This is a genomic window from Propioniciclava coleopterorum, assembly GCF_011393335.1.
In the GTDB taxonomy this organism is placed as follows: domain Bacteria; phylum Actinomycetota; class Actinomycetes; order Propionibacteriales; family Propionibacteriaceae; genus Propioniciclava; species Propioniciclava coleopterorum.
On sequence record NZ_CP049865.1, the window covers coordinates 57,672 to 113,218 of the forward strand.

The 55,547-nt window shown below is 72.6% G+C and carries 52 protein-coding genes and 4 pseudogenes (2 of these 56 cut by a window edge); 20 read left to right on the plus strand and 36 right to left on the minus strand.

The features are described 5' to 3' along the window. Positions 1-7 carry the beginning of a DNA primase gene (gene dnaG, locus G7070_RS00265; protein ID WP_166230818.1) on the minus strand. Its footprint begins 1,859 nt before the window's first position, so the window shows 7 of its 1,866 coding nt (coding positions 1-7); the start codon lies at positions 5-7; the stop codon falls past the left edge of the window. A gap of 70 nt (positions 8-77) precedes the next feature. On the opposite strand from dnaG, the gene G7070_RS00270 reads away from it, so the two are divergent. The 3 genes from G7070_RS00270 (at position 78) to G7070_RS00280 (ending at position 2,533) form a co-directional block, all read left to right on the plus strand. Beyond that, on the plus strand, positions 78-800 hold the full coding sequence (locus G7070_RS00270) for an ABC transporter permease (RefSeq protein WP_206080044.1): 723 nt from the start codon (positions 78-80) through the stop codon (positions 798-800). Between the two features lie 40 nt (positions 801-840). Then, a complete protein-coding gene (locus G7070_RS00275; protein WP_166230824.1) occupies positions 841-1,614 on the plus strand; it encodes a hypothetical protein in 774 nt (257 codons plus the stop codon). A gap of 127 nt (positions 1,615-1,741) precedes the next feature. After that, positions 1,742-2,533, plus strand: a complete 792-nt coding sequence (locus G7070_RS00280) for a hypothetical protein (protein WP_166230827.1) — start codon at positions 1,742-1,744, stop codon at positions 2,531-2,533. Positions 2,534-2,561: 28 nt separating this feature from the next. Here G7070_RS00280 and G7070_RS00285 read toward each other — a convergent pair whose 3' ends face one another. Further along, positions 2,562-3,638 carry an HD domain-containing protein gene (locus G7070_RS00285; RefSeq protein WP_166234830.1) on the minus strand — a complete coding sequence of 359 codons (1,077 nt, stop codon included), beginning with the start codon at positions 3,636-3,638 and terminating at the stop codon, positions 2,562-2,564. 67 nt (positions 3,639-3,705) lie between these two features. On the opposite strand from G7070_RS00285, the gene G7070_RS18165 reads away from it, so the two are divergent. Then, the gene (locus G7070_RS18165; protein ID WP_246227193.1) at positions 3,706-4,560 is read left to right on the plus strand and encodes a hypothetical protein; all 855 of its coding nucleotides are present in this window, start codon (positions 3,706-3,708) and stop codon (positions 4,558-4,560) included. 8 nt (positions 4,561-4,568) lie between these two features. Here G7070_RS18165 and dusB read toward each other — a convergent pair. Next, a pseudogene (gene dusB / locus G7070_RS00295) lies at positions 4,569-5,633 on the minus strand (tRNA dihydrouridine synthase DusB); the annotation flags it as partial. Between the two features lie 246 nt (positions 5,634-5,879). Between dusB and G7070_RS00300 the strand changes: the two are divergent. Then, entirely contained in the window at positions 5,880-7,076 is a 1,197-nt protein-coding gene (locus tag G7070_RS00300; protein ID WP_166230830.1) for an alpha-amylase family protein, read from the plus strand. Positions 7,077-7,153: 77 nt separating this feature from the next. Here the strand turns inward: G7070_RS00300 and G7070_RS00305 are convergent, their stop codons facing one another. Further along, a complete protein-coding gene (locus tag G7070_RS00305) occupies positions 7,154-8,533 on the minus strand; it encodes a glycine--tRNA ligase (protein WP_166230833.1) in 1,380 nt (459 codons plus the stop codon). A 209-nt stretch (positions 8,534-8,742) separates the two neighbouring features. Here G7070_RS00305 and G7070_RS00310 point away from each other — a divergent pair, with 209 nt between their 5' ends. Next, positions 8,743-9,234 carry a nucleoside deaminase gene (locus tag G7070_RS00310; RefSeq protein ID WP_166230836.1) on the plus strand — a complete coding sequence of 164 codons (492 nt, stop codon included), beginning with the start codon at positions 8,743-8,745 and terminating at the stop codon, positions 9,232-9,234. 61 nt (positions 9,235-9,295) lie between these two features. Here the strand turns inward: G7070_RS00310 and G7070_RS00315 are convergent, their stop codons facing one another. Further along, a complete protein-coding gene (locus tag G7070_RS00315; protein ID WP_166230839.1) occupies positions 9,296-9,604 on the minus strand; it encodes an antibiotic biosynthesis monooxygenase family protein in 309 nt (102 codons plus the stop codon). Positions 9,605-9,654: 50 nt separating this feature from the next. Here G7070_RS00315 and G7070_RS00320 point away from each other — a divergent pair, with 50 nt between their 5' ends. Both G7070_RS00320 and recO read left to right on the plus strand, forming a co-directional pair. After that, entirely contained in the window at positions 9,655-10,059 is a 405-nt protein-coding gene (locus G7070_RS00320) for a Fur family transcriptional regulator (RefSeq protein ID WP_166230842.1), read from the plus strand. Beyond that, positions 10,060-10,842: a DNA repair protein RecO gene (gene recO / locus G7070_RS00325; protein WP_166230845.1), complete on the plus strand. Its 783-nt coding sequence runs from the start codon at positions 10,060-10,062 to the stop codon at positions 10,840-10,842. A gap of 54 nt (positions 10,843-10,896) precedes the next feature. Here the strand turns inward: recO and G7070_RS19700 are convergent. The 4 genes and pseudogenes from G7070_RS19700 to G7070_RS00355 form a co-directional block, all read right to left on the minus strand. Next, positions 10,897-12,075 (minus strand): annotated as a pseudogene (locus G7070_RS19700) (low temperature requirement protein A). Positions 12,076-12,238: 163 nt separating this feature from the next. Continuing rightward, the gene (gene larB / locus G7070_RS00345) at positions 12,239-12,898 is read right to left on the minus strand and encodes a nickel pincer cofactor biosynthesis protein LarB (RefSeq protein ID WP_166230857.1); all 660 of its coding nucleotides are present in this window, start codon (positions 12,896-12,898) and stop codon (positions 12,239-12,241) included. Beyond that, positions 12,891-13,793 carry an ATP-dependent sacrificial sulfur transferase LarE gene (larE, locus tag G7070_RS00350; protein ID WP_246227194.1) on the minus strand — a complete coding sequence of 301 codons (903 nt, stop codon included), beginning with the start codon at positions 13,791-13,793 and terminating at the stop codon, positions 12,891-12,893. The genes larB and larE overlap by 8 nt, the downstream gene beginning before the upstream one ends. Further along, positions 13,790-15,196 carry a nickel pincer cofactor biosynthesis protein LarC gene (locus G7070_RS00355; RefSeq protein WP_166230860.1) on the minus strand — a complete coding sequence of 469 codons (1,407 nt, stop codon included), beginning with the start codon at positions 15,194-15,196 and terminating at the stop codon, positions 13,790-13,792. The genes larE and G7070_RS00355 overlap by 4 nt, the downstream gene beginning before the upstream one ends. 129 nt (positions 15,197-15,325) lie before the next feature. On the opposite strand from G7070_RS00355, the gene G7070_RS00360 reads away from it, so the two are divergent. The 3 genes from G7070_RS00360 to G7070_RS00370 are packed head-to-tail and all read left to right on the plus strand — an operon-like array spanning position 15,326 to position 17,683. After that, positions 15,326-15,775 (plus strand): hypothetical protein, encoded by a 450-nt coding sequence (locus G7070_RS00360; RefSeq protein WP_166230863.1) that lies wholly within the window; start codon positions 15,326-15,328, stop codon positions 15,773-15,775. Positions 15,776-15,829: 54 nt separating this feature from the next. Further along, entirely contained in the window at positions 15,830-16,615 is a 786-nt protein-coding gene (locus G7070_RS00365; protein ID WP_166234836.1) for an isoprenyl transferase, read from the plus strand. Between the two features lie 51 nt (positions 16,616-16,666). Then, entirely contained in the window at positions 16,667-17,683 is a 1,017-nt protein-coding gene (locus tag G7070_RS00370; protein ID WP_166230866.1) for an alpha/beta hydrolase, read from the plus strand. 30 nt (positions 17,684-17,713) lie between these two features. Here G7070_RS00370 and G7070_RS00375 read toward each other — a convergent pair whose 3' ends face one another. Both G7070_RS00375 and G7070_RS00380 read right to left on the minus strand, forming a co-directional pair. Continuing rightward, a complete protein-coding gene (locus G7070_RS00375) occupies positions 17,714-18,628 on the minus strand; it encodes a universal stress protein (RefSeq protein ID WP_166230869.1) in 915 nt (304 codons plus the stop codon). A gap of 113 nt (positions 18,629-18,741) precedes the next feature. Then, entirely contained in the window at positions 18,742-20,055 is a 1,314-nt protein-coding gene (locus G7070_RS00380) for an MATE family efflux transporter (RefSeq protein WP_246227195.1), read from the minus strand. 92 nt (positions 20,056-20,147) lie between these two features. On the opposite strand from G7070_RS00380, the gene G7070_RS00385 reads away from it, so the two are divergent. Beyond that, positions 20,148-20,852, plus strand: coding sequence for a Gfo/Idh/MocA family oxidoreductase (locus G7070_RS00385; RefSeq protein ID WP_166230875.1), 705 nt, complete (start codon positions 20,148-20,150; stop codon positions 20,850-20,852). Here G7070_RS00385 and G7070_RS00390 read toward each other — a convergent pair. Next, positions 20,849-21,844, minus strand: a complete 996-nt coding sequence (locus tag G7070_RS00390; protein ID WP_166230878.1) for a LacI family DNA-binding transcriptional regulator — start codon at positions 21,842-21,844, stop codon at positions 20,849-20,851. The genes G7070_RS00385 and G7070_RS00390 overlap by 4 nt on opposite strands. 116 nt (positions 21,845-21,960) lie before the next feature. On the opposite strand from G7070_RS00390, the gene G7070_RS00395 reads away from it, so the two are divergent. The 3 genes from G7070_RS00395 to G7070_RS00405 are packed head-to-tail and all read left to right on the plus strand — an operon-like array spanning position 21,961 to position 25,231. Continuing rightward, positions 21,961-23,175, plus strand: coding sequence for an Nramp family divalent metal transporter (locus tag G7070_RS00395; protein WP_166230881.1), 1,215 nt, complete (start codon positions 21,961-21,963; stop codon positions 23,173-23,175). After that, positions 23,172-24,203 (plus strand): NAD-dependent epimerase/dehydratase family protein, encoded by a 1,032-nt coding sequence (locus G7070_RS00400; RefSeq protein WP_166230884.1) that lies wholly within the window; start codon positions 23,172-23,174, stop codon positions 24,201-24,203. Before G7070_RS00395 ends, G7070_RS00400 begins: the two co-directional genes overlap by 4 nt. Further along, positions 24,203-25,231: a dihydrodipicolinate synthase family protein gene (locus tag G7070_RS00405; RefSeq protein WP_166230887.1), complete on the plus strand. Its 1,029-nt coding sequence runs from the start codon at positions 24,203-24,205 to the stop codon at positions 25,229-25,231. Before G7070_RS00400 ends, G7070_RS00405 begins: the two co-directional genes overlap by 1 nt. A 62-nt stretch (positions 25,232-25,293) precedes the next feature. Here the strand turns inward: G7070_RS00405 and manA are convergent, their stop codons facing one another. The 5 genes and pseudogenes from manA to G7070_RS00430 form a co-directional block, all read right to left on the minus strand. Continuing rightward, a complete protein-coding gene (gene manA, locus G7070_RS00410; protein WP_166230890.1) occupies positions 25,294-26,328 on the minus strand; it encodes a mannose-6-phosphate isomerase, class I in 1,035 nt (344 codons plus the stop codon). A gap of 183 nt (positions 26,329-26,511) precedes the next feature. Continuing rightward, the gene (locus G7070_RS00415; RefSeq protein WP_166230893.1) at positions 26,512-26,973 is read right to left on the minus strand and encodes a PTS sugar transporter subunit IIA; all 462 of its coding nucleotides are present in this window, start codon (positions 26,971-26,973) and stop codon (positions 26,512-26,514) included. A 17-nt stretch (positions 26,974-26,990) separates the two neighbouring features. Next, positions 26,991-28,468, minus strand: a pseudogene (locus G7070_RS00420) (PTS fructose transporter subunit IIC). Between the two features lie 46 nt (positions 28,469-28,514). After that, the gene (locus G7070_RS00425; RefSeq protein WP_166230896.1) at positions 28,515-28,949 is read right to left on the minus strand and encodes a PTS sugar transporter subunit IIA; all 435 of its coding nucleotides are present in this window, start codon (positions 28,947-28,949) and stop codon (positions 28,515-28,517) included. Further along, on the minus strand, positions 28,918-30,369 hold the full coding sequence (locus tag G7070_RS00430) for a BglG family transcription antiterminator (RefSeq protein ID WP_166230899.1): 1,452 nt from the start codon (positions 30,367-30,369) through the stop codon (positions 28,918-28,920). The genes G7070_RS00425 and G7070_RS00430 overlap by 32 nt, the downstream gene beginning before the upstream one ends. Before the next feature lie 271 nt (positions 30,370-30,640). Here G7070_RS00430 and G7070_RS00435 point away from each other — a divergent pair, with 271 nt between their 5' ends. Beyond that, positions 30,641-31,057: a hypothetical protein gene (locus G7070_RS00435; RefSeq protein ID WP_166230902.1), complete on the plus strand. Its 417-nt coding sequence runs from the start codon at positions 30,641-30,643 to the stop codon at positions 31,055-31,057. A 174-nt stretch (positions 31,058-31,231) separates the two neighbouring features. Here G7070_RS00435 and argG read toward each other — a convergent pair whose 3' ends face one another. The 4 genes from argG to G7070_RS00455 all read right to left on the minus strand — a co-directional run bounded on the left by argG (position 31,232) and on the right by G7070_RS00455 (position 36,904). Continuing rightward, on the minus strand, positions 31,232-32,662 hold the full coding sequence (gene argG / locus G7070_RS00440; RefSeq protein ID WP_431977909.1) for an argininosuccinate synthase: 1,431 nt from the start codon (positions 32,660-32,662) through the stop codon (positions 31,232-31,234). Between the two features lie 201 nt (positions 32,663-32,863). Further along, positions 32,864-34,207: an NADP-specific glutamate dehydrogenase gene (gene gdhA, locus G7070_RS00445; protein ID WP_166230908.1), complete on the minus strand. Its 1,344-nt coding sequence runs from the start codon at positions 34,205-34,207 to the stop codon at positions 32,864-32,866. Between the two features lie 165 nt (positions 34,208-34,372). After that, on the minus strand, positions 34,373-36,133 hold the full coding sequence (gene leuA / locus G7070_RS00450; protein WP_166230912.1) for a 2-isopropylmalate synthase: 1,761 nt from the start codon (positions 36,131-36,133) through the stop codon (positions 34,373-34,375). A gap of 213 nt (positions 36,134-36,346) precedes the next feature. Beyond that, complete coding sequence (locus G7070_RS00455) at positions 36,347-36,904, minus strand: CGNR zinc finger domain-containing protein (protein ID WP_166230915.1); 558 nt, start codon at positions 36,902-36,904, stop codon at positions 36,347-36,349. Between the two features lie 55 nt (positions 36,905-36,959). Between G7070_RS00455 and G7070_RS00460 the strand changes: the two genes are divergently transcribed. After that, a complete protein-coding gene (locus G7070_RS00460; protein ID WP_166230918.1) occupies positions 36,960-38,234 on the plus strand; it encodes an MFS transporter in 1,275 nt (424 codons plus the stop codon). Continuing rightward, positions 38,231-38,506: a hypothetical protein gene (locus tag G7070_RS00465; protein ID WP_166230921.1), complete on the plus strand. Its 276-nt coding sequence runs from the start codon at positions 38,231-38,233 to the stop codon at positions 38,504-38,506. The genes G7070_RS00460 and G7070_RS00465 overlap by 4 nt, the downstream gene beginning before the upstream one ends. Before the next feature lie 10 nt (positions 38,507-38,516). On the opposite strand, the gene G7070_RS00470 is transcribed toward G7070_RS00465, so the two are convergent. From G7070_RS00470 to G7070_RS00495, 6 genes are all read right to left on the minus strand, one after another. Then, positions 38,517-39,707, minus strand: a complete 1,191-nt coding sequence (locus tag G7070_RS00470; RefSeq protein WP_166230924.1) for an FUSC family protein — start codon at positions 39,705-39,707, stop codon at positions 38,517-38,519. Positions 39,708-39,709: 2 nt separating this feature from the next. Beyond that, on the minus strand, positions 39,710-40,816 hold the full coding sequence (era, locus tag G7070_RS00475; RefSeq protein ID WP_166230927.1) for a GTPase Era: 1,107 nt from the start codon (positions 40,814-40,816) through the stop codon (positions 39,710-39,712). Continuing rightward, on the minus strand, positions 40,813-42,183 hold the full coding sequence (locus tag G7070_RS00480; protein ID WP_166234838.1) for a hemolysin family protein: 1,371 nt from the start codon (positions 42,181-42,183) through the stop codon (positions 40,813-40,815). The genes era and G7070_RS00480 overlap by 4 nt, the downstream gene beginning before the upstream one ends. A 1,300-nt stretch (positions 42,184-43,483) precedes the next feature. Further along, on the minus strand, positions 43,484-43,936 hold the full coding sequence (gene ybeY / locus G7070_RS00485; protein ID WP_166230930.1) for an rRNA maturation RNase YbeY: 453 nt from the start codon (positions 43,934-43,936) through the stop codon (positions 43,484-43,486). Then, positions 43,933-44,916 carry a PhoH family protein gene (locus G7070_RS00490; RefSeq protein ID WP_206080045.1) on the minus strand — a complete coding sequence of 328 codons (984 nt, stop codon included), beginning with the start codon at positions 44,914-44,916 and terminating at the stop codon, positions 43,933-43,935. Before G7070_RS00490 ends, ybeY begins: the two co-directional genes overlap by 4 nt. Positions 44,917-45,061: 145 nt before the next feature. After that, positions 45,062-45,499, minus strand: coding sequence for a DUF5709 domain-containing protein (locus G7070_RS00495; protein ID WP_166230936.1), 438 nt, complete (start codon positions 45,497-45,499; stop codon positions 45,062-45,064). A gap of 53 nt (positions 45,500-45,552) precedes the next feature. Between G7070_RS00495 and G7070_RS00500 the strand changes: the two genes are divergently transcribed. Beyond that, positions 45,553-46,278 (plus strand): queuosine precursor transporter, encoded by a 726-nt coding sequence (locus G7070_RS00500; protein WP_166230939.1) that lies wholly within the window; start codon positions 45,553-45,555, stop codon positions 46,276-46,278. Here the strand turns inward: G7070_RS00500 and G7070_RS00505 are convergent. The 5 genes and pseudogenes from G7070_RS00505 to hrcA form a co-directional block, all read right to left on the minus strand. After that, the gene (locus tag G7070_RS00505; RefSeq protein ID WP_166230942.1) at positions 46,267-46,989 is read right to left on the minus strand and encodes a PP2C family protein-serine/threonine phosphatase; all 723 of its coding nucleotides are present in this window, start codon (positions 46,987-46,989) and stop codon (positions 46,267-46,269) included. The genes G7070_RS00500 and G7070_RS00505 overlap by 12 nt on opposite strands. Then, positions 46,986-48,226, minus strand: a pseudogene (gene tgt / locus G7070_RS00510) (tRNA guanosine(34) transglycosylase Tgt). Before tgt ends, G7070_RS00505 begins: the two are co-directional and overlap by 4 nt. Then, the gene (locus tag G7070_RS00515) at positions 48,223-48,969 is read right to left on the minus strand and encodes a 16S rRNA (uracil(1498)-N(3))-methyltransferase (RefSeq protein ID WP_166230945.1); all 747 of its coding nucleotides are present in this window, start codon (positions 48,967-48,969) and stop codon (positions 48,223-48,225) included. Before G7070_RS00515 ends, tgt begins: the two are co-directional and overlap by 4 nt. Before the next feature lie 34 nt (positions 48,970-49,003). Beyond that, entirely contained in the window at positions 49,004-50,170 is a 1,167-nt protein-coding gene (gene dnaJ / locus G7070_RS00520) for a molecular chaperone DnaJ (RefSeq protein WP_166230948.1), read from the minus strand. A 39-nt stretch (positions 50,171-50,209) separates the two neighbouring features. Then, positions 50,210-51,223: a heat-inducible transcriptional repressor HrcA gene (gene hrcA, locus G7070_RS00525; protein WP_166230951.1), complete on the minus strand. Its 1,014-nt coding sequence runs from the start codon at positions 51,221-51,223 to the stop codon at positions 50,210-50,212. Positions 51,224-51,420: 197 nt separating this feature from the next. Between hrcA and G7070_RS00530 the strand changes: the two genes are divergently transcribed. Beyond that, a complete protein-coding gene (locus G7070_RS00530; protein ID WP_166230954.1) occupies positions 51,421-52,269 on the plus strand; it encodes an MBL fold metallo-hydrolase in 849 nt (282 codons plus the stop codon). A gap of 48 nt (positions 52,270-52,317) precedes the next feature. Here G7070_RS00530 and G7070_RS00535 read toward each other — a convergent pair whose 3' ends face one another. The 4 genes from G7070_RS00535 to G7070_RS00550 form a co-directional block, all read right to left on the minus strand. Next, positions 52,318-53,079 carry an inositol monophosphatase family protein gene (locus G7070_RS00535; protein ID WP_166230957.1) on the minus strand — a complete coding sequence of 254 codons (762 nt, stop codon included), beginning with the start codon at positions 53,077-53,079 and terminating at the stop codon, positions 52,318-52,320. Between the two features lie 28 nt (positions 53,080-53,107). Further along, entirely contained in the window at positions 53,108-53,968 is an 861-nt protein-coding gene (locus G7070_RS00540) for a DUF3097 domain-containing protein (RefSeq protein ID WP_166230960.1), read from the minus strand. 11 nt (positions 53,969-53,979) lie between these two features. Further along, positions 53,980-55,206: an MFS transporter gene (locus tag G7070_RS00545; protein WP_166230963.1), complete on the minus strand. Its 1,227-nt coding sequence runs from the start codon at positions 55,204-55,206 to the stop codon at positions 53,980-53,982. Positions 55,207-55,287: 81 nt separating this feature from the next. Next, positions 55,288-55,547, minus strand: the 3' portion of a protein-coding gene (locus G7070_RS00550; RefSeq protein WP_166230966.1) for an AAA family ATPase. It continues 196 nt past the right edge of the window; 260 of the gene's 456 nt are visible here — the last part of the coding sequence; its start codon lies beyond the right edge, outside the window; its stop codon occupies positions 55,288-55,290.

Sequence of the window (55,547 nt, forward strand, 5' to 3'; positions counted from 1 at the left end):
CGGCCATGCCCGGCAGTGTAGTCGGGCGTAGGGTGCTGCGGGTGACCGTCAACCTCGGCTGGGGACTCGCCCTGGCGCTGGTGCTCCTGCTCGCCCTCGGGGTCGCGGCGTCCACCGTCGGTCGGCTCGACGCCGGCCGCGCCCAGGTGGTCGCCGCCGTGCGGGCGGTCGTCCAGTTGGCGGCGATCTCGCTCATCATCACCGCCGCCGTCTCGGCCTGGTGGTGGGCCGTCGTGTTCGCGTCCGCCATGTTCGCGGTCGGGGTGTGGACGACCACCGGACGCGTCGGCGTACGCCGTAGCTGGCCGTGGGTCGCCCTGGCGATGGCCTGCGGCGTCCTGCCGGTGATGGCCGTGATCTTCCTCACCGGCGCCGCGCCGTTCACCGGCGTCTCCATCGTCGCGCTGGGCGGCATCGTGACCGGCAACATGATGACGGCGCACACCCTGTTCGGACGCCGCATCTTCGCCGAACTGCGCGCGCACCGGGGCGTGTACGAGGCGGGCCTGTCGCTGGGGATGTCGCGCACGCTGTCGATCGGCCTGGTCATCGACCGGTTGGTCGGCGAGGCGCTGGTCCCCAATCTGGACCAGACCCGCACCGTCGGCCTGGTGACGCTGCCGGGCGCGTTCATCGGGGTGCTGCTCGGCGGCGGTTCTCCGCTGCAGGCCGGCGCCGCCCAGGTGCTCGTCCTCATCGGGATCATGGCCGGCCAGGCCCTGACCGTGACCGTGGCCGCCGCCCTGGTGCGCCGGGTGCGGATCATCCCGCGGGACCTGGTCGCCGTCCTGCACCGCTGAGCCCTTCCTCGGACGCGGGGGCGTGCGTACGCTGCCCGGCATGGGTCGGGGGGCGGTGTACGCGATGGCGGTGGCCGCTCTCGTCGCGCTGACGGGCTGCAGCGTCGAGGGCACCCTCGATGTGACTCCCGACGCGATCGGGGTGGACCTCGAGATCAGCCACCGCGCTCCGCAGCGGGCCGGCGACGGTTCCTACTTCGGGGCGGAGTACTGCGGCGTGGCCCCCGGCGGGACGGCCGGCTTCCAACTCCCCGGCCTCACCCGAGAGATGCGGGAGGCGCCGCCGGGGACGCTGGCCTGCCGGCTGCACGGCGTGCTGCGCCGCGCCGAGCGCCCCACCACGTTCGACGGCTTCGTCGTCGTCGCCAACGGTTTCGTCTTCGCCTCGCTCCCGGGCATCGGCGACGACGACCTCGACCCCGATCCGCTCGAGCGGATCGACCTCACGGTGACGTTCCCCGGCGAGATCGTCGCCACGACCGCGCAGGCCGCCGCCACCGGCAGCACCCTGCGCCTGACCCGGCCCGATCAGGTCACCACCGCGCTGGTCCAGGTCACGGCCCGCGACGGCAGGTTCGGCCTGCGCGACCTGCTGGGACCGCTCGGTCTGCTCGCCGCCGCCGGTGTCGGGGGCACGGCCACCTGGCTCGCCCTGCGCCGCCGGCCGGCCGCGCGCCCCGCCGATCCGCCGGCGCAGCCGCCTCCGGACAGCCCGGCCCGCCCGACGGGCGGGTCCGTCCGGGACGCCCCGTCCGAGGGTGGACGCCCGCCGCCGGAGGATCCAGGCGTGTGGGCGCCCGGTCCCGGCGCCTGACCCCTCAATCCGAGGCGTGGGATCGAGGCCCAGATCCCACCGCCACGGATCGGGTCCGGGCGCCGGTTACCGCCACGGGAGGCGCTGCCCGCTGACAACGCTCGGGCCGGGTGCGTACAGTCGCGTCATGGTGCAGCGTCGGACGAAGGTCGTGGCCGCCGTGGCCGGTGCCCTGCTCCTGACCGGCTGCACCCTCGACGGCACGGTGACGTTCCACCGCGAGAACGTCGAGGTTGACGTGGTCGTGCAGCACCGCGACCCGCGGGCCCGGCAGCCGCGCGGCGACGCCCCCATCAGCGCGGTGGACGTGTGCGGCGACTGGAGCGTCGGCGGCCTGAGTAAGGAGCAGCGCCCCGCCCCGACGGGCGAGGTCGCCTGCCGGCTCACCGGGTCGGTGGCCCTGCCGGTCGACGGGTCCGAGGCCAGCGAACTCAACGGCATGATCAACCGCACCAACGGCTCGATCTTCGTGACGATGCCGAGCGCGTGGTTCGCGTCCGGGTCCTACACCGAGAAGCTGACCGCGATCGACCTGACGCTGCGGTTCCCCGGCCCCGTGGTGGCGAGCAGCAGCGGCGGCCAGGTGCTCGGGGCCACCGTCCGCGTCACCGATCCGGCGGCGATCACCCGGACGGGCTTGTGGGTGACGGCGCGGGACGGCCCCTTCGACCCGATGTTCCTGGCGCTGGGCCTGATGCTCCTGGTGGGCGGCTCGGCGGGAGCGGCCGCGATGTGGCTGCACCTGCGCCGCGCCGCGCGCAGCGCCGGCCCGGACGAACCCGAGCACTTCCTCGCCCGGGTGCCCGAGGACGCCGCCGACGAGCCTCCCGCGGTGCGCCGCGAGCGTCCGCATCCTCCGCGTCCCGCGCCGAGCGAGGACCCCACGGTGTGGTCGCACGGCGACGACGAGCCCGACTGACCGCGTCCGTCCAGGTGGTCGGAGGTACTCAGATGCCGCGGCCGATGCCGCGGGGCAGCTTGTCGGGATCCCAGCCCAGCAGGGACTCGGCGGTGTCGAAGGCGAACCGGTCGGTCATGCCGCCGACGTAGGTCACGGCCGTCACGATCCGGTCGGCCTCGGCGCCGTCGCGGTAGTCCGCGGGCAGCGCCCACGGGTGCTCGCAGTAGTACTCCACGAGACCGTGCAGCACCCCGATGACCGCGTTGGCCTGGGCCACGGAGTCGGGTCGGGTGTAGATCCGCTCGTAGTTGAACCGGCGCAGGGCGGCGAGCGCGGCCGCCGCGTCGGCGTCCATCCCGACGACGCCGGTCTCGGCAGCCGTGGAGATCAGGGACCGGATGAAGCCGGCCAGTTGCTCGCGCCGCGTCCGCCCCACCACGGCGGTGACCTCCTCGGGCAGGTCGGCCGGGGTGACGATCCCGGCCGCGACGGCGTCCTCGAGGTCGTGGGCGCAGTACGCGATCCGGTCGGCCCAGCTGACGAGTTCCCCCTCGATGGTGGCGGGCGCCGGCCGGGACCAGGAGTGGTTGCGGATCCCGTCGAGGGTCTCGCGGCACAGGTTCAGGGGCGCGAGCACGACGTCGGCGCCCCACGGGCCGTGGTCGTAGCCGTCGGGCAGGAAGGCGTCGAAGGCGTCCTCGGACGCGTGGCCACCGGGCCCGTGGCCGCAGTCGTGTCCCAGGGCCATGGCGTCGGCGAGCGCCGCGTTGACGCCCAGGCCGCGGGCCAGGGAGGTCGCGACCTGCGCCACCTCGATGGCGTGCGTCAGCCGGGTCCGCTGGTGGTCGGTCGGGTGGACGACGACCTGGGTCTTGCCCGCCAGGCGCCGGAACGCGGGCGAGTGCACGATCCGGTCGCGGTCGCGTTCGAAGCAGGTGCGCTCGTCGTCGGGTTCCTCGGGACGCGCCCGGTCGCCCGCCCCGTGGGCGAAGGTCGCCTCGGGGACCAGGATGCGTCGCTCGCGCTCCTCGCGGGCCTCGCGGCCGATCGGCGCCTCCAGCCGGATGGCGGCCGCGGAGTCGGCGTGGGCGCGCACCACGTCGCCCTCGCGGTGACCCCGCATGGTCTGCGCCCAGGCGAGCGTGCGTGGATTCAGCGCGTCCGTCATGCCTCCATTCTTCCCTGTTCCTATGATTGGGCCATCCAACGCGAGGACAGGACACGATGAGCAACTCGAGCCCCACCCCGAATCCCGATTCCGACAACGGCGGATACGGCGAGCCCACGTTCACCGGCGGCGGCGAGCCCGGCCATCGGCCGGCCTCCCCGAACCGCAGGGCCCGTACCAGGCCCCCGACCAGCAGCCCCCGTACGCGCAGGAGCAGGGTTACGGGCAGGGCCAGTACGGCGCCTACGACCCCTACGCCCAGCAGGGCCAGGCGCAGGGGCAGCCGCAGCCGGGCTACGGCCAGTCCTACGGCGCCCCCGACCAGCAGGGCTACCAGCAGCAGGGCTATCAGCAGCAGGGGTACCCGCAGCAGGACCAGGGCTACGCCCAGCAGTACGGGCAGCAGGGCTACCCGCAGCAGCAGCAGCAGGGTTACCCGCAGGGCTACGGCCAGCAGCCCGGCTACCCGGCCCAGCAGTACCCCCAGGGCGGCTACGGCCAGGCGCCCAAGCGCAGCAACACCCTCGGGCTCGTCGGCCTGGGGCTGGTGGCGGTGTGCACGGTCCTGTTGGTCGTCGCGTCGGCGATCATCGGCCGCGCGGCCGGCGAGTTCGTGGTCGTGAATGGGCCCGAGGCGCTGGCGAACGCCAACACCTCCGACCCGCTCGTCATCGCGTTCGCGCAGCAGATCCAGGGCTGGGCCAACGCTCTTCAGGCCGCCGTCGTGGGCGGCCTGGCGGGCTGGATCGTCAGCATCGTGGCGTTCGTGAAGCGGGCCGGTCGGCCGCTGGCGCTGGGCGGCATCCTGCTCGGCATCGCCGCCCCGATCATCGGCCTCATCACGTTCGTCGTCGTGATGATGCCGTACGTGCAGTAGGGCCTAGCCCCCGACACGTCGGACTCGGCGGCGGAGAGGTCCTCGTCGCCGAGTTCGCGGCTGTCCAACCAGCCGTAGGGCAGCGTGACGTGAGCCCGCGGCGTCCCCTGGCGACCGCGTGGCTTGCCCAGTTCGTCGGCCGGCATCGAAGCCTCGGGATCCAGGCGCGCCAGCAGGGCGTCCAGTTCCTCGAAGCTCGAGACGGTGGCCAACCCGCGGCGGATCTCGCCGCCGACCGGGAACCCCTTGAAGTACCAGGCCATGTGCTTGCGCAGGTCGATCAGGCCCCAGCGCTCGCCGTGGATGCCGGCCAGGAGTTCGGCGTGCCGGCGCAGCATGGCCGCGACCTCCCCCAGCTTCGGGTACGGCAGGGGCTGTTCGCCGGCGAACGCCCGCGCGAGGTCCGAGAAGAGCCACGGACGCCCCAGGCAGCCACGGCCCACGACGACGCCCGCCGCGCCGGTCTGATCGACCATGCGCAGCGCGTCGGAGGCCTCCCAGATGTCGCCGTTGCCGAGCACCGGGATGTCGAGGGCGTCGGCCAGTTCGGCGATCCGGTCCCAGTGCGCCTCGCCGGCGTAGGCCTCCTGCACGGTGCGGGCGTGCAGCGCGATGGCGGCCACGCCTGCGTCCTGCGCGATCCGACCGGCGTCCAGGAACGTCTCGTGGTCGGCGTCGATCCCGATCCGCGTCTTGATCGTCACCGGGACGCCGTAGGCGTCGGCCGCCTTCACGGTCGCGGCGAGGATGGCCGCCAGCCGGTCGGTCTTCCACGGCAGGACGCCGCCGCCGCCCTTGCGCGTCACCTTCGGGACGGGGCAGCCCAGGTTGAGGTCGATGTGCTGGACGCCGAGTTCCTCGCACACGATCGCGGCGCCGCGCGCCACGATGTCGGGGTCGACGCCGTAGAGCTGCACCGACTTGATGTCCTCGGTGGGCGCGAACGCCAGCATGTCGAAGGTCTTGGGGTTGCGCTCGACGATGCCGCGGGACGTGATCATCTCGCAGACGTAGAGGCCGGCGCCCTGCTCGGCGCACAGCTGCCGGTAGGCGGGGTTGGTGATCCCGGCCATCGGCGCCAGCACCACGGGCGTGGCGACCTCGACGGTTCCCCCGAGGGGGCCGTCAGGCGCAGACGCGGGTAAGCGGGCACGTCGGCCGATTCTACCGGGCGCCCCGCCCGGGCCGAAGTCCGGCCGAGCCGGGGCCGCGTGCGGGGCCCGCACCCCCGCGCCCGCCGGCGCGTTCCGGCGCCGGATCGGCTAGCGTCGTGCACACCGGTTCCGCCCGGACCGGCCCGTGACCGCAGGGAGCCGTTGATGAGTCTGGTCGACCACGCCATCTGGTGGCAGGTCTATCCGCTGGGGGCCCTCGGCGCCCCCGTGCTGGAGCGCGAGGAGGGCGTCCACCACCGGCTGGAGAGGCTCGAGCCGTGGCTGGACTACGTCGTGGAGCTGGGGTGCTCCGGCGTCCTGCTGGGCCCGATCTTCGCCTCGACGGCGCACGGCTACGACACCGTCGACCACGACCGGATCGACCCGCGGCTGGGTGATGACGCCGACTTCGACCGGCTCGTGGCCGCCTGCCACGACCGCGGGCTCGCCCTCATGCTGGACGGCGTGTTCAACCACGTCGGGGCCGAGCATCCGCTGGTCGCGGCCGACAGCCCCCTGCTGAAGCACGACGGGGACGCGCTGGCGGTGTGGGAGGGCCACGACGGCCTGGTCGAGCTGGATCACGCCCGCCCCGAGGTCGCGGACCTGGTCGTCGACATCATGCTGCGCTGGCTGCGCCGCGGCATCGCCGGCTGGCGCCTCGACGTCGCCTACGCGGTTCCGCCCGCGTTCTGGCGCGAGGTGACCGGCCGCGTCAAGGCCGAGTTCCCCGACGCGGTGTTCCTGGGCGAGGTGATCCACGGCGACTACGCCGCGATCGCGCGCGAGGGCGACCTGGACTCCATCACCGCCTACGAGTTGTGGAAAGGCATCTGGAGTTCGATCAAGGAAGCCAACTTCTGGGAGCTCGCGCACGCGCTCGCCCGGCACGACGAGTTCTCCGCGTCCGTGGTGCTCAACACGTTCGTCGGCAACCACGACGTGGACCGGATCGCCTCCCTGGTGGGCGAGGAACGCGCCCCGCTGGCGGCGGCCGTCCTGTTCACCGTGCCGGGGATGCCCAGCGTGTACTACGGCGACGAGCAGGGCTTCACCGGCGTGCGCGGCGACGGCTTCCACGCGGACTTCCCCGTGCGTCCGCCGCTGCCCGCGTCCCCGGCGGATCTGCTGCCGACCGGCGCGTGGCTGCACGACGTCTACGCCCAACTGATCGGGCTGCGGCGCCGCCACCCGTGGCTGACGCGGGCGCGCGTCGAGGTGCTCGACAAGACCAACGAGTCGATCTCCTACCGGGCGGCGGCCGGCGAGGAAAGCCTCGAGGTCCACCTCACGCTCGAGCCCGACCCCGGCGTGAGCGTGGTCTGCTCCGACGGCGAGACCTGGTCCTGGACGCGCCCCTGACCCACGACGACGCGAACGCCGGATCCCCCTGAGGGATCCGGCGTTCGTCGTCGGCAGGACGCCGTGGCGTCCGGGGCTCAGCAGCCCAGCAGGCGGGCGGCCAGGTAGGGGGCGACCTGATCCAGGGCGACGCGCTCCTGGGCCATCGTGTCGCGCTCGCGGATGGTGACCGCGTCGTCCTCGAGGGTGTCGAAGTCGACCGTCACGCAGAACGGGGTGCCGATCTCGTCCTGACGGCGGTAGCGGCGTCCGATGGCCTGCGCGTCGTCGAACTCGATGTTCCAGTGCTTGCGCAGCTCCGCGGCGAGGTCGCGCGCCTTCGGCGAGAGGGCCTCGTTGCGCGACAGCGGCAGCACGGCGGCCTTGACCGGTGCCAGGCGGCGGTCCAGCTTCAGCACCGTGCGCTTGTCGACCCCGCCCTTGGCGTTGGGCGCCTCGTCCTCGGTGTAGGCCTCCACCATGAACGCCATCAGCGACCGCGTCAGGCCGGCGGCCGGCTCGATGACGTAGGGCAGGTAGCGCTCGCCCTTGGCCTGGTCGAAGTAGGACAGGTCCTCGCCCGAGTGCTCGCTGTGGGTGCCCAGGTCGAAGTCGGTGCGGTTCGCCACGCCCTCGAGCTCGCCCCAGCCGTCGCCGCCGGTGAAGCCGAAGTTGTACTCGATGTCGACGGTGCGCTTGGAGTAGTGCGACAGCTTCTCCGCCGGGTGCTCGAACAGGCGCAGGTTCTCCGGGTCGATGCCCAGATCGACGTACCAGTCGTGCCGGGCGTCGATCCAGTGCTGGTGCCACTCCTCGTCGGTGCCGGGCTCGACGAAGAACTCCATCTCCATCTGCTCGAACTCGCGGGTGCGGAAGATGAAGTTGCCGGGCGTGATCTCGTTGCGGAAGCTCTTGCCGACCTGGCCGATGCCGAAGGGCACCTTCATGCGCGAGGTCTGCTGCACGTGCTCGAAGTTCACGAAGATGCCCTGGGCCGTCTCCGGACGCAGGTAGTGCAGGCCCGAGTCGTCCTTGATGACGCCCAGATGCGTCTCGAGCATCATGTTGAAGTCGCGCGGCTCGGTGAACTGGCCCAGCGTCCCGCACTCGGGGCAGTTGATCTCGGTCAGGCCCTGCGGCGCCCGGCCCTTCTTGAACTCGAACGCCTCCTCGAGCTGGTCGGCGCGGAACCGCTTGTGGCAATTGAGGCACTCGGTCAGCGGGTCGGAGAAGACGCCGACGTGGCCCGAGGCCACCCACACCTGACGCGGCAGGATGATCGAGGAGTCCAGGCCCACGACGTCGGGCCGCTGCTGCACGACGGCCTTCCACCACTGCCGCTTGATGTTCTCCTTGAGTTCCACGCCGTAGGGGCCGTAGTCCCAGGCCGCCCGCGTGCCGCCGTAGATGTCCCCCGAGGGGTACACGAAGCCGCGGCGCTTCGTGAGGCTGATGACGTTGTCGAGCTTGCTGGCCATGTGACCTGGTGCCTCCTTGTCGGCAGGGGGTGCCCGGCCGGCATCCCCAACAATCTGCCCGCCAACCCTACCGGTTCGCCACCGCGCGCAGCGCCGCGCGCGGCCCCAGCGGGACGCCGCCCGCCCGGCTCCGCGCGCGCCCTTGCCACCGCCCCGTCGGGGGCCCGACGGATTGGGCCGACGCCTGCCGATTGCCTAGGATCGACCCCATGCCCGTCACCCCGCTCCTCGACTCCGACCTTCCCCATCTGGAGCGGTGCCTGGCGCTCGCCGAGGAGGCGCTGCTGACCGGTGACCAGCCGTTCGGCTCGATCCTGGTGGACGCCTCCGGCCGCGAGGTCTTCGCCGACCACAACCGGATCGCCGGCGGCGACGAGACCCAGCACCCCGAGTTCGCGATCGCCCGCTGGGCGGCCGCCCACCTGGCCCCGGCCGAACGGTCCCGGGCGACCGTCTACACCTCCGGCGAGCACTGCGCCATGTGCGCGGCCGCGCACGGCTGGGTCGGCCTGGGCCGGATCGTGTACGCGTCCTCGACCGAGCAGCTCACCGGCTGGTTGCAGGGCCTCGGGCTGGCCGCGGGCCGCGTCGCCCCGCTGCCCATCGAGAGCGTGGTGCCCGGCGCCCTGGTCTCGGGTCCCGCCCCCGAACTGGCCGAGCGGGTCCGAGCGCTGCACGAGCGCTACTACAACGCCCGCTGAGCCCCGCGAACCGATCGACCCGCCACGCGGCGGGATCGTCTCGACCTCTCGGAGACCGCGCTCAGCGATCGCGGGGCAGGTTGACCCCGACCTCGTCGGCGTCGGCGTAGGCGCTCGGCTCGTCCAGGGCGCGGTTGAGCAGCGGCATCAGGATCATCTTGGCGTCGTAGCCGTTGAACGCGCGCCGGTAGGAGCCGACGTTCTCCCAGGTCGTCAGCAGCGCCCACAGGTCCGGCTCGTCCAGGTTGCGGACCAGGTCGGCGGAGCGGCACCCGGGGCGTCCGGCGAAGAACGCGGCCGCCGCCTCGGCGTCCGGGGTGAAGGCGTCCAGGTCGGCCTCGGGGACACGGAAGCGGCTGAAGGCGAGCATGCCGTTCACCCTAACGGCCCCCGGGTAGGCTGCCAGGTTGAGGAGGGCCCATGACCAGCACACCCCAGCGCCGCACCCGTCAGGGGGCGACGATCGCCGACGCGCTCGCGGGCCTAGACGAGTTCATGACGGCCCAGGACATCCACGACCTGCTCCGCGCCCGCGGCGAGAAGATCGGGCTCGCGACCGTCTACCGGCACCTGCAGGCCCTGACCGACGCCGGCGAGGTGGACGTCATCCGCACCGCCGACGGGCAGGCGTCCTACCGGGGCTGCGGCGAGGCGACCCACGACCATCACCACCACCTGATCTGCCGCTCCTGCGGCCGGACCGTCGAGGTGGAACTGGACGGGGTGGAGGAGCTGATCGACCGGCTGTCCTCCGCGCACGGGTACACCGACGTCGACCACTCCCTGGAGTTGCGCGGCCTCTGCGCCACCTGCTCGGCGGCCTGAATGCCCACCTACCGCGACGAGGCGGTCGTGCTCCGCACCCACAAGCTGGGCGAGGCCGACCGGATCATCACGCTGCTGTCGCGCCGCCACGGCAAGATCCGGGCGGTCGCCCGCGGCGTCCGGCGGACGTCGTCGAAGTTCGGAGCCCGGCTGGAGCCGTTCAGCCACGTCGACCTGCAGTTCGCCACCGGACGCACCCTGGACATCATCACCGAGGCGGTGACGCTGCACGCCTGGTCGGAGCCCCTGTGCGCGGACTACGGGCGCTACACGGTCGGCCAGGTGATGCTCGAGACCGCCGACCGCCTCGTCAGCGTCGAGAAGGAGCCGGCGCCGCCCCAGTACCGGCTGCTCGCCGGCGCGCTGTACGCCCTGATCTCCGGGACGCACGACGGCGAGCGTCCGGCCACGATGGTGATGGACTCCTACCTGCTGCGCGCCCTGGCCACGTCCGGGTTCGCGCCGAGCCTGGACGCGTGCACCGCGTGCGGCGAGGCGGGGCCGCACGAGGCCTTCTCCCCCGCCGCCGGCGGTTCGGTGTGCCGCCGCTGCCGCCCCCCGGGGACGCCGCTGGTGCGTCCGGGGACGCTGGCGTACCTGGGGGCGCTGATCTCGGGCGACTGGCCCGCCACCCGCGCCGCGGACCCGACGACGCAGCGCCAGGCGTCCGGGCTGGTGGCCGCGTTCGCCGGCTGGCACCTCGAGCGCGGCCTGCGCACGCTCGACCAGGTCGACCGCAGCGACACCGGCGCCCCGGACACCTACGCACCCAGACTGCGCTGACCCCGGCGGCTCAGCCCGATCGGGCCGAGGACCTTGCCTGATCGCGCCGAGGACTCACGCGTCCTGGGCGATCCACTCGTTCAGGTGGCGGTACCCCTGCCACTCGTAGCCGACCACCATCACCCACGGCGCGAGCATCACCACGGCGATGCCGACCGCGAGCGGGGCGCCGAGGGCGGTGAGGGCGACGCCGAGCACCCGCACGGCGAGCATGACCAGGATCTCACCGAGGTGGAACCGCTCCAGGGAGCGGTGCGCGGTCAGCCCGGTGATCAGGATGAAGACGAGCACGATGAACGCGGCGCTCGGCAGCGCGATCGCCACGATGGTGCCCGGCGCGCCCAGCTTGGACTCCCCCTCGATCTGGTAGGCCGCCGCGTGCAGCCCCGCGCCGACCCCGGCGATGCTGAAGTACAGCAGCATGTGCGGGTAGGTGAACCGGAACAACCGGTCGCGGTGCCGGTGCAGGATGTCGCCGAACGGGACGCTGAAGTACACCCACCACAGCCCCATGGTCAGGCTGACGCCAGCAGCACCAGCATCACCTCGGGGGTCCAGCCGTGGGCGGCGTGCAGCGCGCGGACGGTCTCCGCCGTGCCGACCACGATCTCGCCGAGCGCGATGATGGTGAGCAGCGCGTAGCGTTCGGCCAGGTGGTGCGGGTGCCAGGGCGTCCCGCCCGCCCTGCGTTCGATCAGGAACGGGACCCCGATCTCCAGCGCGAACAGCACCACCGCGACCACGACGGTCAGGCTGGTCGGGGCCGCCGTGACGGCCACGACCACCCACAGCAGCTGGCCGAGCACGGTCCAGGCGGCGATCTTGCGGGCCGCCGCGGCCACGACGGTCGAGGCCACGTCGCGCGAGGCGCGCCAGCACCAGCGGGACGCGCATCACCACGTACCCCAGCACGATGGTCTGGTTCTGCAGGTGCCAGCCCTCGTCGAAGCCCGCGAAGAGTTCAGGGATGCCGGTGGTCAGGATGAGGACGCCCGCCATCTGGATCATGGTCGCGACCCGGACGGTCCAGTCGTCGGTGTCGAACGCCGAGTCGAACCAGGTGCTGCTCATCCACGCCCAGCACACCGCGAACAGCACGAAGAAGAAGGCGGCCGATCCCTCGACGATGTGGCCGGCGGCGAGCGAGTGCGCGAACTCCGACCCGGCGACGCCGAACGCGACGACCAGGGTGAGGTCGTAGAGCAGCTCCAGCGTGGTGGGCGACGCGGCCATCCTCGTGCGGGTCGCGGCCGGTCATCCGCGTCAGGTGGTGATGGACGGCCTGGATGGGCGTGGTCATGAGGGCTCCCGGTGGGTGAGGGCGGCTCACATGATGCCACCGCGATGCCCTGGGCGGGAGGGGTCGTCCCCCGCAGCCGTCTCGCCGGGGGGACGGTCAGCGGGGAGCGGCGATCTGAGCGGCGAGGTGGCCGCCGCCGTAACCGTTGTCGATGTTCACCACGCCGACGCCGGGGGCGCACGCGTTCAGCATCGTCAGCAGCGGCGCGAGCCCGCCGAACGCGGCGCCGTAGCCCACCGAGGTGGGGATCGCCACGACAGCGCAGGACACCAGGCCCGCGATGAGCCCGGGCAGGGCGCCGTCCATGCCGGCCACGACGACGATCGCGCCAGCGGAGCGGAGCAGGTCGACCTTGGCCAGCGTCCGGTGGACGCCCGCGATCCCCACGTCGACGACCAACTCTGCGCGCCGCCCCAGGTGGCGGGCGGTCAGCAGCGCCTCGCGGGCCACCGGCAGGTCCGAGGTGCCGGCGCAGGCGACGACGACCAGTTCACCGGTCGGCTCGGGCATCCGCGGCGGCCAGACCAGCAGCCGGGCGACGGGGTCGTGGAAGGCGTCCGGCAGGGCCGCCAGGACGGCCTGCGCGCGGTCGGCGTCCGCGCGGGTGAAGATCGTGGTGACGTCGGGACGCCCTCCCACCCGCTCGGCGATGGCGCGGACCTGTTCGGGCGATTTGCCCTCGCAGTAGACGGCCTCGGGGTAGCCGCGTCGCACCCCCCGGTCGAGGTCGAGTTCGGCGATGTCGTCGTCAGCCACGGCGGGTCAGCACCTGCAGGGTGAACGCGCCGGACTGCAGCCCGACCAGGTCGAGGGTCACGTAGCCGAACCCTGCGGCCTTGATCGCGCGGACGACTTCCTCGCGGACGCCGTCGGCGACGAGGGTCGCCAGGTCGGTCGGCGCGACCTCGATGCGGGCGATGTCGCCGTGGTGCCGGACGCGCGAGTCCGCGATCCCGACCGCGCGCAGCGCCCGCTCGGCGGCCTCGACCTGCTGCAGCTTCTGCGGCGTGACCTCCTGGCCGTGCGGGATCCGGGACGCCAGGCAGGGCGCGGCCGGTTTGTCGGCCGACCGGACGCCCAGCGCGCGGGCGAGCGCCCGCACCCGCCCCTTGGTCAGGCCGGCGTCGGCGAGCGGACGCAGCACCTCGTGCTCGGTCGCCGCCCTGGACCCGGGCCGGTCGATGCGGCGGGCGTCGTCGGCGTTCTCGCCGTAGGCCACGTGCGTGAGCCCCTCGGCAGACGCGACGTCATCGCCGATCCGAGTGAACAGTTCGTCCTTGCAGTGGAAGCAGCGGTCGGCGCCGTTGGCGCGGTAGAGCGGGTTGTCGCCCTCGTGCGTGGGGAACTCGACCAGCCGGGCGCCGGCCTCGGCGGCGATGGCGCGGGCGAGGTCGGCCTCGTCGGCGGCCAGCGACGGCGAGACGCCCATGAGCGCGACCACGCGGTCGGGGCCCAGGGCTCGGACGGCCACCGCGAGCAGGGTCGCGGAGTCGACGCCCCCGGAGTAGGCGACGCCGAGGCGTCCGGTGACCGGGAGCCGGGCGGCGACCGCCTCGGCGTCTGCGCGGGTGGCCTCGTCGCAGCCCTGCCACGGGTCCGACGGGCCATCCAGCGCGGTGGTGCGGCGGGTCTGCTGGCTGATCTGGGTCACGGGTGTGCGCCCCCTTCCGGTGCGGTCAGCCTAGTCGCGGACGGATACGGCCGCCCGGGCAGCAACCCGGCCGCCGCCAGCGCACCGGTGGCCCGCTGCAGCGCGTCGGACTCGTCGATCCCCAGCGCGGCGCCCAGTGCCTGCACCGAGGAGAACTCGGGGGTCGCGTGGACGACCCGGCCGTCGCGGTGGCCGACCTTGATCCGCACCGTCGCGTCGCCGATCGCCACGTCGGACCAGCCGCGCTCCAGCACGATGCGGCGCACCTCGTCGCCCCGGACGCCCAGGGTGCTCGTGCGGGCGAGGATCACCTCGACCACGGCGTCGCGGTGGGCGGCGTCGACCAGGGCGTGCACCGTGTGCGCCGGGCGTCCCTTCTTCATGACGATGGGGACCAGCCACGCGTCGGCGGCCCCGGCGTCCAGGCAGGCCTGCAGCACCCCCGGCCACAACCGGCCGTCCAGGTCGTCGACGTTGGCGCGCAGTTCGACCAGCGCCGTGGCGGGCACGTCCTCGGGCGCGGCGGCCCCGCGATCGACCCCGGCTCCGGGCGCGGCCGGGTCGCCGGCCTCGGGCCGCTCGCCCAGCAGCACCCGCACGACGTTGGGCCAGCCGGCGAAGTCCTTGCCGCCCGCGCCCACGCCGACGGCCCGCACGGTGAGGGCGGGCAGCGGTTCGCACCGCTGCGAGAGCGCGCGGATCATCGCCAGCCCCGTCGGGGTCGCCAGTTCACCCACGCTCCCCGCGGTGGTGACCACCGCCGGCGTGTCGTGGTGGTCGCCGTACACGTGCGGGTCGTGGCCGTGGTCGTGGCTGTGCTGGTGCGACCCGTGCCCGTGCGCCGCGTCCCCCTCGGGGGTGGCGTAGACCTGCCACCCCACCGCGAGCTCGGCCACCGCCGGGACGGGGACCGGGATGTCGCCGTGCGCGGCCCGGACGCGTCCCGCACCCAGGCGCACCGGGGACGCCGACACGCTCGTCACACCGAGCCCGCGCAGCGCCTCGCACGTCCCGACGACGTCGGCGATCGAGTCCAGCGCGCCCACCTCGTGGAAGTGGACGTCCTCGGCGTCGATGCCGTGCGCCCGCGCCTCGGCGTCCGCGAGCCGGGCGAAGGCGGCCAGCGCCCACGCCCGCGTCTGCTCGGCCAGGGCCGCGTCCTTCAGCGTGGCCCGGATCGTCGCCCACCGCCGGTGGGGCGGATCCTCGACCAGCACGCGGACGCGCGCCTTCACACCCCGCTGACCGCCGCGCACCACCGGCGCGGACTCGAGCCGCACCGACCCGGGCGCCACCGCGTCGATCGCCGCCTGGACGCCGTCGGGGTCGGCCCCGGCGTCGAGCAGGGAACCCAGGAGCATGTCGCCGGCGACACCGGCGGAGACGTCGAACCACGCGTGCATGGCTGTAGTTTCCCGCATCGCCGCTGGAAGGCCGCATCTGATGGCAACCGGGCACCCGATCGGATCCATTGACAGGCCGCGCTTGATGACGCTTTGATTCCATCACTCACCCAGCACCAGGAGGCCACCGTGAATAGGTTCACACGCCGGATCGCGACCGCGGCAACCGCCGCTGCGCTCGTCTTCTCCAGCACCATCGCTCTTGCCTCCCCCGCTCAAGCCGATGCATACAAGGCCGGGAGTTGGGTCGAGGTGAAAGGCGCGACCTCGGCCAACTGTCACCCCCTGGTCCAGAAGACGATCCAGAAGTCCCTCGGTACTGTGACCTACTCCACACCCACGAAAGTCGGCCTGCAGAAGCTGACCGCGAGCACGGTACAAGCGACGTACAGGACCCAGTCCTACATTCAGTTCGGGGTACGCAAGGCGTCCGTCACATTGTTCTGTGACAACATGAAAGGGAAGGCGTACTACACGTACAAGCCGACCCTTTACTCCTACCGGACCAAGATGGACAGCCAGTACTGCTACGCATTGTCCTGCCAGTTCTTCCCGGGACGTTGGTCATCGTGGAGTTGAGCGCCTGAACGGGCGCCCAACCTGGTCGGCGGCTACCCTTCACTCGTGAGCCCGATGCCGCCGACGCCGCACCCGAGCGGCGCCACACCGCCCGCGATCCCCGCGAAGTTCGTGCCCCGGCACGTCGCCATCGTCATGGACGGGAACGGCCGCTGGGCCAAGGAGCGGAACCTGCCGCGCACCGACGGGCACGCGCGCGGCGAGGCGTCCCTGCTGGACACGATCCACGGCGCGGTCGAGATCGGCGTGAAGTACCTGTCGGCGTACGCGTTCTCCACCGAGAACTGGAAGCGGTCCCCCGACGAGGTGCGCTGGTTGATGGGCTTCAACCGCGACGTCATCCATCGCCGCCGCGACGAACTCAACGACCTGGGCGTGCGGATCGTGTGGGCCGGACGCGAGCCCCGGCTGTGGAAGAGCGTCATCAACGAACTCCGGGTCGCCGAGGAGATGAGCCGCCACAACACCACCCTGACGCTGCAGTTCTGCGTCAACTACGGCGGACGCTCGGAGATCGTGGACGCCGTCCGCGCGCTGGCCGCCGACGCCGCCGCCGGGCGGATCGACCCCGACCGGATCAGCGAGAAGTCGCTGACGTCGCGGCTGTACCGCCCCGAGGTGCCGGACGTGGACCTGTTCATCCGTAGCTCCGGGGAGCAGCGCACGTCGAACTTCCTGCTCTGGCAGATGGCCTACGCCGAGATGGTGTTTCTGGACCGGCTGTGGCCCGACTTCGACCGCCGCGACCTGTGGCACGCCATCGAGCTGTACGCCCAGCGCGACCGCCGCTACGGCGGCGCCGTCCCCAACCAGGTCCAGCCGCGCCCCGACGTCTCATGACGCCGTTTCCGGGGTGGTCGCCGCCGAACCGCCCCCGTTAGGTTCGTGGGCATGGATACGCAGCGGACCACCCCGCCGAAGCGGCGTCGGGGCTGGCGGATCGTGGGCTGGAGCGCCCTGGGCCTCGTCGGACTCCTGGTGCTCGGCGTCGTCGGACTCATGGTGTTCAAGCCGTGGGCGCCGCGCTTCGTCACGACCGACCCGGGCCCCGGCGGCACGCGCGTCACCGAGGCCGGCGTGCTCGGCAACTACTACCCCGCGGCCGGATCGGCCGACGCCCCGGCCGTCCTGGTGCTGGGCGGGAGCGAGGGCGGCATCGATGCGTGGGTCGACGAGCAGGCCCGCGCGCTCGCCGGGGCCGGCTACCACGCGCTGGCGCTGTCCTACTTCGGTGGGCCGGGTCAGGACCACGCCCTGCACCGCGTCCCGCTGGAGACCTTCGACGCCGCGCTGGACTGGCTGCGGGGGCGTCCGGGCGTCGACGGGAGTCGCCTGGCCGTCCTCGGCACCTCGAAGGGCGGCGAGGCCGCGCTGCTGGTCGGGACGCGGCACCCGGAGCTGAACGCCGTCGTCGCCAACGTCCCCTCCACCGTCGCCTGGCAGGGGCTCAACCTGGTCGAGCCGTGGACGATGGGGAGCCTGGGATCCTCCTGGACCGCCGGCGGCGTCGACGTCCCGTTCCTGCGGTTCCCAGCGGCCCCTCCGCAGGGAGACCTGATCCACACCCACCAGGCCGCGCTGGACACCCTCGACCAGCACGGGGACGCCCGCATCGACGTGGGACGCATCGCGGGCGCGCTGCTGCTGGTGTGCGGCGAGGCCGACACGATGTGGCCCTCCTGCCCCATGAGCCGCGACGTGCAGGCCCGCGCCACGGGGGCCGCCACGGTGGAGCTCCTGGCCTACCCGGACGCCGGCCACGCGGCCTCGGGTGTCCCGGCACCGGTCGGGGAGCCGCTGTACGGGCCACTGGACGCCCTGGGCGGCACACCCGAGACGAACGCCGCCGCGCGGGAGCAGAGCTGGTCGCGCACCCTGACGTTCCTGCGCGACGCGTTCGGTTCCTGACCGGACGCCCCGGCGCGGCGCCGAGGGCGCCTAGCGGGTCTCGCGGTCCGCGGAGCGGGTCACGATCACCGGGCAGGCGGCGTCGCGCAGCACCTCCTTGCTCGTGGAGCCCAGCAGCAGTCCGGTGAAGCCGCCGAGGCCGCGCGAGCCGACCACCAGCGCCGACGCGCCCTCGCTCGCGGCCACCAGGGCGGCGGACGGGCGCGCCTCGACCACGTCCACCTCGATGGTCAGCCCGGGATGCTGCTGCCGGTAGGGCTCGACCATGTCGTCGATGCGTGCGGCCAGCTTCTCCTGGTCGGGGATCGCCATGAGGGTGGAGACGCCCATCGGCCCCACCATCCAAGGCGTGAGGTCCCACGCGTGCACGGCGCGCACCGGCACGGCGAGCCGCACGGCCTCGGCGACGGCGATCCGCAACGCCGCCTCGGCCTCCGGCGAGTCGTCCAGGCCCACGACGACGGGGCCGCCGGCGGTCACCGTGTCGTGGTCGGTCACCACGGAGATGGGGCCGCGCCCGTAGGCGACCACGGCGTCCGCCGTCCCGCCCAGCGCCCGCACCTTCACGGGGGCGTTCGCGCCCCGCGCGCCCACCACGACCATCTCGGCGACCTTGGACGCCTGCGCGAGCACGTAGGACGCCAGCCCCTGGTCGATGACGGTCTCCACCTCGAGGTCGGGGTGCTTGGAGTGCACGCGGTCCAGCAGCAGCTGCAGCCGCTCGCGCGCGAGCTTGCGCAGGTGCTCGGGATAGTCGCCCGTGCGCATCGCTTCGAACAGTCGGCTGCGCGGCGGGATCGGCACCTCCGGCAGCGCGAGCACGACGATCAGTTTGCGGTCCAGGTCGTCGGCGCGGTCGGCCGCCCAATCGACGGCGTTCTGGGCCCGCTCGGACAGGTCGGTGCCGGCGACGATGGCGTCGGTGGCGTCGAACGAGATGGTCATCACGATCCTCCTCCGGCTCGCCCGGCCACCTCGGCGTGGCGGGCGCTGTTCGGTTCACTCTACGGGGCGGGCGCGCCGCGCGGGCGTCAACCCCGTACCCGGGGGCGACTTCGCTAGACGTGGGCGTGCATCCAGCCGTCCCCGCGCGTCCGCAGCCACAACAGCAGCGAGCGCGCGATCAGCCAGGCGCCGTAGGCCACCCACAGCCAGGCCAGCCCGGCGTGCGTGACCCAGACCGCGGCGACGAACGGCGCGTAGGCGGCGGTGGCTCCCAGCCCCGCGAGCGCGAGGAAGCGGGCGTCGCCGGCCCCGATGAGCACGCCGTCCAGTTGGAAGGCGATCGCCCCCACGGGGGCGAGCACGGCGAGCACGAGCACGGTCTGCTGCACCAGTGCCTGGACGGCCGGGTCGGGGCTGAACACGGTCGACAGCGGCGTCCGCAGCACGACCAGCAGCAGCCCGACCACGACGCTGAAGCCGAGGCCCCACACCAGGACGCGTCCCAGGACGCCGCGCGCGCCCGCGGTGTCCCCGGCGCCGACCCGCAGCCCGACCAGCGCCTGCGCGGCGATCGCGAAGGCGTCCAGGGCGAACGCCACGGTCGTCCAGAGCGTGTTGATGACCTGGTGCGCGGCCAGCGCGGCCGTCCCCAGGCTGGTGGCGGTGAACGTCGTCATCAGCAGGGCGAGGTTGAGCGCCGCGTTCCGGATGACGAGCCAGCCGCCCAGCCGGGCCGCCGCGAGGACGCCCGCCGGCCGGAACCCGAGCGGGACCTCCTCGGCCCGGGCTCCCCGGATCACCGCGCCGGCCAGCAGCGCCGCGCCGACCCACTGGGACGCCGTCGTGCCGATCGCGGCGCCCGCGATCCCCAGCCCGACGCCGTAGACCAGGGTGACGTTGAGCGCGATGTTGATCAGGTTGATGGTGACGACCACGCGCAGCGGGGTGCGGGTGTCCTGCAGGCCGCGCAGCACCCCGGTGGACGCGAGGATCACCAACTGGGCGGGCAGGCCGAGCGCCACGATCCGCAGGTAGGTCGCCCCCAGCGCGGTCACCTCCGGCGTCGCCCCGTACCAGCCGAGGATCGTCGGCCCCAGGGGCAGCAGCACGGCCGCGTACACCGCGCCCAGGATGAGCCCGAGGAAGATGCCGTCGACGCCACCGGCCAGCGCCCCCGCACGGTCCCCGGCGCCCAACCGGCGCGACACGACCGAGGTCGTCCCGTACGCCAGGAACACCGACAGCCCGACCAGCAGCCCGATGACGCTGGTGGCCAGGGTCAGGCCGCCGAGGTCCTCGGTCCCCAGGTGCCCGACGATGAGCGTGTCGGCCAGGATCAGCAGCGGCTCCGCGATGAGCGTCGCGAAGGCGGGGACCGCCAGCGCGAGGATCTCGCGGTTCAACGACGGCTGGGACGAGCGGGGCACCCGGCCAGCATGCCGCACCGTGGGCGCGCCGGACCGCCGGCGTCCACCGATGGCGGCACCGCCGCAGGACCGCTGTGCCATAGTCGGGCCCCATGACCGACCGGCCACTCTCGTTCCTGTTCCTGGGGCACTGCTCCCACACCGACCTGTTCGCCGAGCACCTGGCGCGGACCGGCGCCGGCACCGTCACGACCGACCCGCGGCACGCGGACGCCGTGTGCGTGTTCGAGCGGGACGCCGCCACCCACGCCGAACTGGCGCTGCCCCACCTGCGGGCGGGGCGTCCGGTCTTCGTGGACAAGCCGGCGGCGTTGCTGGCCTGTGACGTCGCGCGGATGCTGGAGGCGGGTGCCGTCACGAGCTTCTCGACACTGCGGTGGGCGCCGGGGCTGGACGCGCTCGCGGGGGCGGTCGCGGTGCGGGTGACCGGCCCCGCCCGCGCCACGGACCCGTCCGGGGCCGCGTTCTACGCCGTGCACGCCGTCGAGATCGCCCACCAGATCTGCGGCGGGACGCCCACCGAACCTGACGTGCGACCCCAGGGCGACGGCTGGCTGGTGACGTACCGGCTCGGCGCCGCGGCGGTCGAACTCGACGTCGCCGCCGGACGCGAGGACTGGACGGTCGAGGCCACGCTGCCCGACGGCCGGCGCGCTGACCTGCGGATCAGCGCGGGCCCGGGCTATTACGAGCCCGCCTGCGCACAGATCCTGGAGTTCGCCCGGACCCGGCGCTCCCCCGTCGCGCCGGCCGGGCTGCTGGGCGTCGCCGAGGTCGTCGAGGCGCTGGGCGCCTAGCCCGTCGAGCCCCGCACGATCAGCTCCGGCTGGAAGCGGCGCATGGCCCGCGGCTCCGTCCGGGCGGCCAGGCCCAGTTCCAGCGCGGCCGCCCCCATGGCGCGCAGCGGGAGCCGGACGCTGGTGAGCGTCGGGCGCACGTCCGTCGCGGCCGGGATGTCGTTGAACCCGGCGATCGCGACTCCGCCGGGCACCGACACCCCCTGCTCCTGGAGCCAGTGCATCGCCCCGATCGCCATCTGATCCGCGGTGCCGACGACCGCGGTGATGCCCGGGTGCCGCGCGGTGAGCTCGGCGGCGCCCGCGCGCCCGCCCTCACGGTCGGGCGTCACGTGGACGACGTGGGCGGTGCCGCCCACCCGCTCGAAGGCGGCGCGCAGCCCGACGACGCGGTCGATGGTCGAGTGCAGATTCGCCTGCCCGGCGGCCACGCCGATCTCCCGGTGGCCCCGCTCGATGAGGTGGGCGGCCAGCGTCTCGGCGCCGGCCACGTTGTCCACCAGCACGCGTCCGCCCGCGGCGTCGCTGTTGCCGATGGAGACGGTGTGGCCGCCCATCGCCTGGAAGCCCGCCACGCGCCGCGCCAGCTCCGCCTTGTACGTCGCGTCGTCGAGGCCCGAGCCGCCGATGATGACGAGTTCGTAGCGGTGCGCCTGCAGCATCCTGAAGTAGGCCATCTCGCGGTCCACGTCCCGGGCGGTGTCGCAGATCGACACCAGCAGGTTCAGCGGGGTCGCCACCTCATGGATGCCGTGGATGATCTCGGAGAAGTACGGGTCGCCCACGTCGCCGACCAGCACCCCCACGGCCCGCGTCGTCCCCGACAACAGCGTCTGCGCCTGGGCGTTGGGCACGTAGTCCAGGTCGGACGCCGCGGCGAGCACCCGGACGCGCATCTCCTCGGCGACCGGGTAGTCGCTGCCCGAGAGCACCCGGGACGCGGTGGACAGGGAGACGCCCGCGCGCATCGCCACGTCCCGCAACGACGCCATCGCCCCTCCTCCGCGCGGCCGGTGAGCCGCCTCGCGGAAACTCTACCGACCAACCCCTTGACCCGTGCGTGGCGTTCCCCCTACGGTGAACCAACCGATAGAAAAGGCTTTCTACTATGGCAAACACCACGGTCGACGCAACGCCGCGCCGACGCCTCGCCCTGGGCCCGGCGCTCGTCACCGCCGCGCTGGTCTTCGGCCCGGGCAGCATCACGACCGCGAGCTCGCTCGGCGCGAGCTTCAGCTACCGGCTGCTGTGGATCCCCGTGATCGCCACGGTCCTCATGCTGTGCTTCGTCGACCTGAGCGTCCGGATCGGGCTCACCAGCGACAAGGGCCCCGTCGGCACCGTGGCGGCACACACCTCCCGGATCGTCGCGGTGCTCGTCGCGATCGGGTCGGTGCTGATCGTCTCGTCGTTCCAGGCCGGCAACTCGGTCGGGACGGGTGCCGCCGCCAACGTCCTGTTCGCGGGCGACACCAAACTGTGGGCCGGGATCTTCACCGCGGCGGCCATCGCCTTCGTGTGGCTGCCCGGCTTCTACGGCAAGCTCGAGAAGCTCATGGTCGGCATCATCGCCGTCATGCTGGTCGCCTTCGTCATCACCGCGATCGTCTCCCGACCCGACCCGGCCGCCCTGGTCGCCGGCCTGATGCCGATCATCCCGACGGGGTCGGAGGCCATGGTCGTCGGCGCGGTCGCCACCACCTTCTCGATCGTGGGCGCGTTCTACCAGATCCAGCTCGTCCGGCAGCGGGGCTGGGGCGCGGGCGACTACCGCGCGGCCCGCCGGGACGCCATCAGCGGCACCCTCATCCTCGGCACGCTGTCGTTCGTCATCATCCTCGCGGCGGCGGCCGCCCTGCACCCCCAGGGCATCGCGGTGAAGTCGCCCGCGGACATGGCCAACATCCTCACCCCCACCGTCGGCCAGTGGGCCGGCGTGCTCTTCGCGCTCGGGCTGTGGTCGGCGGCCTTCTCCTCGCTGCTGGGCAACGCCACCATCGGCGGCGGGCTGCTCTCGGCCATGTTCGGCAACGCCGGCGAGGACGTCAACAACCGGTTGGCGAAGATCTGCATCACGGCCGTGCTGGTCGTCGGCGGGGTCGTGGCGATCATCTTCGGCGGCATCCCCGTCCAGCTGATCCTCACCGCGCAGGCGATCACGGTGTTCATCGCCCCGCTCATCGGCATCGTGCTGGTCTGGATCGCCCGGCACCGCTCCCGCGGCGACCTGCGGATCGGCTGGCCCCAGACCGTCCTGGCCGTCGTCGGCCTCGTCTTCCTGTTCTTCCTCGCCGCCACCTACATCCAAAGGCTGATCGCATGACGCACCCCGCTCCCACCACCGAAACGGAACTGGACGACCTGCTGTCGGCGCCCTCGGTCGCCGTGGGCGAGGCGCTGGCCGCCCTGGGCGGCGACCTGGTCTTCCTGGGCGCGGGCGGCAAGATCGGCCCGACGATGGCCCGGATGGCGCGCCGCAGCCTGGACGCCGTGGGCTCGGACGCCGCCGTGCACGCCGTCTCGCGGTACTCCGACCCGGCGACCGCCCACGCGCTGGAGCGCGAGGGCCTGGTCGTGCACCGCGCCGACCTGGGCGACCCCGGCGTCTACGCCGATCTTCCGGACGCGGCTGGCGTCTACTACCTGGCCGCGATGAAGTTCGGGTCCACCGGCGCCGAGGCGCAGACCTGGTGGTCGAACGCCTCGATCCCGACCTTCGTGGCCGACCGGTACCGCGGCGTCCCCACGCTGGTCTACTCCACCGGCAACGTCTACCCCCTCACGTCCGTGGGGGCGGGCGGCAGCACCGAGTCGGACGCCGCCGGCCCCGTCGGCGAGTACGCCCAGTCCTGCCTGGCGCGCGAGCGGATCTTCACCCACGCCGGGCAGGCCTGGGGGACGCCCGCCACGATCTTCCGCCTGAACTACGCCTGCGAACTCCGCTACGGCGTGATCGCCGACATCGCCACCAAGATCGCCGCCGGGCAGCCCGTCGACGTGACGATGCCCGCGGTGAACGTGTGCTGGCAGGGCGACATCTCGGCGTGGGCGCTGCGCAGCATCGAGCACGCGTCGGTCCCCCCGTTCATCCTCAACGCGACCGGGCCCGAGACCGTGCCGGTCCGCCGGCTGGCCACCTGGCTGGCGGAGGGCATGAACCTGCCGGTGGAGATCGTCGGCGAGGAGGCGCAGACGGCGCTGCTGAACGACTCCTCGACCGCGCACCGGCTCTACGGCTACCCGACGGTTCCGCTGCGGGAGCTCGTCTCCTGGGTGGGCCGGTGGGTCGCCGACGGCGGCCGGCAGCTCGGCAAGGCCACCAAGTTCCAGCAACGGGATGGGAAGTTCTGATGTCGCTCCGCACACGCCTGACCGGGGCGACCATCCCGGCGCACCCGCTCGCGCTCACGCCGAACGGCACCCTCGACGAGCGCTCGCAACGCGCCCTCACCCGGTACTACTGCGCCGCCGGCGCCACGGGGCTGGCGGTCGGCGTCCACACCACGCAGTTCGAGCTGCACCACGACCGGGGCCTGCTGCGCGACGTCATGGGGCTCGCGGCCGACACCGCCGCCGCGGCCGGCGGGGACCGGCTGCTGATCGCCGGCGTGACCGGCGACACCGAGCACGCCGTCGCCGAGGCCACGCTCGCCCACGAGCTGGGCTACGAGGCCGTCCTCCTGACGTCGTGGGGCGTCCCCGACCCGTCGCCCGAGCGCCTGCTGGAGCGGGCCGCGCGGGTGGGTGAGGTGCTGCCGACGATCGGGTTCTACCTGCAGGCCGCGATCGGCGGGCCGACGCTGGACGGCTCGTTCTGGAGCCGGCTGTTCGACCAGCCGACCGTCGCGGCGGTCAAGGTGGCACCCTTCGACCGGTACCGCACCTCGACCGTGCTGCGGGCCCTGGCCGCCCACGACCGCTGGGACGACGTGGTCGCGCTGACCGGCAACGATGACGCCATCGTGGCCGATCTCGTCACCCCGACCCGCGTCGCCACCGCCGGCGGCGTCCGGGAGGTGCGCGTCACCGGCGGGCTGCTGGGTCAGTGGGCGGTCGGTACCCGCGCCGCGGTCGAGCTGACGGCGCGGGCGGGTGCCGCCGCGGCGTCCGGCCAGGTGGACGCCGACCTGCTCGCCCTGGGCGCCGACCTGACCCGGGTGAACCAGGCGTTGTTCGACGTCGATCATGACTTCGCGGGCTGCGTCCCGGGCGTCAACGAGTTGCTGCGTCAGCTCGGGCTGGTCGACACCGCGCTCACCCTGGGCAGCGACCGGCTCTCCCCCGGCCAGTCGGAGGACATCGCCGCGGTCCTCGCGGAGTTCCCCGCCCTGCTGGATGCCGCCTTCGTCCACGAGCACGTCGACGCCTGGCGGTCCTGACCGATCGTCGGTCGACACGGCGAAGGGGCCCGCGAGCGCGGGCCCCTTCGTCGCGTCGTGCGCTAGGCGGACCCCAGCGTGGTGAGGTAGGCACGGCCCCGGCCGGCCAGGACGCGCAGCGGGTCCCCGACCGCCTGGAACGCGGCCGCCCCCCGGGGCAGCACCAGTTCCTCCTCGCCGACGCCGAACGTCAGCGCGCCGGCCGTCACCACCAGCACGCTCGGGCCGGTGAGGGCCTCCAGCGTGCGGGCGCCGCCCTCGCCGTCGATCACGTGCACCGAGAAGTCGGGGACGGGGGCGGCGTACGAGGTCACCGTCACCCCGTCCGCGCGGGACACGACCGGAGTGATCCGGTGCGGGACCGCGGGTGCGAACGAGACGATCTCCACCAGCCCGGGGACGTCGACGTGCTTGCTGGTCAGCCCCCCACGCAGCACGTTGTCCGACGTGGCCATCGCCTCCAGGCCCAGCCCGGACAGGTAGGCGTGCACGTGCCCGGCGTCCAGGAACAACGCCTCGCCCGGCAGCAGGTCCACCCGGTTGAGCAGCAGCGCGACCAGGACGCCGGGGTCGGCCCCGTAGGCGTCGGCCACGAGCCGGACGGTCTCCGCCGAGGACCCGGCGGGAGCGTCCCCGTGCCTCGCGGCGGCCACGACCGTCTCGGCGACCCGCTCCATCCCCGTGTCGGGCGACAGGATCGCGACCAGCGCCTCCTCCAGGGCGGCCCCCTCGTCGGCGCGGTCGAGCGCGGTCAGGAGACGGCGCGCCGCCTCGGCGTCCGCGTCCGACCCCAGCAGCGCCCGCAGTTCCTCGGCCGACCGCGCCGGTGCGCGGAACCCGCACAGGGCCCGGAAGGGCGTGATCGCCACGATGATCTCGGGCTTGTGGTTGACGTCCTTGTAACTGCGCGTCGGGTCGGCGACGGACAGGCCGTGCGCGTCCTCCCGGGCGTGGCCGGCGGCCGCCTGCTCGCGGGTGGGGTGCACTTGGAGCGAGAGCGGGCGGGCCGCCGCCAGCAGCTTCATCAGGAACGGGAACTGACCGTTGCCCACCGCCCAGGCCCGCTCCCCCGCCAGCCCGGGCTCGCGGCGCAGCACGGCGTCCAGCGGCTCGGCCGCCGGACCGACGAGCGCGGGGCACCGGGGTGCGCCCGAACCACATCTCGGCCTGCGGCTCGCCCGCCCCCGGCGTCCCGAGCAGGTCGGGGATCGCGGTGGGCGAACCCCAGTCGTAGCCCCGGACGGGCGCGGTGAGCGGTTGCAGGGACGCGGACGGCCGGGTCACGAACTCACCTCTTCCAGGACGGCCCGCACCTCCGCCGGCCCGTCAGCCGACAGTAGCGCCTCGCGGAACGCCGGGCGCACCAGACGGCGCGCCAGCATGGCGAGGATCCGCAGGTGCTCGTCGCCGGCCTGCGCGGCCGGCACGCCGATGAGGAAGATCAGGTTCGCGGGCGAGCCGTCGCCGGCCCCCCACGGCACCCCCGCCACCGACCGGGCGAAGGCCACGGCGGGGCGGGAGATCCCGTCGGACTTGCCGTGCGGGATCGCGATCCCGTCGCCCAGTCCGGTCGAGGACGTCGCCTCGCGGGTCTTGACGGCGTCCGCGAAGGCGACCGGGTCGACGATCGCGCCGGTGTTGCCGATCAGCGCCACGAGCTGGTCGATGGCCGCATCGGTCGTCGGGGCGGTGAAGTCGAGATCCATCGAGGAGGGATCCAGGATGTCGAGGAGTCGAGCCATGAGGGGGACCTTCCGGTTCAGGCGGCCACGGGGGCCGGGATCGGGGCCGAGGCGGGGGCGTCGACGCGCTTGCGCATCGACTTGAGCACGATCGCGACGACGGCGGTGACGACCGCGCCGCACAGGATCGCGAACAGGAACCCGAGCAGCGGGGTGGCGGCCCCCAGGAAGCCGACGATCGGGCCGCCGTGCATCACGACGTCGTGGACGCCGAACAGCGCGGCCACCACGGACGCGACCGCGCCGCCCACCATGTTGGCGGGGATGACGCGCAGCGGATCGGCGGCCGCGAACGGGATCGCGCCCTCGGTGATGCCGAAGAAGCCCATGAAGAGGGCCGCGATGCCGGCCTCGCGCTCCTGCGCGGTGAACAGCTTCCGGCGCACCAGCGTGGCCAGGCCCATGCCCAGCGGCGGCACGGCGATGGCGGCCGCTGCCAGGCCCATGACGGCGCCGCCGTCGGTGGCGATCATGCCGCCCGCGAACAGGAAGGCGACCTTGTTGACGGGGCCGCCCATGTCGAAGGAGATCATGAGGCCGATGACGATCGCCAGCGCGACCATCGAGGAGTCCGACATCCCGGCGAGCATGGCGGTGAGGCCGTTGAAGACCGCCGCGAGCGGGCGGCCGAGCAGGTAGACGTACAGCAGGCCGACGGTCGCCGTGCCGAGGATCGGGATGATCAGGATCGGGACGATGGGCTTGACGTAGCGGTGCCAGGGGATGTCGCGGAGCAGCTTGGCGACGTACCCGGCGATGAAGCCGATCACGATCGCGCCGATGAAGCCGGTGTTGAGGCCGGTCGGCTCGCCGTCCGAGCCGGTGACGGTGAGGAAGGGAAGGCGTCGCCGTGGTTGGCGATGAAGCCGGCGACCATGCCCACGACGAGGCCGGGGCGGTCGGCGATGGCCTGGGCGATGAAGCCCGACAGCACGGGGATCATCAGGGAGAAGGACAGGGTGCCGATCTGCAGGATGTTCTGCCAGAAGCTGTCGGCAGGGACCTCGACGCCGCCGCCGGCGGTCGGGACGCCGCCGATGCCGAGCGCCAGGGCGATCATGATGCCGCCGCAGACGACGAACGGGATCATGTGCGAGACGCCGTTCATGAGCGCCTTGTAGATGGCTCCACCGATGTTCTGGGGGGCCGCGGTATCCGCCTTCTTCTGGACCGCGACGTCGCCGCCCAGGACCGGCGCGGTGGCGACCCGGTCGAGCAGATCCTCGGGCTTCTCCACGCCCTCCTTGACGCCGGTGATCAGGACGCGCTTGCCGGCGAAGCGCTCCGTGGAGACCTCCTTGTCCGCGGCGATGATGACGCCGTCGGCGGCCGCGATGTCCTCGGCGGTCAGCTCGTTCTCGGTTCCGATGGAGCCCTGGGTCTCGACCTTCATCTCGTCGCCGCGGGCGACGGCGGCGGCCTCGAGTTTCTCGGCGGCCATGTAGGTGTGCGCGATGCCGGTCGGGCACGCGGCGATAGCGACGTATCTCGCCATGGTGGTTTCCTTCCTCAACTGGTGCGGGACGCCCCCAGGCGTCCGATCAACGTGACGAACCGATCGCGGGGGCGGAGAGCAGGGTGGCGACGAGGTCGTCGTCGGCCAGGGCGCGGACGGTCCGCGCGATGGCCGCCGCGGTGACGGCGGGGCCGTCGTCGCGGACGAACAGGAACACGAGCAGGCCGATGGGGCCGTGCTCGGGGTGGTCCAGCGGGGCGGCCGGACGGGCGAACAGGACGTGCGAGGCTCCGGCGCCGGGCAGGGTGCAGTGCGGCATCAGCGCGCCGGGCGCGAACGCCGTGCTCCCCTCGGCGTCGCGGGCGAGCAGCCGGGCCACCAGGTCGTCGGGGTCCAGGCCCTCGGCCGCGGCGACGCGGGCGGCGACCCGGCGGTAGGCGTCCGGGAGCGTCGTGGCGGGCAGCCCGTCGAGGACGGCGCGCACGGGGTCAGCCGAGTCGGCGAAGCGTTGCTCGAACACGATCCTGGCTCTCTGGGCTGAACATGGCGTCCACGAGGACGACGGGGACGGTGACGGGGTCAGGGATCCCCACGGTGGTGATGACGAGGTCGATCGACGGCTCCGACGCCAGCGCGGCGGCCACCTGAGACGCCCCCACGACGCCGACCACGCTGATCTCCGGGAAGAACCGGGCGGCCTTCGCGCGCAGGAGTTCGGACGTCCCCACGCCCGACGAGCAGGCCATCAGCGCGCTCACGGGCGTGGCGCACAGTTCGAGTTCCCGGGCGAAGTACAGGGCCATGAACCCCACCTCGTCCGCAGGAACCTCGGGCAGCCCGAAGTCGCGCCCGACCTGCGCCGTGGCCAGCGTGAGGTCCGCCAGGAGCGCGGGATAGGACGAGGCGAGCTGTGGCAGGACCGGGTTGGTGACGTACAGGCCGAACCGCAGCCGGTTGAGCATCGGCCGCACGTGGCGCGCCAGGTCGGTCAGCAGCCGCTGGGTGCCGAACCGGACGCCCTGGGCGCGGCTCATCTGGGCGACCAGTTCGCCGACGACCCGGCTCGCCTCGTCCGCGGCCGGCGCGGGCACCGGGGCGGTCGGGTCCAGCCTCGAGGAGGCGATGTAGGCGTAGATGTGGTCGGTCTCGCCGTCGGGCAGGGGCCGGCCCAGATGGCGCTCCACGTGGCCGCGCACCTCGGCCGCGACCTCCCAGTAGCGGCGCTGCCGGCCCGCGTCGCCGCTCGGGGTCGGTCCCGGGGCCGCGTCGCTGCGGGCTCCCGCGCGCGTCCGCGCGATCAGCACGTACAGGTGGGTGGCCAGATTCAGGTCGTAGGGCGGCGGAAGCACCGCACCCAGCCGTCCGGTGATGAACGCGACCTCGCCCCGGGCGAACTCCATGTCGGCGGCCTGCAGCGACGAGCCGGGACCCGGGTGGGTCACCTCCGGGGCCCCGTCGCGCAGCAGGTCGGCCAGGACGCTGCGGATCGCCGCCTCCCGACCCACGACCACGTACCGGCCCGACCGCTGCCGGACCTTGAGGGCGTACGGGGCGAGCAGCTGATCGATCTCCTTCAGGTCGGCCCTGACCTGGCTGTCGCTGATGAAGTGGCCCCGCTCCAGGTCCTCCCCGGGGACGCCCCGCGCGGCGTCGAGGAGTTCGCGCAGGATGCGCCGGCGGCGCTCCGGCGGCGTCACGGACCCCTCGGGGCGGCCCTCCCCGGAGCTCAGTCGGCGCAGGTAGGCCTCCCGGTCGAGGCGGTAGCCGCGGCCACGGCGGGACTCGATGATCGCGTCGTCGTGGTTGAGGTCGACCACCATGCGGTAGACGGACTTCGCCGACACCCCGAGCACGGCGGCCAGCTCGGGCCCGGTGATGAACGACGCACGCTCGAGCAGGACCTCGAGGAGGCGCCCCTGTGCGTCCACCACCCTGGTCATCTGTCCTCCTCGATCGGATGCTTCCCTTTCAATGTAGAAACGCGAAAGGTGCTCTGATAAGGCTGGAAACTGGCCGTTGCTCCGGACAGGCGCCGCTGTGACGTCGGCCCGAACGGGTGCCGGAACTGTAACCACGCGGGTGTCGCCGCCGCGTTCCCCGAACCGGGTACCCGTGGCGCGGGACGCCGCCGGACGGTGTCATCGGCCCGCTAGGCTCCCCTCGTCAGGCGGGCGCGACCGACCCGCGCCGCGCTCCACCCCGAGGAAGCCCGTGTTCACGATCTTCGCCCTGCTCAAGGACGCCACCGGCGGCCTCACCCCCGAGGGCCTGGCCGCGCTGGTGAAGGAGCGCTTCTTCGACGTCGGCTCCTACACGGTCACGCTGGAGAAGCTGCACTGGCCCGCGTTCACCAACGTGGTGCTGCGGCAGGCCGACGGCTGGGGCATGTGGTTCCAGATCCGGCAGGAGGACGGCCGCTCGATCGACCCGCCCACGCTCGGGGCGTTCCTGCGGCGCACGACGACGCTGCCCGAGGGTTTCGACGACTACGACACCGAACTCGTCCTGCACTTCGACGACGACGAGGAACGCGAGCACACCGACGACATCATCTTCCTCACCGAGTTCGTCAACGAGCAGTTCCCCGGCGTCGTGCTCTACAACGCCGACGCCCAGGACATCTTCTGAGGCCCCCGCGGCGAGAGCGGGGGCGTCAGAGGAAAGGCTCGTCCCCGCGCGTATTTCCTCCGACGCCCGCCCGACGCCCGCCCGACGCCCGCGGCCAACCGGGACCGGGCCGAGCCCGGACGCGCGAACGCCCCGCTCCTGGATCGGAGCGGGGCGTTCGCGTCGAGGGGCCACTCAGTCGGTGCCGCCCTCCATGCCCGCGATGAACTGGGCGTCGTCGATCTCCTCGGAGGCGCCCTCGACGCCCGCGGTGATCGCGCTCGCCTCGCCGGTGCTCAGCTCGCCGACCAGCTCGGAGATCGCGCCGCCCACCAGGCCGAGCGTGGAGTACTGCTCCAGCCGCGTCCGGGTGTCGGCGATGTCCAGGTTGCGCATGGTGAGCTGGCCGATCCGGTCGACCGGGCCGAACGCCGCGTCCTCGACGCGCTCCATGGAGAGCTTCTCCGGGTGGTAGGACAGCGCCGGGCCCGTGGTGTCGAGGATCGAGTAGTCCCAGCCGCGGCGCAGCTTGAGGGTGACCTCGCCGGTGATCGCCGAGGCGACCCACTGCTGCAGCGACGTGCGGACCATCAGGGACTGCGGGTCCAGCCAGCGGCCCTCGTACAGCAGCCGGCCGAGCTTGCGGCCCTCGTTGTGGTAGCTGGCGACGGTGTCCTCGTTGTGGATCGCGTTGACCAGGCGCTCGTAGGCGATGTGCAGCAGCGCCATGCCGGGCGCCTCGTAGATGCCGCGGCTCTTGGCCTCGATGATCCGGTTCTCGATCTGGTCGCTCATGCCCAGGCCGTGGCGTCCGCCGATGGCGTTGGCCTCGCGGACCAGGTCGACCGGCGACGCGAACGTCGCGCCGTTGATGGTGACCGGGACGCCCTGCTCGAAGGCGATGGTGACGACCTCGGGGGCGATCTCGACGTCGTCGCGCCAGTGCGCCACGCCCATGATCGGCTCGACGATCTCCATGCCGGTGCCCAGGTACTCCAGGGTCTTCGCCTCGTGCGTCGCGCCCCAGATGTTGGCGTCGGTGGAGTACGCCTTCTCCTGGCTGTCGCGGTAGGGCAGCTGACGCTGGGTGAGCCACTGGCTCATCTCGTCGCGGCCGCCGAGCTCGGAGACGAAGTCCTCATCCAGCCACGGCTTGTAGATCCGCAGCTGCGGGTTGGCCAGCAGGCCGTAGCGGTAGAACCGCTCGATGTCGTTGCCCTTGTAGGTCGAGCCGTCGCCCCACACGTGCACGTCGTCCTCGCGCATGGCGCGCACCAGCATGGTGCCCGTCACGGCGCGGCCCAACGGCGTGGTGTTGAAGTAGGGGACGCCCGCGGTGCGGATGTGGAAGGCGCCGCACATCAGCGCGACCAGGCCCTCGTTCACGAGCTCGGTGGTGCAGTCGACCAGGCGGTAGCCCTCGGCGCCGTACGCGGCGGCGCGCCCCGGGACCGACTCGATGTCCGGCTCGTCGTACTGCCCGATGTCAGCGGTGTAGGTGTAGGGGATCGCGCCCTTCTCGCGCATCCACGCCACCGCCACGGACGTATCGAGACCACCGGAGAAGGCGATACCGACCTTCTCCCCCACCGGGAGCTTCATGAGCACTTTGGACATGACTCCCATTCTAGTGCCGCTGGGACGCTGTTCCGACCGGGGTCGCGGTGCGGCCACGGGCGCCGTGGGAGTGCCCGAACGGTGGCCGCTCACGTACCCGACGCGATCCCCCGCGTGATGGGCTGCCTCCCCAGCGGTGGCGTGCCCGGACGCGACGCGCCCCCGGACGCCGTGCGGCGTCCGGGGGCGAGGAGGCGCAGCGAGGGGCGCTCAGATGACGCCCAGCGCCATCATCGCGTCGGCCACGCGCAGGAAGCCGGCGATGTTCGCGCCGACGACGTAGTCGCCGGGCGCGCCGTACTCCTCGGAGGTCTCGTAGCAGCGCTCGTGGATGCCGACCATGATGTCGTGCAGCCGCTCCTCGGTGTGCTCGAAGCTCCAGGAGTCCCGGGAGGCGTTCTGCTGCATCTCCAGCGCGGACGTGGCCACGCCGCCCGCGTTGGCGGCCTTGCCCGGCGCGAACCGGACGCCGTTGGCGGCGAACGCGCGGATCGCGTCCGGGGTGGAGGGCATGTTGGCACCCTCGGCGACCAGCGTGCAGCCGTTCTTGATCAGCGCGCGGGCGCCGCCGATGTTGATCTCGTTCTGGGTGGCGCAGGGCAGCGCGATGTCGCAGGGGACGTCCCAGATCATGCCGTCCTCGACGAAGCGGGCGCCGGGGTTCGCCTCGGCGTACTCCGAGATCCGGCCGCGACGCACCTCCTTGAGGTCCTGGAGCTGCTCCAGGTCGATGCCGCCCTCGTCGACGATGTAGCCCGAGGAGTCCGACATCGCCACGACGGTGCCGCCGAGCTTGTTGACCTTCTCCAGGGCGTAGATCGCGACGTTGCCCGAGCCGGACACCACGACCTTCTTGCCCTCGAAGCTCTCCTTGGACAGCTTGAGCATCTCCTCGGCGAAGAACACCGTGCCGTAGCCGGTCGCCTCGGTGCGGGCGCGGGAGCCGCCCCAGTCGAGGCCCTTGCCGGTCAGGACGCCGGACTCGTAGCGCCCGGTGAGCTTCTTGTACTGCCCGAACATGAAGCCGATCTCGCGCGACCCGACGCCGATGTCACCGGCGGGCACGTCGATGTCGTGGCCGATGTGGCCCGACAGTTCGGTCATGAAGGACTGGCAGAAACGCATGATCTCGTTGTCGCTCTTGCCCTTGGGGTCGAAGTCCGAGCCGCCCTTCCCGCCGCCGATGGGCATGCCGGTGAGGGCGTTCTTGAAGATCTGCTCGAAACCGAGGAACTTGATGATGCCCAGGTACACGCTCGGGTGGAACCGCAGGCCGCCCTTGTACGGGCCGAGCGCGCTGTTGAACTGGACCCGGAAGCCGCGGTTGGTGTGCACGCGGCCGGCGTCGTCCTGCCAGTTGACCTTGAAGATGATCTGCTTGTTGGGCTCACAGATGCGCGGGATGATCCCCATCTCGACGTACTCGGGGCGCTTGGCGATGACCGGGCCGAGCGACTCCAGCACCTCCCGGACCGCCTGGTGGAACTCCGCCTCGCCCGGGTTCCGGCGCACGACGGTGTCGAAATCCTCCTGCAGTGCCGGGGTGAGTTCCATGAGGTCTCCTAGCTTTCAACTGACACGAACCTCGTGCAGTTTACGGACACCGTGACGCCGCCGCTGCCGGGTCCACGATGAGGGCCGCCTTCGCGGGGCCTTCCCGGTGGCCGGAGACGACGCGACGCCCGCCCCGCACGGTGTCGGGGCGGGCGTCGCGGAGGGTCACTCCGGGCGGTCGGTGCGGTTGATCGCGCTGATGACGGCCCGCATGGACGCGGTGATGATCGAGCTGTGGCGCCCCACGCCCCACAGGACGCGCAGGTCGTCGCCCTCGCCGACCTCGGCCTCGACGTAGGCCGCCGCCAGGGCGTCCCCGCCGGCGCTCAGCGCGTGCTCGGTGTAGTCCAGGACCCGCACCGGGAACCCGGCCGCGGCGACGGCGTCCACGAACGCCGACACGGGGCCGTTGCCCTCGCCGCCGACCTGGCGCTCGACGCCGTCGACCTTCAGCACGGCGTCCACGGTGTAGATGCCGTCCTCGGCGGACAGCTTGTACTGGACCAGTTCCAGCGGGGTGTGGTCGCCGAAGTACTCGTTCTCGAAGATCTGCCACATCAGCTCGGCGCCGACCTCGCCGCCGGCGGCGTCGGTGTGCTGCTGGACGACGCGGCTGAACTCGATCTGCAGCCGGCGCGGCAGGTCCATCTTGTGGTCGTTCTTCATGATGTAGGCCATGCCGCCCTTGCCGGACTGGCTGTTGACCCGGATCACGGCCTCGTACGTGCGGCCCACGTCGAACGGATCGATCGGCAGGTAGGGCGCCTCCCAGGCCATCTCGTGCATGCCGACGCCCTCGGCGTCCGCCTTCTTGGCCAGCGCTTCGAGGCCCTTCTTGATGGCGTCCTGGTGCGAGCCGGAGAACGCCGTGTAGACCAGGTCGCCGGCGTAGGGGTGGCGCGGGTGCACGGGCAGGCCGGTGCAGTACTCGACCGTGCGTCGGATCTCGTCGATGTCGGAGAAGTCGATCTGGGGGTCGATGCCCTGGCTGAACAGGTTCAGCCCCAGCGTCACCAGGTCGACGTTGCCGGTGCGCTCGCCGTGGCCGAACAGGCAGCCCTCGACGCGGTCCGCGCCGGCCATCATGCCCAGCTCGGTGGCCGCGACGGCGGTGCCGCGGTCGTTGTGCGGGTGCAGGGAGACCGCGACGTTGTCGCGGCCGCGGACGTTGCGGATGAAGTACTCGATCTGGTCGGCGTAGGTGTTGGGTGTGCTCATCTCCACCGTGGCGGGCAGGTTGAAGATGATCTCCCGGTCGGGCCCGGGCTGCCACACGTCGGCGACCCGGTTGCAGATCTCGACCGCGAAGTCCGTGGGCGTCTGCGTGAAGATCTCGGGGCTGTACTGGTAGCCGAACTCGGTGTCGCCCAGGTACTGCTCGGCGTACTTCATCACCATCTCGGTGCCGCGGGTCGCCATCGCGATGCACTGCGCCTCGTCCACGTTGAACACGACGCGCCGGAACAGTTCGGCGGTGGCGTTGTACATGTGGATGTTGGCCCGCCGCGCCCCCTGCAGCGACTCGGCCGTGCGGGAGATCAGATCCTCGCGCGCCTGGGTCAGCACCGAGATCTGCACGTCGTCGGGGACGCGGTCCTCCTCGATCAGCTTGCGGACGAAGTCGAAGTCGGTCTGGGACGCCGACGGGAACCCGATCTCGATCTCCTTGTAGCCCATCCTGACCAGCAGCTCGAACATCTTCAGCTTGCGGGCGGGCGTCATCGGGTCGATGAGGGCCTGGTTGCCGTCGCGCAGGTCGGTGCTCAGCCAGCGCGGCGCGTGGGTGATCTTCCGGTCGGGCCAGGTGCGGTCGGGCACCTGCACCGGCTCGAAGGCGCGGTAGCGGTGGAACGGCATCGGGCTGGGCTGCTGCACCGGGGAGCCCTGCTGCACGCGGGCCCCGTGGGCGTTGCTGGTGGTGGTCATGGGTGTCTCCTTGGGTGAAAGTCGAAGATGCCAGGCGCGCGACGAACTCCGCAGCGAGTGAGCCTGACGCTCGATCCCACCAATCTGAGGGAGAGCCTAGGACTCGCTACGGCGACCAAGAAGCAGAAGCGCCTGTGCCATGTCGGCCATCGTACACACACCTCGCCGGATCTCCGCCGCGTCCGACACGCGGGAAACGCGCACGCCACGTCGTCAGTTGCGGGCCCGCCAGCGCTCCTGCTTGGCCTGGTTCCCGCAGCCGCTCATCGAGCACCACTGCCCCGTGCGCGAGCGGGACCGGTCGTAGAACGCCCACCGGCAGGTGTCGCGGCCGCACGCCTTGAGCCGGCCGAACGTGCCCTCGGCGAGCCCGTCCGCCACCGCGGCGAGCACGGCGCCGGCCAGCGCCCTGGCGCCCGTCCCCGCGGGCCGCAGCACCAACCCGGCCTCCCCGAAGCCGGCGGCGGGGGCGGACCAGGCCAGCGCGGCGTCCAGCGCCCGGACCGTCTCGTCCGGCACGGGGGCGCGGTCGTGGTGGGCGACCAGCGCGGCCCGCAGCGCCTCGCGCAGCTCGCGCAGGCGTCCGAGCTCGGCGTCGGTCGCGCCTCCGGCCACCCCCAGCCCGGACGCCGCGGGGTCGGTCCGGTTCCAGGCCAGCCAGCCCGCCTCCTCGGCCAGCGCGTCCGTGCCGAGATCCAGGTCGCGCGTGTTCACGAAGCGGCGCACCAGCTCGAGGGCCCCGGGGGCCGCGGGGGTCTGCGCGTCGGTCATGACACGAGCCTAACCCCCATTGACAAAATGGCGGTTACGAATAACCCTCGTTTCCATGACAACGGTTACGAGTGTGTGGCGCTCCCCCGACTTCCGCCGCGTCTGGGCCGGCGCGGGTGCAGGCGTCCTGGGCGGCGAGATCGCCGAGATCGCACTGCCGATGCTCGCGCTCCTCACGCTCGGGGCCAGCGGCGAGGAACTATCCTGGGTGCGCGCCGCCCTGTTCGCCCCCTACCTGGTGCTGACCCTGTGGCTGGGCGTCCTGGTCGACCGGGTGCGCCGACGCCGCCTCCTGGTGGGGGCCGACCTGCTCCGGGCGGCGCTGTTCGTGCTGGCCGGCGCCCTGGCCGCGCTGGGCCTGCTCCCGGTGCCGGGGCTCGTCGCGATCGCGGCCGCGCTCGGCACCCTGGGCGTGCTCACCATGCTGGCCGACTTCTCCTTCGTCCCCACCGTCGTCGGCGAGGACGGCCTCCCGGACGCGAACGCCGCGCTCACCGCCACCCAGTCCGCCATCGGGATCGGGGGCTCGGGCGTCGGCGGCGCGCTGGTCCAGGCCCTCACCGCGCCGATCGCGCTCGTGGTGACCGCCTTCGCGCACCTGGCGGCCGCCTTCGCGATCGCGCGCGTCCGCGCCCCGGAGCCGGCCCCCGAGCCGCAGCAGCACTCCGTCGCCCGCGAAGCCGTGGGCGGCCTGGCCACCCTGGCGCGTCACCGCGTCGTGCGCGCCCTGGCCGCGGAGGCGACGCTGTGGAACATCGGGGACGAGATCCTGCTGCTGGCGCTGGCCGTCCTGCTGGTCGGCGGGCATCCCGCGGGCGCCCTGCTCCTGGGCGTGATCCTCGCCCTGGCTGCGGCCGGGGCCCTCGTGGGCGCGGCGGCCAGCGGGGCGCTCACCCGCCGGTTCGGCTACGGCCAGGCCCTGATCGGCGCGCTGCTGGTCGGCAACACCGCGCCGCTGCTGGGGCTGCTGGCCCTCGCCGACCGGCTCGACGCCGGCCGCGTCGCCGACCTCGACGCCGCCGTGATCGGGGTCGCGTTCGCGGCGTCCGGTCTGGGCCTCGGCGTGGCCAACGCGCAGGCGGTCACCGTCCGGCAGCTCAGCGTCCCGGCGGGCGAACGCGGGCGCGTCAACGCCGCCTACCGGCTGTTGTCCTGGGGGGCGCTCCCGCTGGGCGCCCTGGCCGGCGGCTGGCTGTTGGCCGGCGGCGACGCTGCCCGGGCGGCCCTGCTGGGCGCGGCACTGATGGCGGTGGCCACCCTGCCGGTCGCGTTCTCGCCGGTGCGCCGGATGCGCGGCCTGGACGCCCCCGATGCCACGATGAGCGCGTGAACAGGAACCGCACGTCGCGCGCATCGGCGCCGACCAAGGCGTGGCTGGTCGTCGTGCACCTGCGCGACCGCGGCGATCGGTACTGGCTGGGCGACCTGGACGACGACCAGCGCCCGCCGTGCCGGATGGGCACGACCGGACCGCTGTGGTGCTGCAAGGCCGAGGTCGCGCACCGGTTCGAGGACAGGGAGGAAGCCGCGCGCTTCGCGCGGTCCTGCGAGACCAACCCGGTCGCGCTCGGCTACGAAGCCGTCCACGTTCGCGTCGGCTGAGCCGACGGCGTCACCCCCACAGCGGGGACGCCTCGTCGTCGCTGTCGGAGGCGGGCAGGTCCGTCTCGGGCTCCCCGTACGGGCGATCGGTGGCCTCGGCGAGCGCGTCGCGCGCCTCGACCCGCGACAGCCCGCTGATCTGCAGCAGGTCCACGATGAGGGCGCGCACCACGCTCATCAGCGCGATGTCGCGCCACTCGTCGATGCCCAGCCGCCCCGGCGAGGCCCGCCGGGCGACCCCGAGCAGCACCGACCGCGCGTGCTCGGGCTGGTGCCAAGCGCCCACCGCGCCGGACAGGGCGAAGGTCGCGCGGGCGGCGTCCAGGACCAGCGCCCCCACCTCGCGCAGCGGGCCCACCTCCTCGGCCATCGACAGGCCCTGGCGTCCGAGCATGTAGGTGGAGCGCTGCGCGCGAACGGTGAGCCGGTACAGGCGCTGCAGTTCGCCCACCTCCCCGCGTTGCCGCCACAGGCTCGGGTTGGCGGCGACCACGTCGCGGGCGGTCGCGACCGTCGTCTCCCACGTGTTGCTGACCTGGGTGACGACCTTGCGCTGCTCGCGGGCGTCCGCCAACTCCTCCACGTCCCCGACGATGAGCCCGCGGCCCAGCATGTCGAGCTGCTCCGCCAGTTCCGACAGCGTCGTGGCTGCGTAGCGGCGCGGCCGCTCGGTGGGGTGCCGGGGAAGCAGCACGGCGAACACCAGCGCCACCAGGGCGCCGACGATCGCGTCCAGCCAGCGCGCCGTGAAGCCACCCTGCAGCGTCTGCCAGTACGACATGCCGACCACGACCATGGCGTTCACCCCACCCTGCATGGTGGTCAGGTCGCCCCGGTCCAGGAAGCGGCCCACGAGCGCGCCGCTGATCAGCGCGATGCCCATCTGCCACCACCCCGTGTGCAGGGTCAGGGCGATGACCTCGCCGATCAGGACGCCGACGGTGGCGCCCACGCCCAGCTCCGCCACCTTGCGCGGCACGCGGTCCACCTTGAAGCCGAGACACATGAACGCCGCGATCGAGGCGAACATCGGGTTCTGGCGTCCGAGGACGAACTCGGCGAAGAGCCACGCCAGGGCCGCGGCCAGCGCCGATTCGGCGATCGGCACGAACGAGCCGCGCACCCGGCGCAGGCCGGTACGGATCTCGCCGAGCAGGAACACGCCCCAGCGCCGCACCCGCGAGTGGCTGCGCCGGGCCATGGCTAGAACCCCAGGCGGTTGAGGTACTTGGCGTCCCGCTGCCAGTCGGGCATCACCTTGACGTGGATCGCCAGGTGCACCGGCATGCCGAGCAGCTGCTTGGCCTGCAGGCGGGCGGTCCTGCCGACCTCCTTGAGCCGTTCGCCGCGGTGGCCGATGATGATGCCCTTCTGGGACTCGCGCTCCACCACGATCGAGGCGAACACGTCCATCATCGGCTTGTCGGCCGGGCGGTCCTCCCGCGGGCGCATCTCGTCGATGATCACCGCGATCGAGTGTGGCAGTTCGTCGCTGACGCCCTCCAGGGCGGCCTCACGGATGAGCTCCGCGATCCGGGTCTCGACCGGCTCGTCGGTGACCTCGTCGTCGGGGAACAGCGGCGGGCCGGCCGGCAGCAGGGCCACCAGCTCGTCCACGACGATGTCGACCTGGTCGTCGGTCAGCGCCGAGACCGGGACGATCGCCTCCCAGGTGAGCCCGAGCTGCTCCTCCATCGAGGCGATCTTGAGCAGGTGCTGCCCGATCCGCTCGCGGCTCACCAGGTCGGTCTTGGTCGCCAGGGCGACCAGCTTGGGACGCCGCGGCAGTTCGGCGATCTCCTTGAGCAGGAACTCGTCGCCGGGGCCGATGCGCTGGTTGCACGGCAGGCAGACGCCGATGACGTCGACGCCGGCCCAGGTCTCGTAGACCAGGTCGTTGAGCCGCTCACCCAGCAGCGTCCGGGGGCGGTGCAGGCCGGGGGTGTCCACGAGCACGAGTTGCGCGTCGGGCCGGTTGAGGACGCCGCGGATGATCCGCCGGGTCGTCTGCGGCTTGGAGGAGGTGATCGCGATCTTCTCCCCCACGATCGCGTTCGTCAGGGTCGACTTGCCGGCGTTGGGGCGTCCGACGAAGCAGGCGAAGCCCGAGTGGAACCCCTCCGGGATGTCGTAGGCGACCGCCGCCGCCGCGCCGGCACCCGCGGCGAGCGCGCGCTCGTCCTCGTCGAGGCCGTCGTCCAGGTCGGCGTCCAGGTCCTCGTCGAGGTCGGCGTCCGGGTCGTTCAGGTCGATATCGTCCGGCTCGCCGTCCCGCGTGCCGGGGCCCTGCGGGTCGGGGCGGTCGCTCATCGTTCCTCCTCGGTCGGGGATCCGGACGCGTGGCGTCCCTTCTTGGCCGACGCGGCCAGCTCGACGGTGGCGTCCACGGCCGCGTCGGTGTCGCCGGCCTCGTGGATGAGGCCCGCGACGACGGTCTGGATGGAGTGGCGGCGTCCGGACGCCCGCTCGGCGACCAGCTCGATGCCCTCCCACTCCACGACCGAGCCCGGGATCGGCACCTTGTTGAGTTCCTTGGCCATCAGGCCCAGGACGGTGTCGACGTCGTCGTCGTCCAGCTTGAGGCCGAACAGCTCGCCGAGGTCGTGGACGGGCAGCCGGGAGCTCACCCGGAACCGGCCGTCGGCCAGCTGCACGTAGGGCGGGATCTCCTCGTCGAACTCGTCGACGATTTCGCCGACGATCTCCTCCAGGATGTCCTCGATGGTCGCCAGGCCGGCGGTGCCGCCGAACTCGTCCACCACGATGACGACGTGGCTGCGGGTCAGCTGCATCTCCTTGAGGAGTTCATCGACCGGCTTGCTGTCGGGGCAGAAGATCGGCGGACGCATCGCGGAGGCGACGTCCTCGCCCGCCTGGGCGTTGGGATTGTCGTAGATCCGGCGGATGACGTCCTTGAGGTAGAGGACCCCGAGCACGTCGTCGACGTCGTCGCCGATCACGGGGATGCGGGAGTAGCCCGAGCGCAGCGCCAGCGACAGGCCCTGGCGCAGCGTCTTGTCCTGCTCGATCCAGACCATCTCGGTGCGCGGCACCATCACCTCCTTGACGATGGTGTCGCCCAGCTCGAAGACGGAGTGGATCATGCGGCGCTCGCCGGCCTCGATGAGGTCGGACGCCTCCGCCATGTCGACGAGTTCGCGGAGCTCGGCCTCGGAGGTGAACGGCCCGTCGGTGAACCCGCGACCGGGCGTGATGGCGTTGCCGACGATGATGAGGATCTGCGGGATCGGCCCGATCACGGTGGTGAGGGCGGAGATCAGCCCGGTGGTGCGGAGGGCGATCCGGTCGGCCTTCTGGCGTCCGACGGTGCGCGCCGCCACCCCGATGAGCACGAACGACACCACGACCATGGGGGCGATGGTGAACAGCAGCCGCTCCCACAGGTCGTCGAAGCGCTGGAACACCACGACGCCGACCAGCACGATGGCGCCGATCTCGAAGAGCATCCGCAGGAACAGGGCGGTGTTCAGGTAGGGCGCCGGGTCCTGCATGATCTGCAGCAGCTTGTCCGCCCCCCGGTCACCGTCCTTGACGTGGACCTCGGCACGGGACTTGCTGAACGACTGCAACGCCGACTCGATCGACGTCAGGACCCCCGCCAGCAGCACGCACACGAGGGCGACGCCGAGCAGGATCCATTCGGTTTGGGTTAACAGGGGTACTCACGACTCCTTCTACGCGGTGGCGACATTCTAGCGGTGCCGCCCCCTCGCCCCGCGAGCCCAGGCGGCGCCTGCCCCCGTCCGACCGCCACGCCCGGCGGACGCATCCTCCTCGGCCTCGGAGCGGCGGGTCTGCCCTCAGCGGGTCCTCGGCTGCGCAGACGCCCCCGTTTGCGTCAGACGCCCCCGTTCCTACGTGGGCAACTGACGCAAGCGCGAGCGGCTCGTGGCAATCGGGGGCGACTCGTCCCAGGCGGGGGCGGCTCGTCGCAAGCGCGGGCGGCTCGTCCCAATCAGGGGCGCGTCGTCTCAAGTGCGGGCGACCCGTCACGAACCGAGGGGTGACCCGTCGCGATCGGGGCGCGTCCCTTCCCAGACGCCCCCGTTTGCGTCAGACGCCCCCGTTCCTACGTGGGCAACTGACGCAAGTGGGGGCGGCTCGTCCCAGTCGGGGGCAACTCGTCCCCAACGGGGGCAATTCGCCGCAAGCCCGGGCGAGTCGTCGCAAGCCGGGGCGGGTCGTCCCAAGCGGCGGCAACTCGTCCCAAGCGCGGGCGAGTCGTCCCAAGCGCGGGCGGTCGTCCCAAGCGGGGCGACCGTCACGAACGAGGGTGACCCGTCGCGGACCGTGGTGTCCCTTCCCAGACGCCCCCGTTTGAGCCAGACGCCCCCGTTCCTACGTGGGCAACTGACGCAAGTGGGGGCGGCTCGCCCCAACCGGGGGCAACTCGTCCCAAGCGGGGGCAATTCGTCACAAGCCCGGGCGAGTCGTCGCAAGCCGGGCGAGTCGTCCCAAGCGGGGGCGGGTCGTCTCAAGCGGGGGCAACCCGTCCCAAGAGCGGGCGAGTCGTCTCAAGCGCGGGCGAGTCGTCTCAAGCGCGGGCGGTCGTCCCAGGCGGGGCGACCGTCACGAACGAGAGTGACCCGTCGCGGACCGGGGCGTCCCTTCCAGGCGCCCCCGTTTGAGCCAGACGCCCCCGTTCCTACGTGGGCAACTGACGCAAGTGGGGGCGGCTCGCCCCAATCGGGGGCAACTCGTCGCAAACGGGGGCAACTCGCCGCAAGTGGGGGCGGCTCGCCCCAAGCGCGGGCGGCCCGTCGCAAGCGCGGGCGGCCCGTCGCAAGCGCGGGCGACTCGTCCCAAACGCGGGCGACTCGTCCCAAACGCGGGCGACGCGTCCCAAACGCGGGCGACTCGTCCCAAACGCGGGCGACTCGTCCCAAACGCGGGCGGCTCGTCCCAAGCGCGGGCGGCTCGTCGCAAGCGCGGGCGGCTCACGCGCGAGGCGGCGACTCAGGAGCGGGAGGCGTCCCAGTCGGCGATGATCCGGTCGTTGAGGCCGAACATCACCTTCTTCTCCTCGGGCTCGGCGTGGTCGTGGCCCAGCAGGTGCAGCAACCCGTGGATCAGCAGATAGTCGGCCTCGCCCTCGGGCGTGCGGCCGTTCTCGGCGGCCTGCGCCGCGGTCACGGTCGGGCACAGGACGATGTCGCCGAGCATCCCCAGGGGCGGGTCCTCGTCGTCGCGCGGGGCACGGAGCTCGTCCATCGGGAAGCTGAGGACGTCGGTGGGGCCGGGCAGGTCCATGAACCGGACGTGGTAGTCGGCCATCGTCGGCTCGTCGACCAGCAGGATCGACAGCTCGGCCTGCGGGTGGATCCGCAGGGCGTCCAGCGCGAACGTCGCCAACTGCACCAGGCGGAGCTCGTCGACCTCGACGCCGGACTCGTTGTTGATGTCGATCATCGACGATCCCCCTTGTCTGGCTCGACGCGGCGTCCGGCTCGGGCGGCGGGACGCCGCCGGTCGACCGGGTGCTGCACGGCGTCGTAGCGGTCGTAGGCGGCCACGATCCGGCCGACGAGCCGGTGCCGCACGACGTCGGCGTTGGTGAGCTGGCAGAACGCGATGTCCTGGACGCCGTCGAGGATCGACTGCACCTCGCGCAGGCCCGACTTCGTGCCGCCGGGCAGGTCCACCTGCGTGACGTCGCCGGTGACGACCATCTTGGAGTTGAAGCCCAGGCGCGTCAGGAACATCTTCATCTGCTCCATCGAGGTGTTCTGCGCCTCGTCGAGGATGATGAACGCGTCGTTGAGCGTCCGGCCGCGCATGTAGGCCAGCGGCGCCACCTCGATCGTGCCCGCGGTGAGCAGCTTGGGCACCGAGTCGGCGTCGACCATGTCGTGCAGCGCGTCGTACAGCGGGCGCAGGTAGGGGTCGATCTTGTCGTTGAGCGTGCCGGGCAGGAAGCCGAGCCGCTCGCCGGCCTCGATGGCGGGCCGGGTCAGGATGATCCGGTTGACCTCCTTGGCCTGCAGCGCCTGGACGGCCTTCGCCATCGCCAGGTAGGTCTTGCCCGTGCCGGCGGGGCCGATGCCGAAGACGACGGTGTGCTCGTCGATGGCGTCCACGTAACGCTTCTGGTTCAGGGTCTTGGGGCGGATCGTCTTGCCGCGGCTTGACAGGATGTTCTGCGTCAGGACGTCGGCGGCGTGCACGTCGGGGTCGGTCGCCATGCCGACGACGCGCTCGACGGCGTCCGCGGTCAGGCCCTGGCCGGTGCGGACGATCGTGATGAGTTCGGTGAGGACCTCGGCCGCGGTCACGACGGCCTGCGGCGCGCCCGTGAAGGTGATCTCGTTGCCGCGGACGTGGACGTCGGCGTCCAGGTGGGTCTCGAGGGTCCGCAGGAACTCGTCGCGCGGCCCCACGATGGACACCATCGGGATGGACGCGGGCACGGTCACCTGACGGACGGCCTCACGGCTGGGAACGGTCTGGGACGACAGGGTCTTTCCTCCAACACTGGTGGGACGCCGGACCCTCACGGCCCGGCACGACGTCCCAGTCTACGCCGCCCGCGCGGCGCTACACGATGTCGTCGTCGTCCTCGGGTTCGATGACGTGCATCGCGGCCTCCTCGGCGCTGGCCGCTCCCCCGTCGATCCCGACGGCGAACGCCACCGATTCGCCGGTGGTGTCCACGCCCTGCTCGCCGTGGTTGGCGTCCACGAGCCGGCCGGCTCGCCTGCTGCCGACCTCGCGGGACTCGCCGTCCGGGTTCCAGGGGGTCTCGTCGGGTCCGGTCGACTCGGGCTCCTCCTGGGCGACGCGCATCTCGAGCGTCTCGCCCTGGCGCTCCTCCTCGGGTGTGTTGCCGTACCCCATGGCCGGCGACCACTTGTCGGGCGCGATGTAGCCCTCGTCCAACACGTCGTCGACGCCACGATCGATGAGCGTGTCGTCGGACTGGAGTTGGTCCACGTTCTCCGATCCATCTTCGATGGTGATCTCTTCGTCGCTCATGCCCTGATCTTGCCACCAACGCCCCCGGTTCGTCCCGGGTAGCATGGCGCGCCGTGACCAACCCGACGACCCCCGCCCCGGACGCCCGCCCGCGCGGCCTGACCGACGTGGTCGTCGCCTGCTTCGTGGGCTGTCTCCTCATCGCGAACGTGGCCGCCACGAAGCTGATCGAGCTGGGCCCGGAGTTCAGCGTGGGCGGGGTGCAGGTGCTGCCGCTCATCACCGACGGGGGCGCCCTGCTGTTCCCGCTCACCTACATCCTGGGCGACGTGCTCGCCGAGGTGTACGGGCTGAGGCGCGCCCGGCGGACCATCGTGCTCGGCTTCGCGCTGTCGCTGCTCATGAGCGCCACGTTCCTGGTCGTCGGGGCCGCGCCGCCGGGCTCGGACTGGCCGCTGCAGGACGCCTGGGTGTCGGTGCTGGGCTTCGTGCCGCGGATCGTGCTGGCGAGCCTGCTGGCCTACCTCGTGGGGCAGTTGCTGAACGCGTGGGTGCTGGTGGTCATCAAGCGGCGCACCGGCGAGCGGCGGCTGTGGATGCGGCTGCTGGCGTCCACGGTGGTCGGCGAGTTCGTCGACACCGTCATCTTCTGCACCATCGCGTTCGGGCCGCTCGGCGCCTGGCTCGGCGGCGGGTCGATCCCCCTGCCCGCGCTGCTGAACTACATCGTGGTCGGGTTCGTCTACAAGGTCGCGGTCGAGGCGCTCCTGCTGCCCCTGACCTACCGCGTGATCGCCGGGGTCAAGCGCGTCGAGGCGCGGGCGGCGTCAGCCGGCTGAGCCGGCGTCCACGACGACGACGCTCACGTTGTCCCGCCCGCCGGCGGCCAGCGCGGCCTCGACGAGCGCGTCGGCGGCGCGCTGGGGGTCCGGCTCGGCGAGCAGGATCGCGCGGATGTCGCCGTCGCCCACCTCCGAGTTCAGCCCGTCGGAGCACACCACGAACCGCTCGGACGCCGCGGGCGGCAGCAGCCACAGGTCCGGCTGCAGCGGGTCGCGCTGCCCCAGGCTGCGGGTGACGATGTTGCGGGCGTGATGCGTCCGGGCCTCCTCGGGGGAGATGACGCCCTCGAGCACGAGTTCCTCGGTCTCGGAGTGGTCGATGGTCGCCCGGCCGAGGGTGTCCCCGACGAGGCGGTACACCCGGCTGTCGCCGACGTTGAGGATGGCCCAGCGCGGCGCCCCGGCGAGGGTGACCCGCGCCACCCCGGTGACGGTGGCGCCCAGCCCGCGGGCGCGGGGGTGCTCGGCGCCGTAAGACTTGATGGCCTCGTTGGCGGCGTGCACGGCGGCCACCAGGTCGGCGGCGCGCAGGTCGCGCCGGCGGGCCAGGGGCGCGAAGGTCTCCACGACGATCCGGCTCGCCACCTCGCCGGCCGCGTGGCCGCCCATGCCGTCGGAGACCAGCCACAGCCCGTCGACGGCCAGGTGGGCGTCCTCGTTGCCCTGGCGCACCCGGCCGACGTCGGTGCGCGCCCCCCAGGTGATCACGGGCGCCCCGCGTAGAACCGGCCCAGGAACTCGGCCTTGAAGGCGTCGAAGTCCCCCGCCGCGATGCTGGCGCGGATGTCGTCGACGAGCCGCACGGTGAAGCGCTCGTTGTGGATGGTCGCGAGCGTGGCCGACAGCATCTCCTTCGCCTTGAACAGGTGGTGGAGGTACGCCTTGGTGTAGTGGGCGCACGTGTAGCAGTCGCAGCCGTTCTCGATGGGGCCGAAGTCGCGCCGGCTCGACGTGCGGAGCAGGTTGTAGCGCCCGTCGGCGGTGTAGACCGCCGAGTTGCGCGCGACGCGGGACGGGTTCACGCAGTCGAAGGTGTCGGCGCCGTTCTCGACGGCGGCGAAGAAGTCGTCGGGCTCGGAGATGCCCAGCAGGTGCCGCGGCTTGTCGAAGGGCAGTTCGTCGGCGCACCAGCCCACGATCGTGCCCAGGTTCTCCTTCTCCAGGGCCCCGCCCAGGCCGAAGCCGTCGAAGGTCGTCCCCTCGACGTCGAGATCGGCCAGCCCGCGGGCCGCGCGTCGCCGCAGGTCCTCGTACTGGGCGCCCTGGACGACGCCGAACAGCGCCTGGTACGGCTTGTCGGCGCGCGCGGTCGTCAGGCGGGCGTGCTCGGCGAGACAGCGGGCCGCCCAGCGGTGCGTCCGCTCGACCGACTGCTCCTGGTAGCCGCGCGTGTTCATGAGCGTGGTGAGCTCGTCGAAGGCGAACATCACGTCGGCGCCGAGCTCGTGCTGGACGCGCATGCTGACCTCGGGGGTGAACCGGTGCCGGTCGCCGTTGAGGTGGCTCTTGAAGGTGACGCCGTCCTCGTCGACGACGGCCAGGCGCTCCTTGCCGTCGGCGATCACGTCGTCGTCGGTGACGCCCGCGGCGTCCATGGCCAGCACCTTCTTGAAGCCGACGCCCAGGCTCATCACCTGGAAGCCCCCGAGTCGGTGAAGGTGGGCCCCGGCCAGTTCATGAACCGGCCCAGCCCGCCTGCGGCGTCCACGATGTCGGAGCCGGGCTGCAGGTACAGGTGGTACGCGTTGGCCAGCACGGCCTGCGCCCCCACCCCGGCGACGGACTCGGGCAGCACCGCCTTCACGGTGGCCTTCGTGCCGACGACCACGAACGCGGGCGTCGCGATGTCGCCGTGCGGGGTGTGGATCGTCCCGGAGCGGCCCCGGCCGTTGGGGAGCGTCGCCTCCGGCGTGAAGCCGAAGGCGCCGCGATGAGCGGGCGTCATTTGGCCTTGCTCACCCGCCGCTGCAGGGCCTGCAACTGGGCCAGCGCGACCACCCCGGCCGTGGAGGTGCGCAGGACGCCGTCGCTCACCAGCACCGGGTGCGCCCCGGCCGCCTCGAACGCCGCGACCTCCTCGTCGGTGAGGCCGCCCTCGGGGCCGACGATCACCAGGACGTCGCCCTCCTCGGGCAGCGGCAGCTTGCGCGGGGTGTTGGTGGCGCCCTCGTGCAGGACGAGCGCGATCGTGGCGCTCGGGATGAGTTCGACGAGCTCGCGGGTGGTCATCGCGGCGGTCACGATCGGGACGCGCAGGCGGCGGCTCTGCTTGGTCGCCTCGCGCGCCGTGGAGCGCCAGCGTCCGAGCTGGCGTTCCTCGCGATCGTGGGTCCACCGCACCACCGAGCGGCTCGACTGCCAGGGGATGATCCGGTCGACCCCGACCTCGGTGAGCATCTCGACGGCCGCCTCGGAGCGGTCGCCCTTCGCCAGCGCCTGGACGACGTGGTAGCGCACCGACGGGTGTTCGGCGCGCAGCACCTCGGCCACCTCGACGGTGACGGAGGCCTTGTCGGCCGCCACGACGGGCCCGCGGACGCCGGTGCCGGCGCCGTCGCTCACCATGATGGTCTCGCCCACCCGGATGCGCCGGACGGCCGCCGCGTGACGGCCCTCGTCACCGGTCAGGTGGATCTCGTCGCCGATCGAGGGGTCGTGCAGGTCGGCCAGGAACAACGCTTCGGTCATGACTCCCTCATCCAGGCGGTCGGTGGAACACAAACTAGTCGGCGAAGGCGTCCTTCAGGCGTCCGAAGAACCCTTTGCCGCCGGCGCGGGCCACCGACGCCTCGGGACGGGTCTCGTCGCGCTCCTCCGCGAGCTTGCGGAGCAGGTCGCGCTGAGCGTCGTCGAGGCCGGTCGGCGTCTGCACCAACAGGGTAACGCCGAGATCGCCCCGGCCCGCGCCACGCAGGCGGGGCACGCCGCGTCCGGTGACGACCAGCCGGGCGCCCGACTGGGTGCCGGCGGGCACCTCGACCTTGACGCGGGCCTCCTCGGGCGACGTGCCGTCGACGTCGGCCTCCAGGGTGTCGATCCACACCTCGGTGCCGAGCGCGGCCGCGGTCATGGGGAGCTTGGCGACCATCTCGAGGTTGTCACCGTCCCGCTTGAACACGTCGTGCGGGCTGACCGACAGTTCGACGTACAGGTCACCCGCCGGCCCGCCGCCGGGGCCGACCTCGCCCTGGGAGTCGAGGTGGACGCGGTTGCCGGTGCTCACACCGGCCGGGATCTTGACGTTGATGGTGCGGCTGGAGCGGACGCGCCCCTCGCCGGAGCACTCGCCGCACGGGTGCTGGATGACGGTGCCGTAGCCGCGGCACGTCGGGCAGGGCTGCACCGTGCGGATGTCGCCCAGGAACGACCGCTGCACCGTCTGGACATCGCCCGAGCCGTGGCAGGTCGTGCAGGTGACCGGCTCGGTGCCGTCGGCGGCGCCCTTGCCCGCGCACGTCGGGCACACGACCGCGGTGTCGACGCGGATCGGCTTGGTCACGCCGAAGGCGGCCTCGGCCAGCGTCAGGTTCAGCCGCACCAAGGCGTCCTGGCCCTTGCGGACGCGGCTGCGCGGCCCGCGGGACGTCTGCGCGCCGAACATGGCGTCGAACAGGCCGCCGACGTCGAAGCCCGCCGCGCCACCGGGGAAGCCGTAGCCGCCCATGCCGCCCGCGCCGCCCATCGGGTTGCCGCCCAGGTCGTACATCTGGCGCTTCTTGGCGTCGCTGAGCACCGAGTAGGCCTCGCCGATCTCCTTGAACTTCTCCGCCGAGGTGGCGTCGTCGGCGACGTCGGGGTGGTACTTCATCGCCAGCTTGCGGTAGGCGCGCTTGATCTCGTCGCCGCTCGCGTCCCGGGACACGCCCAGAACCTCGTAGTAGTCGCTCAACGTCTTCCTTCGTTCCAGTCTCAGAGGTGGTGGGGGCGCTCAGCCCTCGGCCAGGAAGCGGCCCACGTAGCGTGCGACGGCGCGCACGGACGCGATGGCCGCCGGATAGTCCATGCGGGTCGGACCCATGATGCCCAACGAGCCCCAGAACTTCTCGTCGTCCCCGTACCCGGACGCGACGATGGAGGCGGCCTGCAGGGGCTCGTAGGGGTTCTCGCGTCCGATGCGGACGCGGACGTCGTTGCCGGCGGACTCGCCCAGCAGGTGGAGCAGGACGACCTGCTCCTCGAGCGCCTCCAGCATCGGCTTGACGGTGGTTTCGTACTGGTCGCCGAACCGGGTCAGGTTCGGGACGCCGGCGACGGCGACCTTGGCGTCCGCCTCCTCGCCGACGATGTCCGCGACCGCGTCCAGGACGACGGCGCCCAGCGGCGCGTGCTCGGGGGCCAGCCCCAGGTCGAGGACGCGCAGCCGCTCGGCGGCCTCGCGGTGCGTGGTTCCCAGCAGCGCCTCGGCGAGCCGGCCGCGCAGCGCGGAGAGGTGTTCGTCGCCGCCGTCGAGCAGCGGCACGATGCGCTGCCCGATGGCGCCGCTGGAGGACACCACCATGACGAGGCCGCGGTCCGGGCCCAGCCGGAGCACCTCGACGTGGCGCACGGTGGCGGTCGAGATGAGCGGGTACTGCACGATCGCGACCTGCCGGGTGATCTGCGCGAGCAGTTGCACCGCCCGCCGCACGACCTCCTCGACGTCGAACGCCCCGGCCATGAAACTCGTGATCGCCCGGCGCTCGGCGGCGCTCAGCGGCTTGATCGTGGAGAGCCGATCGACGAACAGCCGATAGCCCTTGTCGGTGGGGATGCGCCCGGCCGAGGTGTGGGGCTGGGTGATGTAGCCCTCCTCCTCCAGCGCGGCCATGTCGTTGCGCACGGTCGCGGGCGAGACCCGGAGGTTGTGGCGCTTGACGAGGGCCTGTGAGCCGACGGGTTCGCGGCTCGAGACGTAGTCGGTGACGATCGCCTTGAGGATCGTCAGCTTCCGGTCGTCCAACATCGCGCGCACCTCCTCCGCCTGCTCTGGCACTCCCCCGTATCGAGTGCCAATATACGTCCTCGCGCCAACCGATTCATCCCCCACCGCGGCTCCCCGGCGTGTCCCGACGCCGCACGCCCCGTCGGGCCGGCGGCATGGACGCCCCCGCGGCGGCGACCGGGCACCGCCCACTCCCCGGGGACGGGTAATCTCGGCGCGTGACCTTCGCGCTGACCCCGTTCTCCCCCGTCGCCGACCGCGTGTACACCGCGGTCGCCGAGCCCGCCACCGTCACGGTCGGCCTCGTCGTCGGCGACGAGGCCGCGCTGCTGATCGACGCGGGCAGTTCCCCCGCGCAGGGGGCCGAGATCCTGGCCGCGGCCCGGCGGGTCGCGGGCGACGTCCCGGTGACGCACGCCGTCATCACGCACGCCCACTTCGACCACCTCTTCGGCCTCGCGGGCCTGGCGGGGGTCGAGACGATCGGGCATCGCGGTCTGGCCGCCACGCTGGCGGCGAAGCGTCCGCCGGCCGAACAGCTGGCCGAACTCGGCGTCGCCGACGCCGACGTCGTCGCGCCCACCCGCAGCTTCAGCCTCGCCACCACCCTCGATCTGGGCGGCTGTTACGTCGAGATCGTGCACTTCGGTCGCGGCCACACCGACCACGACGTGGTCGTGCTCGTCCCGGGACGCGGCGTCGTCTTCGTCGGCGACCTGCTCGAGAGCGAGGGCGGCCCGTGGGCCGGCGAGGACGCCTGGCCGGCGGAGTGGCCCAAGACTCTGGACGGCATGCTGGGCACGCTCGGTTCGGGCTCGGTCGTCGTGCCGGGTCACGGCGCGCCGATGAGCCGCGAGGACGCCTTCCAGCAGCGCGCCGAGCTGGCCTGGTACGGCGGCAAGGCCGAGGAACTCTACGACGCGAACAAGCCGGTGGTCGGCGCCTGGACCGACGGCGGCGAGTGGCCGTGGCCGCAGGGCCAGAGCGAGGCCTTCCTGACCACGGCGATGCGGCGGCTCGCCGAAGCGGGACGCCCCAAGCGCCGCACCCTGCCTCTGCTCACCTGACGCGCACCGGTCGCGGGGCCGGGTGATGCGCGGTGAGCCTCGCGAACGTCAGCCCAGGGCGACGGCGCGGACGGCGCGCTCGGCGTCCTCCGAGGCCGCGACCACCAGCACGCGTCCGGTCGAGCCGGGGCGGTAGGGCTCGCCGTCGACGCGGGCGACCCCGCCGAGTTCGGTGACCAGCAGGGCGCCCGGCAGGTGGTCCCAGGGGTTGATCGAGCGGTAGGCCAGCGCGTCGATGTCGCCGCGGGCCAGCGCCGGATAGTCGACGGCGCACGCGCCGCGGGTGGAGCGGAGCCGCAGCCGGTCGTCGTCCTCGCGGCGGAGCCGGGGCCACACGGCGGCCGTCCACGGGGTCGCCCGCGGGGCGAGCGCGGGCAGGGGCTCGCCGTTGACCCGGGCTCCCTCGCCCTTCTCGACCACGAAGAGCGCGTCGTGGCGCGGCTGCCAGATCCAGGCGCGCGTCGTCTCGCCGCGGCGGACCTCGGCGACCATGACGCCGAAGTCCTCCTTGCCGGCGGCGAAGTTGCGGGTGCCGTCGACGGGGTCGATCACCCAGGCGTGCTCGGCATCCCCGAGCCGGCCCAGCGCGCTCGCGTCGGCGAAGGTGGCCTCCTCCCCCACGATCAGGGCGCCGGGCGTCGCCGCGAGGAACGCGGCCGTGAGTTCCGCCTCGGCCTCCCGGTCGGCCACGGTCACCAGGTCGCCGGGCTTCTTCTGGATCACCTCGTCGGGGTCCAGCGCGCGGAACCGGGGCGTGATCACCCGGGCGGTGACGTCGAGGATGAGGTCGCTGACCTGGTCGGTGCGCATCAGGGGTGTCCCGTCGTCGGAGTGGCCATCAGGAGTCCCGATCGATGTGGTCGTCGGTGACGAAGTCGATCAGCCGCTCGACCTCGGTCAGCAGGTTCGGGTCGAGGTCCTGCCAGCCGCGGACCGTCCCCAGGATCTTCTTCCAGGCCATCGCGATGTCGGCCTGGGTGGCGTGCGGCCAGCCCAGCGCCGCGCAGATGCCGGACTTCCAGTCGGTGCCCTTGGGGATGCGCGGCCACGCCTTCAGCCCGAGGCGCTCGGGCTTGACGGCCTCCCAGATGTCGATGAACTCGTGCCCGGTCACGAGCACGAAGTCGCCGCTGACCCGCTCGACGATGCGGGACTCCTTGGTGCCGGGCACCAGGTGGTCCACCAGGACGCCGAGGCGCCGCCCGCGGGTGGGCGCGAAGTCGGCGACGATCGCGGGCAGGTCGTCGATGCCGCCCAGGTACTCCACGACCACGCCGACGTGGCGCAGGTCGGCGCCCCACACCTTCTCGACGAGTTCGGCGTCGTGGCGGCCCTCGACGTAGATCCGGCTGGGCAGGGCGACCTTGGCCTTCTCGGCGGGCCCGACCCGCGACCCGGACGCGGTGTGGCTGCGGTTGTACGCCTGGGCTTTGTCCCGCGCTGTGGCGCCCTTGCGGGGCGCGCGCAGGTCGATCGGCTTGCCGTCGAGCCAGAAGTTGGGTCCGAACGGGAAGCTGCGGCGCTTGCCGCGGCGGTCCTCCAGGACGACGACGCCGTTCTCCCAGCCGACCACGGCCCCGACGAATCCCGACGTGGGCTCCTCCAGCACCAGGTCGCGGGACACGTCGGTCGGCGTGGCGGCGGGCCGGTTCGCGCGCTGCCAGCCCTGGGCGAGGACGTCGGAGGAGTAGCGGTTCACGGTGCCCAAGCCTACGGCGACGCCGCGACGCCCTCCGCCAGGCCGGCCGGCGGGCGGACATCCGGGCGCCGCGACGCCAGGCGCCACACGAGGAGGATCATCACCGCCGGGAAGACGGCCCCCGCGAGCAGCCCCGTCGGCAGCGAGCCCGAGGCGTCCGCGATCGCCCCGACGGCCGCCGGTCCGATGGCGCAGCCGGCGTCCCCGCCGACCGCGAGCAGCGCGAACAGGGCCGTGCCGCCGCGCGGGAAGGTGGCCGACCCGAGCGTGAACGTGCCGGGCCACAGGATGCCGACGCTGAACCCGCACAGCGCCACCCCGACCAGCCCCAGCCACGCGAACGGGCTCAGGGCGGCGAGCAGGTAGGCCGCCAGGCACAGCACCAGGCAGGCGCGCATGATCCGCCCGACGTTGGCGACCGTGGCGCGGTGCCCGAACACCACCCGGGCGATCCCCATCGCGACGGCGAAGCTGAGCGGCCCGAGCAGGTCGCCGGTCACCTTGTCCAGGCCCAGCCCGGCCTGCGCGTAGGCCGACGCCCACTGGCTCATCGCCTGCTCCGAGGCGCCCGCGGCGACCATGATGGCGACGAAGACCCAGAACGCGCGGACCTTGAACAACTGCGCGTACGTCATGCCCCGGCCGTCCTCGACGAGCGCGTAGAACGGGACGAAGCAGATCAGGACCGCGTTGGCCAGCGGCACCGCGGCCCACGCGAAGCAGAACAGCGGCCAGGCGTCCGGCCCGGCCAGCGCGAAGGCGGCCGTCGTCAGCAGGACGACCGCGACGTGGCCCCAGCAGTAGAACGAGTGCGCCAGGCTCATGTGGAACGCCTTGTTCTCGGTCGGGCAGGCCTCCACCACCGGGCTGACCAGCACCTCCAGCAGCCCGCCGCCGACGGCGCAGATCACCGTCGCCGCCAGGATGCCGACCAGCGGGTCGGGCAGCGCGAACGGCAGCGTGCCCATCGCCACCAGGCCGACCGCCGCCGTCACGTGCGCCACGCACATGGACACCCGGTAGCCCACCGCGTCGATGATCCGCGGCGCGACGAGGTCCACGAGCAGCTGCAGGCCGAAGTTGAGGCTGACCACCAGCCCGATCGCGGCGAAGGAGATGCCGAACCGGTCGTGCCACAGCACGAAGAACAGCGGCCCGAGGTTGTTGATGATCGCCTGGGTCACGTACCCGACGTAGGCGGACGCGATGGTGTGGCGGTGATCGAGGCGGGAGTGCACCGTCGCCACGCTAGCGCCGCGGCGCCCCGGCGTGTCGTGTCGTCCCGCCGGTTGCCATCGTCGCGGCCGAAGGCGGTGCCGTCACCCGGTCCGGTCGGGGCGCAGCAGCGCCCAGACCTCGGCCACGATCTCGCCGCGCGGGCGGGTGGCGTCGAGCAGCACCGTGGCCGCGGCCCGCAGCAGCGGCTCGACGGTCTCGACGTGCTCGGCGATCTCGGCGCGCTGGGCCGGGGTGCCGCCGTAGGGGTTGGTCGTCCGGGCGGCGACGCGCGCCAGCAGCACCGGCAGCGGCGCGTGCAGGTGGACGATGTGGTCGAAGCGGTCGGCGAAGCGGCCCTGGT

Excerpts from the sequence above, each read along its gene's own strand:
- argG (WP_431977909.1), bottom strand. The coding sequence starts at position 32,662 with ATGGGAGTCATGTCCAAAGTGCTCATGAAGCTCCCGGTGGGGGAGAAG.
- G7070_RS00300 (WP_166230830.1), top strand. The coding sequence starts at position 5,880 with ATGAGTCTGGTCGACCACGCCATCTGGTGGCAGGTCTATCCGCTGGGG.
- G7070_RS00390 (WP_166230878.1), bottom strand. The coding sequence starts at position 21,844 with ATGGCGTCGTTGCGGGACGTGGCGATGCGCGCGGGCGTCTCCCTGTCC.
- G7070_RS00415 (WP_166230893.1), bottom strand. The coding sequence starts at position 26,973 with ATGGCTCGACTCCTCGACATCCTGGATCCCTCCTCGATGGATCTCGAC.
- G7070_RS00515 (WP_166230945.1), bottom strand. The coding sequence starts at position 48,969 with ATGACCGAAGCGTTGTTCCTGGCCGACCTGCACGACCCCTCGATCGGC.
- G7070_RS00460 (WP_166230918.1), top strand. The coding sequence starts at position 36,960 with ATGACAACGGTTACGAGTGTGTGGCGCTCCCCCGACTTCCGCCGCGTC.
- G7070_RS00430 (WP_166230899.1), bottom strand. The coding sequence starts at position 30,369 with ATGACCAGGGTGGTGGACGCACAGGGGCGCCTCCTCGAGGTCCTGCTC.
- G7070_RS00400 (WP_166230884.1), top strand. The coding sequence starts at position 23,172 with ATGACGCACCCCGCTCCCACCACCGAAACGGAACTGGACGACCTGCTG.
- ybeY (WP_166230930.1), bottom strand. The coding sequence starts at position 43,936 with ATGATCGACATCAACAACGAGTCCGGCGTCGAGGTCGACGAGCTCCGC.
- G7070_RS18165 (WP_246227193.1), top strand. The coding sequence starts at position 3,706 with ATGATTGGGCCATCCAACGCGAGGACAGGACACGATGAGCAACTCGAG.
- leuA (WP_166230912.1), bottom strand. The coding sequence starts at position 36,133 with ATGACCACCACCAGCAACGCCCACGGGGCCCGCGTGCAGCAGGGCTCC.
- gdhA (WP_166230908.1), bottom strand. The coding sequence starts at position 34,207 with ATGGAACTCACCCCGGCACTGCAGGAGGATTTCGACACCGTCGTGCGC.
- G7070_RS00320 (WP_166230842.1), top strand. The coding sequence starts at position 9,655 with ATGACCAGCACACCCCAGCGCCGCACCCGTCAGGGGGCGACGATCGCC.
- G7070_RS00285 (WP_166234830.1), bottom strand. The coding sequence starts at position 3,638 with ATGCGGGGTCACCGCGAGGGCGACGTGGTGCGCGCCCACGCCGACTCC.
- G7070_RS00395 (WP_166230881.1), top strand. The coding sequence starts at position 21,961 with ATGGCAAACACCACGGTCGACGCAACGCCGCGCCGACGCCTCGCCCTG.
- G7070_RS00470 (WP_166230924.1), bottom strand. The coding sequence starts at position 39,707 with ATGGCCCGGCGCAGCCACTCGCGGGTGCGGCGCTGGGGCGTGTTCCTG.
- era (WP_166230927.1), bottom strand. The coding sequence starts at position 40,816 with ATGAGCGACCGCCCCGACCCGCAGGGCCCCGGCACGCGGGACGGCGAG.
- G7070_RS00355 (WP_166230860.1), bottom strand. The coding sequence starts at position 15,196 with ATGCACGCGTGGTTCGACGTCTCCGCCGGTGTCGCCGGCGACATGCTC.
- G7070_RS00375 (WP_166230869.1), bottom strand. The coding sequence starts at position 18,628 with ATGACCATCTCGTTCGACGCCACCGACGCCATCGTCGCCGGCACCGAC.
- recO (WP_166230845.1), top strand. The coding sequence starts at position 10,060 with ATGCCCACCTACCGCGACGAGGCGGTCGTGCTCCGCACCCACAAGCTG.
- G7070_RS00385 (WP_166230875.1), top strand. The coding sequence starts at position 20,148 with ATGACCGACCGGCCACTCTCGTTCCTGTTCCTGGGGCACTGCTCCCAC.
- G7070_RS00490 (WP_206080045.1), bottom strand. The coding sequence starts at position 44,916 with ATGGTGTCCATCGTGGGGCCGCGCGACGAGTTCCTGCGGACCCTCGAG.
- G7070_RS00315 (WP_166230839.1), bottom strand. The coding sequence starts at position 9,604 with ATGCTCGCCTTCAGCCGCTTCCGTGTCCCCGAGGCCGACCTGGACGCC.
- G7070_RS00365 (WP_166234836.1), top strand. The coding sequence starts at position 15,830 with ATGCCGCCGACGCCGCACCCGAGCGGCGCCACACCGCCCGCGATCCCC.
- hrcA (WP_166230951.1), bottom strand. The coding sequence starts at position 51,223 with ATGTTGGACGACCGGAAGCTGACGATCCTCAAGGCGATCGTCACCGAC.
- G7070_RS00275 (WP_166230824.1), top strand. The coding sequence starts at position 841 with ATGGGTCGGGGGGCGGTGTACGCGATGGCGGTGGCCGCTCTCGTCGCG.
- G7070_RS00370 (WP_166230866.1), top strand. The coding sequence starts at position 16,667 with ATGGATACGCAGCGGACCACCCCGCCGAAGCGGCGTCGGGGCTGGCGG.
- G7070_RS00405 (WP_166230887.1), top strand. The coding sequence starts at position 24,203 with ATGTCGCTCCGCACACGCCTGACCGGGGCGACCATCCCGGCGCACCCG.
- G7070_RS00310 (WP_166230836.1), top strand. The coding sequence starts at position 8,743 with ATGCCCGTCACCCCGCTCCTCGACTCCGACCTTCCCCATCTGGAGCGG.
- G7070_RS00535 (WP_166230957.1), bottom strand. The coding sequence starts at position 53,079 with ATGCGCACCGACCAGGTCAGCGACCTCATCCTCGACGTCACCGCCCGG.
- G7070_RS00280 (WP_166230827.1), top strand. The coding sequence starts at position 1,742 with ATGGTGCAGCGTCGGACGAAGGTCGTGGCCGCCGTGGCCGGTGCCCTG.
- G7070_RS00455 (WP_166230915.1), bottom strand. The coding sequence starts at position 36,904 with ATGACCGACGCGCAGACCCCCGCGGCCCCCGGGGCCCTCGAGCTGGTG.
- G7070_RS00305 (WP_166230833.1), bottom strand. The coding sequence starts at position 8,533 with ATGGCCAGCAAGCTCGACAACGTCATCAGCCTCACGAAGCGCCGCGGC.
- G7070_RS00495 (WP_166230936.1), bottom strand. The coding sequence starts at position 45,499 with ATGAGCGACGAAGAGATCACCATCGAAGATGGATCGGAGAACGTGGAC.